Annotated in this window: 53 protein-coding genes (2 of these 53 cut by a window edge); 25 read left to right on the forward strand and 28 right to left on the reverse strand. The window is 44.8% G+C overall.

Annotated features, from left to right (window positions below; all coding sequences use genetic code 11):
* The 7 genes from ACK8OT_RS10775 to ACK8OT_RS10805 all read left to right on the forward strand — a co-directional run.
* A protein-coding gene (locus ACK8OT_RS10775; RefSeq protein ID WP_410196519.1) for an O-antigen ligase family protein crosses the window boundary here: on the forward strand, positions 1-1250 show its 3' portion. 28 nt of this gene lie to the left of the window's left edge; the window shows 1250 of its 1278 coding nt (coding positions 29-1278); its start codon lies beyond the left edge, outside the window; it ends in the stop codon at positions 1248-1250.
* A 55-nt stretch (positions 1251-1305) separates the two neighbouring features.
* Complete coding sequence (locus ACK8OT_RS10780; protein WP_410196520.1) at positions 1306-1686, forward strand: HAD family hydrolase; 381 nt, start codon at positions 1306-1308, stop codon at positions 1684-1686.
* On the forward strand, positions 1677-3266 hold the full coding sequence (locus ACK8OT_RS10785; RefSeq protein ID WP_410196521.1) for a capsular biosynthesis protein: 1590 nt from the start codon (positions 1677-1679) through the stop codon (positions 3264-3266). The genes ACK8OT_RS10780 and ACK8OT_RS10785 overlap by 10 nt, the downstream gene beginning before the upstream one ends.
* Positions 3266-3997 (forward strand): glycosyltransferase family 2 protein, encoded by a 732-nt coding sequence (locus tag ACK8OT_RS10790; protein WP_410196522.1) that lies wholly within the window; start codon positions 3266-3268, stop codon positions 3995-3997. The genes ACK8OT_RS10785 and ACK8OT_RS10790 overlap by 1 nt, the downstream gene beginning before the upstream one ends.
* A gap of 74 nt (positions 3998-4071) precedes the next feature.
* Positions 4072-5166 carry a glycosyltransferase family 4 protein gene (locus ACK8OT_RS10795; protein WP_410196523.1) on the forward strand — a complete coding sequence of 365 codons (1095 nt, stop codon included), beginning with the start codon at positions 4072-4074 and terminating at the stop codon, positions 5164-5166.
* Positions 5167-5232: 66 nt separating this feature from the next.
* On the forward strand, positions 5233-6414 hold the full coding sequence (locus tag ACK8OT_RS10800) for a glycosyltransferase (RefSeq protein ID WP_410196524.1): 1182 nt from the start codon (positions 5233-5235) through the stop codon (positions 6412-6414).
* A gap of 5 nt (positions 6415-6419) precedes the next feature.
* Complete coding sequence (locus tag ACK8OT_RS10805) at positions 6420-7409, forward strand: WavE lipopolysaccharide synthesis family protein (protein ID WP_410196525.1); 990 nt, start codon at positions 6420-6422, stop codon at positions 7407-7409.
* Positions 7410-7519: 110 nt separating this feature from the next.
* On the opposite strand, the gene ACK8OT_RS10810 is transcribed toward ACK8OT_RS10805, so the two are convergent.
* Together ACK8OT_RS10810 and ACK8OT_RS10815 are read right to left on the reverse strand one after the other, a co-directional pair.
* On the reverse strand, positions 7520-8293 hold the full coding sequence (locus ACK8OT_RS10810; RefSeq protein WP_410196526.1) for a glycosyltransferase family 2 protein: 774 nt from the start codon (positions 8291-8293) through the stop codon (positions 7520-7522).
* A 2-nt stretch (positions 8294-8295) separates the two neighbouring features.
* Positions 8296-9393, reverse strand: coding sequence for a CDP-glycerol--glycerophosphate glycerophosphotransferase (locus tag ACK8OT_RS10815; protein ID WP_410196582.1), 1098 nt, complete (start codon positions 9391-9393; stop codon positions 8296-8298).
* 128 nt (positions 9394-9521) lie between these two features.
* Here ACK8OT_RS10815 and waaA point away from each other — a divergent pair, with 128 nt between their 5' ends.
* Positions 9522-10808 carry a lipid IV(A) 3-deoxy-D-manno-octulosonic acid transferase gene (gene waaA / locus ACK8OT_RS10820; RefSeq protein ID WP_410196527.1) on the forward strand — a complete coding sequence of 429 codons (1287 nt, stop codon included), beginning with the start codon at positions 9522-9524 and terminating at the stop codon, positions 10806-10808.
* Positions 10809-10919: 111 nt separating this feature from the next.
* Here the strand turns inward: waaA and ACK8OT_RS10825 are convergent, their stop codons facing one another.
* Positions 10920-11624, reverse strand: coding sequence for a 3-deoxy-D-manno-octulosonic acid kinase (locus tag ACK8OT_RS10825; RefSeq protein ID WP_410196528.1), 705 nt, complete (start codon positions 11622-11624; stop codon positions 10920-10922).
* A 103-nt stretch (positions 11625-11727) separates the two neighbouring features.
* Here ACK8OT_RS10825 and ACK8OT_RS10830 point away from each other — a divergent pair, with 103 nt between their 5' ends.
* Positions 11728-12762, forward strand: coding sequence for a glycosyltransferase family 9 protein (locus tag ACK8OT_RS10830; protein WP_410196529.1), 1035 nt, complete (start codon positions 11728-11730; stop codon positions 12760-12762).
* A gap of 111 nt (positions 12763-12873) precedes the next feature.
* On the opposite strand, the gene ACK8OT_RS10835 is transcribed toward ACK8OT_RS10830, so the two are convergent.
* On the reverse strand, positions 12874-14151 hold the full coding sequence (locus tag ACK8OT_RS10835; RefSeq protein WP_410196530.1) for a nucleotide sugar dehydrogenase: 1278 nt from the start codon (positions 14149-14151) through the stop codon (positions 12874-12876).
* 75 nt (positions 14152-14226) lie between these two features.
* Entirely contained in the window at positions 14227-15213 is a 987-nt protein-coding gene (locus ACK8OT_RS10840; RefSeq protein ID WP_410196531.1) for a hypothetical protein, read from the reverse strand.
* Positions 15214-15299: 86 nt separating this feature from the next.
* On the opposite strand from ACK8OT_RS10840, the gene coaD reads away from it, so the two are divergent.
* Complete coding sequence (gene coaD / locus ACK8OT_RS10845; protein ID WP_410196532.1) at positions 15300-15779, forward strand: pantetheine-phosphate adenylyltransferase; 480 nt, start codon at positions 15300-15302, stop codon at positions 15777-15779.
* Here the strand turns inward: coaD and mutM are convergent.
* The 5 genes from mutM to radC all read right to left on the reverse strand — a co-directional run bounded on the left by mutM (position 15776) and on the right by radC (position 18474).
* On the reverse strand, positions 15776-16588 hold the full coding sequence (mutM, locus tag ACK8OT_RS10850) for a bifunctional DNA-formamidopyrimidine glycosylase/DNA-(apurinic or apyrimidinic site) lyase (RefSeq protein ID WP_410196533.1): 813 nt from the start codon (positions 16586-16588) through the stop codon (positions 15776-15778). The genes coaD and mutM overlap by 4 nt on opposite strands.
* 74 nt (positions 16589-16662) lie before the next feature.
* On the reverse strand, positions 16663-17133 hold the full coding sequence (locus ACK8OT_RS10855) for a hypothetical protein (RefSeq protein ID WP_410196534.1): 471 nt from the start codon (positions 17131-17133) through the stop codon (positions 16663-16665).
* 105 nt (positions 17134-17238) lie between these two features.
* Complete coding sequence (gene rpmG, locus ACK8OT_RS10860) at positions 17239-17409, reverse strand: 50S ribosomal protein L33 (RefSeq protein ID WP_232801664.1); 171 nt, start codon at positions 17407-17409, stop codon at positions 17239-17241.
* Between the two features lie 10 nt (positions 17410-17419).
* Entirely contained in the window at positions 17420-17656 is a 237-nt protein-coding gene (rpmB, locus tag ACK8OT_RS10865) for a 50S ribosomal protein L28 (protein WP_233072538.1), read from the reverse strand.
* Positions 17657-17799: 143 nt separating this feature from the next.
* Entirely contained in the window at positions 17800-18474 is a 675-nt protein-coding gene (radC, locus tag ACK8OT_RS10870) for a RadC family protein (RefSeq protein ID WP_410196535.1), read from the reverse strand.
* A gap of 119 nt (positions 18475-18593) precedes the next feature.
* Between radC and coaBC the strand changes: the two genes are divergently transcribed.
* The 8 genes from coaBC (at position 18594) to ACK8OT_RS10910 (ending at position 25795) form a co-directional block, all read left to right on the forward strand.
* The gene (gene coaBC / locus ACK8OT_RS10875; RefSeq protein ID WP_410196536.1) at positions 18594-19793 is read left to right on the forward strand and encodes a bifunctional phosphopantothenoylcysteine decarboxylase/phosphopantothenate--cysteine ligase CoaBC; all 1200 of its coding nucleotides are present in this window, start codon (positions 18594-18596) and stop codon (positions 19791-19793) included.
* 23 nt (positions 19794-19816) lie between these two features.
* Positions 19817-20272, forward strand: coding sequence for a dUTP diphosphatase (gene dut, locus ACK8OT_RS10880; protein ID WP_410196537.1), 456 nt, complete (start codon positions 19817-19819; stop codon positions 20270-20272).
* 44 nt (positions 20273-20316) lie between these two features.
* A complete protein-coding gene (gene slmA, locus ACK8OT_RS10885; RefSeq protein WP_410196538.1) occupies positions 20317-20910 on the forward strand; it encodes a nucleoid occlusion factor SlmA in 594 nt (197 codons plus the stop codon).
* A 185-nt stretch (positions 20911-21095) separates the two neighbouring features.
* Positions 21096-21926 carry a small-conductance mechanosensitive channel MscS gene (gene mscS / locus ACK8OT_RS10890; protein ID WP_410196539.1) on the forward strand — a complete coding sequence of 277 codons (831 nt, stop codon included), beginning with the start codon at positions 21096-21098 and terminating at the stop codon, positions 21924-21926.
* 304 nt (positions 21927-22230) lie between these two features.
* Positions 22231-23310: an ABC transporter permease gene (locus ACK8OT_RS10895; RefSeq protein ID WP_410196540.1), complete on the forward strand. Its 1080-nt coding sequence runs from the start codon at positions 22231-22233 to the stop codon at positions 23308-23310.
* A gap of 14 nt (positions 23311-23324) precedes the next feature.
* Positions 23325-24146 carry an ABC transporter ATP-binding protein gene (locus tag ACK8OT_RS10900; protein WP_410196541.1) on the forward strand — a complete coding sequence of 274 codons (822 nt, stop codon included), beginning with the start codon at positions 23325-23327 and terminating at the stop codon, positions 24144-24146.
* On the forward strand, positions 24139-25191 hold the full coding sequence (locus tag ACK8OT_RS10905; protein WP_410196542.1) for an MlaD family protein: 1053 nt from the start codon (positions 24139-24141) through the stop codon (positions 25189-25191). The genes ACK8OT_RS10900 and ACK8OT_RS10905 overlap by 8 nt, the downstream gene beginning before the upstream one ends.
* A 1-nt stretch (position 25192) precedes the next feature.
* Positions 25193-25795 (forward strand): ABC-type transport auxiliary lipoprotein family protein, encoded by a 603-nt coding sequence (locus ACK8OT_RS10910; protein ID WP_410196543.1) that lies wholly within the window; start codon positions 25193-25195, stop codon positions 25793-25795.
* 159 nt (positions 25796-25954) lie between these two features.
* On the opposite strand, the gene ACK8OT_RS10915 is transcribed toward ACK8OT_RS10910, so the two are convergent.
* The 3 genes from ACK8OT_RS10915 to ACK8OT_RS10925 all read right to left on the reverse strand — a co-directional run bounded on the left by ACK8OT_RS10915 (position 25955) and on the right by ACK8OT_RS10925 (position 30349).
* Positions 25955-26200, reverse strand: a complete 246-nt coding sequence (locus ACK8OT_RS10915; RefSeq protein WP_410196544.1) for a hypothetical protein — start codon at positions 26198-26200, stop codon at positions 25955-25957.
* 238 nt (positions 26201-26438) lie between these two features.
* Positions 26439-27743 (reverse strand): GGDEF domain-containing protein, encoded by a 1305-nt coding sequence (locus tag ACK8OT_RS10920; protein ID WP_410196545.1) that lies wholly within the window; start codon positions 27741-27743, stop codon positions 26439-26441.
* Positions 27740-30349, reverse strand: coding sequence for a glycosyl hydrolase family 18 protein (locus ACK8OT_RS10925; RefSeq protein ID WP_410196546.1), 2610 nt, complete (start codon positions 30347-30349; stop codon positions 27740-27742). Before ACK8OT_RS10925 ends, ACK8OT_RS10920 begins: the two co-directional genes overlap by 4 nt.
* An 863-nt stretch (positions 30350-31212) precedes the next feature.
* Between ACK8OT_RS10925 and ACK8OT_RS10930 the strand changes: the two genes are divergently transcribed.
* Positions 31213-34281: a glycosyl hydrolase family 18 protein gene (locus ACK8OT_RS10930; protein WP_410196547.1), complete on the forward strand. Its 3069-nt coding sequence runs from the start codon at positions 31213-31215 to the stop codon at positions 34279-34281.
* 243 nt (positions 34282-34524) lie between these two features.
* Positions 34525-35196: a hypothetical protein gene (locus ACK8OT_RS10935; RefSeq protein WP_410196548.1), complete on the forward strand. Its 672-nt coding sequence runs from the start codon at positions 34525-34527 to the stop codon at positions 35194-35196.
* A 37-nt stretch (positions 35197-35233) separates the two neighbouring features.
* On the opposite strand, the gene ACK8OT_RS10940 is transcribed toward ACK8OT_RS10935, so the two are convergent.
* Positions 35234-35788 (reverse strand): TetR/AcrR family transcriptional regulator, encoded by a 555-nt coding sequence (locus ACK8OT_RS10940; RefSeq protein ID WP_410196549.1) that lies wholly within the window; start codon positions 35786-35788, stop codon positions 35234-35236.
* A gap of 140 nt (positions 35789-35928) precedes the next feature.
* Between ACK8OT_RS10940 and ACK8OT_RS10945 the strand changes: the two genes are divergently transcribed.
* Positions 35929-36516, forward strand: coding sequence for a hypothetical protein (locus ACK8OT_RS10945; protein WP_410196550.1), 588 nt, complete (start codon positions 35929-35931; stop codon positions 36514-36516).
* Positions 36509-37399, forward strand: coding sequence for an SDR family oxidoreductase (locus ACK8OT_RS10950; RefSeq protein ID WP_410196551.1), 891 nt, complete (start codon positions 36509-36511; stop codon positions 37397-37399). Before ACK8OT_RS10945 ends, ACK8OT_RS10950 begins: the two co-directional genes overlap by 8 nt.
* Here ACK8OT_RS10950 and ACK8OT_RS10955 read toward each other — a convergent pair.
* The 6 genes from ACK8OT_RS10955 to ACK8OT_RS10980 all read right to left on the reverse strand — a co-directional run bounded on the left by ACK8OT_RS10955 (position 37359) and on the right by ACK8OT_RS10980 (position 44411).
* Positions 37359-37712 carry a hypothetical protein gene (locus tag ACK8OT_RS10955; RefSeq protein WP_410196552.1) on the reverse strand — a complete coding sequence of 118 codons (354 nt, stop codon included), beginning with the start codon at positions 37710-37712 and terminating at the stop codon, positions 37359-37361. The genes ACK8OT_RS10950 and ACK8OT_RS10955 overlap by 41 nt on opposite strands.
* A gap of 236 nt (positions 37713-37948) precedes the next feature.
* Positions 37949-40513: a glycosyl hydrolase family 18 protein gene (locus ACK8OT_RS10960; RefSeq protein WP_410196553.1), complete on the reverse strand. Its 2565-nt coding sequence runs from the start codon at positions 40511-40513 to the stop codon at positions 37949-37951.
* A gap of 160 nt (positions 40514-40673) precedes the next feature.
* A complete protein-coding gene (locus ACK8OT_RS10965) occupies positions 40674-42647 on the reverse strand; it encodes a glycosyl hydrolase family 18 protein (RefSeq protein WP_410196554.1) in 1974 nt (657 codons plus the stop codon).
* A gap of 79 nt (positions 42648-42726) precedes the next feature.
* Positions 42727-43368, reverse strand: a complete 642-nt coding sequence (pyrE, locus tag ACK8OT_RS10970; RefSeq protein ID WP_410196555.1) for an orotate phosphoribosyltransferase — start codon at positions 43366-43368, stop codon at positions 42727-42729.
* A gap of 16 nt (positions 43369-43384) precedes the next feature.
* Positions 43385-44101, reverse strand: a complete 717-nt coding sequence (rph, locus tag ACK8OT_RS10975; protein ID WP_410196556.1) for a ribonuclease PH — start codon at positions 44099-44101, stop codon at positions 43385-43387.
* A 73-nt stretch (positions 44102-44174) separates the two neighbouring features.
* Positions 44175-44411 carry a hypothetical protein gene (locus tag ACK8OT_RS10980; RefSeq protein ID WP_410196557.1) on the reverse strand — a complete coding sequence of 79 codons (237 nt, stop codon included), beginning with the start codon at positions 44409-44411 and terminating at the stop codon, positions 44175-44177.
* Between the two features lie 185 nt (positions 44412-44596).
* On the opposite strand from ACK8OT_RS10980, the gene ACK8OT_RS10985 reads away from it, so the two are divergent.
* The gene (locus tag ACK8OT_RS10985) at positions 44597-45460 is read left to right on the forward strand and encodes a YicC/YloC family endoribonuclease (RefSeq protein ID WP_410196558.1); all 864 of its coding nucleotides are present in this window, start codon (positions 44597-44599) and stop codon (positions 45458-45460) included.
* Positions 45461-45747: 287 nt separating this feature from the next.
* Here the strand turns inward: ACK8OT_RS10985 and ACK8OT_RS10990 are convergent, their stop codons facing one another.
* From ACK8OT_RS10990 to ACK8OT_RS11015, 6 genes are all read right to left on the reverse strand, one after another.
* Positions 45748-46395 carry a hypothetical protein gene (locus tag ACK8OT_RS10990; RefSeq protein WP_410196559.1) on the reverse strand — a complete coding sequence of 216 codons (648 nt, stop codon included), beginning with the start codon at positions 46393-46395 and terminating at the stop codon, positions 45748-45750.
* Positions 46392-47075, reverse strand: a complete 684-nt coding sequence (locus ACK8OT_RS10995) for a hypothetical protein (RefSeq protein ID WP_410196560.1) — start codon at positions 47073-47075, stop codon at positions 46392-46394. The genes ACK8OT_RS10990 and ACK8OT_RS10995 overlap by 4 nt, the downstream gene beginning before the upstream one ends.
* Positions 47072-49498 carry a sensor histidine kinase gene (locus ACK8OT_RS11000; RefSeq protein WP_410196561.1) on the reverse strand — a complete coding sequence of 809 codons (2427 nt, stop codon included), beginning with the start codon at positions 49496-49498 and terminating at the stop codon, positions 47072-47074. The genes ACK8OT_RS10995 and ACK8OT_RS11000 overlap by 4 nt, the downstream gene beginning before the upstream one ends.
* A 2-nt stretch (positions 49499-49500) precedes the next feature.
* Positions 49501-50751, reverse strand: coding sequence for a DNA cytosine methyltransferase (locus ACK8OT_RS11005; RefSeq protein WP_410196562.1), 1251 nt, complete (start codon positions 50749-50751; stop codon positions 49501-49503).
* Between the two features lie 515 nt (positions 50752-51266).
* Positions 51267-52616: a type II toxin-antitoxin system HipA family toxin gene (locus tag ACK8OT_RS11010; RefSeq protein WP_410196563.1), complete on the reverse strand. Its 1350-nt coding sequence runs from the start codon at positions 52614-52616 to the stop codon at positions 51267-51269.
* A complete protein-coding gene (locus tag ACK8OT_RS11015; RefSeq protein ID WP_410196564.1) occupies positions 52606-52896 on the reverse strand; it encodes a helix-turn-helix domain-containing protein in 291 nt (96 codons plus the stop codon). The genes ACK8OT_RS11010 and ACK8OT_RS11015 overlap by 11 nt, the downstream gene beginning before the upstream one ends.
* Positions 52897-53253: 357 nt before the next feature.
* Here ACK8OT_RS11015 and ACK8OT_RS11020 point away from each other — a divergent pair, with 357 nt between their 5' ends.
* The gene (locus tag ACK8OT_RS11020; RefSeq protein ID WP_410196565.1) at positions 53254-54426 is read left to right on the forward strand and encodes a MerR family transcriptional regulator; all 1173 of its coding nucleotides are present in this window, start codon (positions 53254-53256) and stop codon (positions 54424-54426) included.
* 13 nt (positions 54427-54439) lie between these two features.
* Here the strand turns inward: ACK8OT_RS11020 and ACK8OT_RS11025 are convergent, their stop codons facing one another.
* Complete coding sequence (locus tag ACK8OT_RS11025; protein WP_410196566.1) at positions 54440-55438, reverse strand: YecA family protein; 999 nt, start codon at positions 55436-55438, stop codon at positions 54440-54442.
* Positions 55439-55796: 358 nt separating this feature from the next.
* Between ACK8OT_RS11025 and ACK8OT_RS11030 the strand changes: the two genes are divergently transcribed.
* On the forward strand, positions 55797-57161 hold the full coding sequence (locus ACK8OT_RS11030) for a DUF4143 domain-containing protein (RefSeq protein ID WP_410196567.1): 1365 nt from the start codon (positions 55797-55799) through the stop codon (positions 57159-57161).
* Between the two features lie 32 nt (positions 57162-57193).
* Here the strand turns inward: ACK8OT_RS11030 and ACK8OT_RS11035 are convergent, their stop codons facing one another.
* A protein-coding gene (locus ACK8OT_RS11035; RefSeq protein WP_410196568.1) for a PadR family transcriptional regulator crosses the window boundary here: on the reverse strand, positions 57194-57671 show its 3' portion. 65 nt of this gene lie beyond the right edge of the window; only the last 478 of its 543 coding nucleotides appear in the window; the start codon falls outside the window, past its right edge — the gene reads right to left on this strand; its stop codon occupies positions 57194-57196.

Below are 57671 nucleotides of genomic sequence, written 5' to 3' on the forward strand. Positions count from 1 at the left end.
GTTTTCTTGTATGTTTGTTCCCTATATTTTGCCTAAGTATTGGCAAAGGTTATAACTATGGTGCGGCATTATTGTTTTTATGGTCTATTTGGATGCTTAAGGAAACTCGAACAGCCCTATCTATACCGCATGTTAAATTAATCACCATCGTTTATTCTGGCTACTTTTTAAGCTTTCTGCTTGCATTGATTATTCATGGAGAAAAAGCCAGTTATATAGATCAGACCAGTCGATTTATTCTGGCTCTTCCCATCCTATACGCGGTTGTGACCTTTCGTCCTAACATCCGGTGGGTTATGTATAGCTTTATGATTGGTGCTTTTATTGCTGGTTTCATTGCGTTATATCAAACCCAAATACAAGGTATTCCTCGAGCTTTTGAACGCGCTGGAAGTGGCCCAATCTGGTGGAATAAAGGTTATATGCCAATACAAAGCGGTAATATGGCCATGTCTTTAGGGGTCATCTGCCTTTGTTTTGCCTTTTACTTTAACACAGTTGCAAAAAAGCAAATCGCAGTGATTGCTTTAATTGCATCCGCTTTTGGTATGCTAGCTAGCTTTCTATCAGGCAGCCGTGGTGGCTGGGTCTTCCTCCCTTTCGTTTTAATATATTTAGTTGCAGCAAACATTAACTTTTCGAAGAGAGTGCTAGTCATTACTTTAGTAACTATGGGTATTGTTGGTGCCAGCATTGCTCAAATCCCTCAGGTTCAACACCAACTTCGAATTGATCAAGCGATTGATGATATTCAACAATATCAAGATGACAGCAGGGTATTTTCATCTATTGGTATACGCTTTGAGTTATTCAAAAGTGCTATATTGCTCGCCCCTAGTCACCTCACTATTGGCATTAGTGTAAAAGATCGTATTGAGCTTCGACGAGAACAAGTTGCAGCTCAGTTAGTATCAATTCACGAAGGCGCGCTCAATTGGCATTCTCACAATCAATACTTAGAAGCTTTATCGCTAAGAGGAGTAATAGGTTTAGCAGCATTATTAGCTTTATTTACCTTGCCTATATACATATTCAGTCGTAATAAAAGCCCTGACCCACAGTTAACTGCAATAAATCAAGCGGGTATCTCCAGCACCATAATGCTTTGGGGCTATGGTTTATCTCAAGTTTTTATAGGTCATAACTCAGGCAGCATTTTCACTTCCATCATAAGCCTACTTTTTATGGGGATTTCTATTTCTTTGGCCCAAAAAAAGCAGATCGAAAAGCAACTTAATAGTTCTTTCTAAATTAGCCAAAATACTAGCAAATAGCTTAACTCTAAAATATCAAATTGGAAAAAATATGAAAAAACTCGTTGTTGATTTAGATGGTACGATTACTTTAGCAGACACAAATGATTACCCTAATGTCGCCCCCAACCTTGAAGTAATTGAACAGCTACGAAAATACCATGCCGATGGCTTTATTATTTGCATTCACACCGCGCGCAATATGCGTACCCATGAAGGCAATGTAGGTAAAATCAATATTCACACCTTACCCATTATCACGCAATGGCTGGATAAGCATAACGTACCTTATGACGAGGTGATCGTTGGCAAGCCTTGGTGTGGCCATGACGGTTTCTATATTGATGATCGCTCGGTACGTCCCTCAGAGTTTGCTAGCATGAGTTTTGCCGAAATTGAGGCCCTGCTGGCCAAGGAAAAAGCATGTTCCTGATTATGTCGGCGGCTTACATTAGCCAAGAGCTAGAATCTGAATTTGGCACTATACCGCCTGCATTTTTACCTTTAGGTAATAAGCGCTTGTTTCAGCATCAAGTGCAATCAGCCCCGTCGGGAAAACGGATTTATTTAACCATACCAGAGAGTTATCAACTTAATCCTTATGACCGAGCCTGGCTGATACAACATCAGGTAACTCTGCTTCCGATCCCCGATGATATATCCTTAGGCGCATCGCTGATCTCTGCTTTGAACCTGATGGGACACAACCTCGACCAGCCATTATCCATTCTGTTTGGTGATACCTTGATCCCCAACCTGCCCAAGGGGGAAGACATTATCGCTGTCAGCGAAGTCGAAAACAGTTATAACTGGGCCGTGATCACCCATGATGAAAATGAATTATTAAAAACCAATGAGGTTCGCGCAGAGCTAGATAGTACTAATGTCGTCAGTGGTTACTTCAAATGCAGTCAACCCAAACAACTCATTCAATGCTTAATTAAAGCTCATTGGCAATTTAACGGTGGCATGAATCTGTACCATCAACGTGTTGGGCTGACACCGATACGGGTTGATAACTGGCTCGACTTTGGCCACGTCAATACTTACTATCGTTCAAAAGCTAAATACACCACACAACGCGCCTTTAATGAGCTCACCATCACACCCCGTTGGATTGAAAAATCGAGTAATAAAAGCATTAAAATTCAAGCTGAAGCACATTGGTTTGAGCATTTGCCTGCGATGATGCGCACCTTCACTCCGCAATACCTTGGCGCAATCACGCATCACGCCAGTCAAAACCAAGGCTACAGGCTAGAATATCTGCACCACACCGCCTTAAACGAACTATACGTCTTTTCAGCCTTGCCTGATATGGTGTGGCGTCGGATCATCAACGGCTGCTTGCATTTTGTTAGCGAATGTCGCCAGCACTTAGCTCCCGTTGCCGCTCCCGCCGCGCAACTTGCCGACTTATTCAGCAGTAAAACGACGGCAAGACTTACGCAATTTTGCCAAAGTAAGGGAATTACTCTAGACCAACAATGGCACTTTAATAATGAACTCACGTTATCGTTAGCGCAGCTACAGCAACAGAGTGAGCGGTATTTACCCACCACCTCTGGCCAGCACAGCCTAATGCATGGTGATTTTTGCTTTAGTAATATTTTGTATGACTTTCGCACCAATAGTATCAAGACCATTGATCCACGCGGGCTAACACCGGATGAAACCCTGACGATTTACGGTGATACCCGTTACGACTTAGCCAAACTGAGCCACTCCATCATTGGCTTGTATGATTGGCTGATTGCTGGCTACTTCGAGCTAGACATCGACAACGCTCATATTCAATTTGAGGTTTTACAACCTAAAGAGCTAAAAGCCACGCAACAATATTTTATGGCGCAGGTTGAAGCACAATTTGCTCTATCTCGCCAAGCGCTATACGCCATGCAGATTCAATTATTTTTATCTATGCTGCCGTTGCACAGCGACGATCCACAACGCCAAGCAGCGCTGATGGCTAATGCCTTTCGTTTATATCAACTACTAATAGAGGACGTCTGATGATAGTCATTCCAATGGCGGGGCTGAGTTCACGCTTTTTTAAGGCTGGATATGAACAACCTAAGTACATGCTCATGGCACATGACGAAACCTTGTTTGCACACGCGGTTAAAAGCTTTGAAGCCTATTTTGCCGATGAAGTATTTGTCTTTATAGTCCGCGATTTGTATCAAACCCGAGCATTTGTTGAACAACAAGCGCAGCTAATCGGCATCAAGCAACTGCAAATAATTGAACTTGACGCACCAACCCGCGGCCAAGCAGAAACCGTCACACTTGGCCTAGAGCAGTTAGGTAAAGTCAATCAACCTATTACTATTTTTAACATTGATACCTTTCGGCCGAATTTTAAAATGCCGGACATTCAAGCGCAATGTGACGGATACCTTGAGGTTTTTCAAGGTAGTGGCGACAACTGGTCATTTGCCAAACCGGCATCAGCCAGCTCAACCCGCGTCATTGAAACAGCCGAAAAACGGCCTATTTCAAATTTGTGCAGCACTGGGCTGTATTATTTTGCCAACAGCCAAGATTATCTCGATGCTTATTATCACTATGCCGCTTTACCGCCATCTCAATGGGATCAAGGCGAGCTGTACATTGCTCCCCTGTATAACTATTTAATTGCCAAAGGCAAAGCCATACATTATCACCTCATAAACCGAGATGAAGTCATATTCTGTGGCGTGCCCGCCGAGTACGATAGCTTTAAGCAACGTGCTTTGACTTAACATAGTAAACTCAAATGATTAATGTATAGTAGTGACCCTATTTACTTGCTAAACCGCTCAAGAAATAACAATACATGGAACAAAAAAAGCTAAAAATATTAGTCTGCGCTTCTTACAAACACGCATGGAACAGCATCCGGCCCGAAGCGGAGTTGTTTGTTGGGTTAGCACAAATGGGCCATGACATCACTGTGATGACTCAAGGTGAAGCAGAATACTGTAAGCGTTTGGAAGAACACGGGATAAAAGTCGTGGATTGCTATCCCAAGCGCAAAATTTGCTTTGATACCATAGCCAAAATTCGTCGTGAGCTAAGCGCTCATGACTATGACATTTGCTACGCATTCAATTCTAAAACCATCCCCAATGCTGGGTTTGCTTGCATTGGCTTTAAGGTTAAATTTATTGTTTATCGTGGCACCACAGGTGGTTTATATCGTCATGATCCCAGCGCGTATCTAACCATATTGCACCCCCGTGTCGATGCTGTAGTTTGTGTATCAAAAGCGGTTCAAGAAGATGTTCAAAGCAAAGTTTGGCGCAACAAAGACAAAGTAATCACCATTTATAAAGGTCATTCCCTAGACTGGTATAAAGTTGCACCAACTGATAGAAGCACCTTGGGCTTAAAAGAAACCGACATAGTTGGCATCTGTGCGGCTCATGTTCGCCCAAGTAAAGGCATTGACGTGTTGCTGGCGGCCACTAACGAGATTTCAAATCCGAATTTCCACTTATTATTGGCGGGACATGGTTTTGAACCTCATTTTGCCGCAATGAAGAACAGTAAAATGAGCGACCGGATTCACTTTTTAGGCCACCGCAGTGATGTTCCTTCACTAATGGCCATGGCGGATGTGCAATTGCAACCTTCAATCAGTGGTGAGGGATTACCTCGTACCATTATTGAAGCCATGGCCAATGGCACACCGTCTATCGTAACAACCACGGGCGGAGCTCCTGAGTTAATTGAGCAAGGGGTCACAGGCGTGATTATTCCACCTAAAGACAGCCTAGCTTTAGCCACAGCTATCAATCAGTTAACCAAGGATAAAACCCAGTTAGATAAAATGGGGCAACAGGCTAAACAAAGGCTGGCTGAGAAGTTTAGCTCAGAGGTCACCATCGCGCAGCACCTTAACTTTTTTTACCAGCTGCTAGGAGAATAACATGCGAACTTTAAGTGCCTTTGTCATTTGCAAAAAAGTCGCGACTTTGGTTGATATGATATTCTCATGAAACATTACCTTTATATCATCCATGATTTAAATATCGGTGGCATCCAAAAAATGACAGTAGAGCTTGCTCGCTACCAAAGCCAGCAAGGCCATCGCGTTAGTATTCTTTGCTTACAGCAGGGCAGAGCGTTGGAGATTGATTTTGCCGCCGAAGTGATCACATTAGATCTAGCAGGATATCTGCTTAAACGCCCCCACAAGGCGGCCTATTATGGACTATACAAAGGATTGCTGCGAAAGCTAGTTCGTAGCAGTGAAGCTATCTTAGCTAAACCCATTTTCGCCCCCTTAGTCAGCGCAGAAATCGCGAAATTAGAGCAAAAACAAGGCCCAATTGACGCAATATTCGTGCGTGGCATACGCAGTATCAAACGCACTTGGTGGCTAGCCAATGAAAGAGTCGTTTATAGCCTACATTTACCCTTCGCACTGCCAAAGCCAACCACAGGCGTTAAAGAGTGGTGTCAACAGGCTATTTTTACTCGCTTGTTTAGTAATAAGAAATTATTTGCTGTATCTCGTTTCATTGCCGAGGACTTACAGCAACAGCTTAATCAACACAAAATTCAACCCCAAACACTTAGCGTCATTAATAATCCTTTTGATGCTAATCGGGTCGCCTCACTAGCCAGTGAGCCGATTGAACACCCCTCTAACTATATTCTAGGCGTTGGCCGTCTTAGCCGTCAGAAGCGCTTTGATATCTTAATCAAGGCTTTTCATCATGCCAACTTACCGAATCATCAATTAGTGATTTTAGGTGAAGGCAATCAACGACCACTGCTAGATAAACTGGTGCAAAGTTTAGATCTTACAGACAAGGTGATATTTCCCGGTTTTGCCAGTAACCCCTATCCTTGGTACAAGCATGCAGATTTGTTTGTATTGAGCTCAGATGTAGAAGGCTTTGTTAACGTCATCACCGAAGCATTGGCTTGCGGAACCCCTGTGGTTAGTACAGACTGTGGCCCCGCGAATGAAATTCTGACTGGAAACCTGAGCCAAGGAATGGTAGCAAAAGGGGATGCGACAGCATTAGGGGATAAAATACGCAGCTACATCGCCAACCCCATTTACCCTAAATACGATGATATTAAGCATTTATCGTTTGCCAATATCGTCCAAGCGCAATTGGCGTTAGTTGAAAACAATCAACAACAAACAGATAAAAAGGCTTAGTGAAAATGAATTTTGCAGATATCACTGTCGTAGTACAAGGCCCTGTACAGGTATACGATAACAGGCATATTGATGAGAATATTACCAGCGACTGTTTAGCCTCAGTGCGCCAACATCTGCCTGGCGCCAAAATCATTCTATCCACTTGGCATAATCAAGACTTATCAGGCCTTGACTATGATGAGCTAATTCTAAATGAAGACCCAGGCCCCAATCTACGCCATTTCACCAAGAACAAGAAGCCAAGAATACTCAATAATAATCGCCAAATTGCGACCAGCCGAAATGGCCTTAAAGCGGTAACAACTAAATATGCGGTTAAGTTACGTACTGATAACATATTAACATCTAATAAATTTGTTGAATTACAAGCACGCTATAACACGAGAAATGAACCCGACAGCCTGTTTGTTGAACGGGTTGTTATAACCAACACCTTCACCCGTAAATACGCCAAAGGGTTGCCCGTTGCCTACCATTTTTCTGATTTTTTCTATTTCGGTCTGACAACCGACCTGATTAAAATTTGGGATCTTGCTTATTTACCTGATTACGATATCGATCAAGAAAAATTCCCAAACAAACATTATCCCTACTACCCTATAGATTGTACCCAGCTGTTCTGGATGTACGCTATCCAAAACTTCGATAAGAATTTCAACATTAACCACTTACATGACATTACCGCAAATAAGCTCGTACAAAGTGAGCGCTTTATTGCCAGCAATTTGGTAATCGCTTCGCCTGAAGAAATTGGATTAGGGCTATGTAAGAAATTTTTAGGTAAGGCTAGAGCCAACCGTGCCAGCGGTCGCTATTCTTACTACCAATTTAATGAATGGAAGAGCCTATATAATCGCTATTGTGGTATGCATGAACCAGTGGATAAGTGGCAAACACTGAAGCTAGCCATGATGCGCTGGTTATTAATCCGTCCTGTAGCATTACAGACAAGCTACAAATTGATCAAACGGTTAATCCGAGGCTGCCGTTAGGCAGCCGCAATCACACACTAAGTAGATGTCGTGAACACGTCCAGCCTAATATGAGTTCAATACTCAAATAAGAACCCAATAAACCAAGCTTGCCAAATGATATTGCTGACTTATTTGGCTTGCTTATGTTGTAACAACCATAACCCCATGTGTTTGTTATAGTTTGCCTGAGCGTAACTCATTGCAACAATAAAGCCGATACTGCCGTCCAAGAAACCTCGACGAATAAAATAAATCAAGATAAAGGTCCAAAGCCCGCCGATAAAAATCATCGGGAAAGGCCGCGCTTTTTTGCCCTTGCGATTGTATTTTTGCGCACCAAGCCAAGCATATTTAGCGGTTTTCTCAAGGCCGTGACCATAATCCCTTTGCGTGTAGTGCAGTAACAAGCCGTTCAGCTTACCCTTTTTACCTTCAGCGGGTATGACCGTTTCATGCACTTCATCTAAGGTATAGCGCGCCCCTTCACGCTGAAACAAACGCAATACCGCACGGGCACTACGACCATATTTCAGGGTTTTGCCGTAAATCGTCACCCCCCAAGGTAAACGATACGAAGTGCACGCAATGCTCTGTTGCGATAACAGCGTTGCAATACTTTGCTGCATGGTTTCATCCAATGCTTCATCAGCATCAATGGATAGCACCCAGTCGCCAGTCGCTTTATCCAACGCGCGCTGCTTTTGCTTGCCAAATCCAGGCCAATCCGTGATGGTTACCTTATCCGTATAGCGCTGACAAATCGCCACGGTGTCATCGGTTGAGCCGCTATCCAATACAATAATTTCATCGGCAATAGGGGCCACCGATTGCAAACAGCGCTCTACCCTATCGGCTTCATTTTTAGTAATTAAAATTACGGATAAGCTGTGTTTTTTGCTCATAACTAAATCTTCCAGTAGCCCAGTTTTTTGCGCATTTTTAAATGGCGAATAAGATTGCTTGGTTTAGCTTTTAAATGCGATGTGCCCTTGGCCAGCAAATTATCCACCGCAGCCAATACTCGTTCACTCGAATGACCATCGCGATAGGGATGCAGTGACTGAGTATAATCAGCTATCCCCTGCATCAAAGCCGCCGGGTAAGTCAGAGCATGAGTTAAGGCATGATGCACTTCAGCCGCATCGGTAATATTATACAAATGTGGCCCCGGCACCTTGTTGTTAAAGGTCACCACCGGCTTTTGCAACATTAAAAACATTAATACGATGGATGAGGTATCACACAACATCACATCCGCCGCGGTTAACAAAGGCAACACATTGTCGGTTTCGATAAACTGAGCATTGGGCATTTCGTCGCACAATGCTTGGTACATTTGCACCACTTCCGGTTCCATTTTCGGGTGGAACTGAATTAGCCAGCGCCATTCATCGGTCGCCATTAAGTCCTTTACCGTGTCAAACAAGGTGCGAGCACAAGAGATCTGTTTAGAAAAGGTAGAACACATCAGCACGGTTTTACGCCCATCTTGGCTCATATAGGGATTATCGGCCATCGGCTTAAACAAAGGATCCAACGCCGCCCAACCAGTTTCAACCACCTCAAAATGGCCGTGCTGTTTGGCTAGCTCTTGAAAGCGCCCCGTGGTGCTTGGGCCTTGGGTGCAATACAAGTCAAAGCAATTACGAATGGCAAAATGCCCCTTGTTACCTTCACTTTTACGCTTGCCGGTATCAAAGCCATGAAATAGGGCCACTTTTAGTCCCGGAATAAAGCTAGGCACCACATTACCGGGCACAAAAGCCACATCGGGTTGCCAAGCAATCACATCCGCAACCGAATGCCAGCGCAGCTCTGTCGACTTAAGGTGGTTAGGGTTAACTTCGCTGCCTTCTAAAAACCAATAGACTTGATCGCCTCGGGCTAAAATAGCGTCCTGTAAAGGGCGCAACATGGCATAGGCATAATTTTGCGCGATGTAAAATAAATAACGCTTGGTCGACAACCCCTGTTCCACCCTATTTCTAAATACTCTTTGCATCATAACAAAAAGCAGCGAAAGAGCTAAAATCAAATCTGCTCAGCGAGGGATTTCTCATCATTGGCATAGCATTTAACCTTGCTTGCACGCTAAAATCCTCAATATTGCCAATACTTAGTGACAGTGCCATGCTTATCCGTTTGCTTTATACCTTGCTCATGCTCATCGCCAGCCCGTTTTTATTATTTGGCTTGTATAAGAGTAAACCCGGCAAGCCAACCTTTGGCAAACGTTGGCGCGAGCACTTTGGCATCACACCTAAACTTGAAGATGGTCGTCCGGTGATTTGGCTGCATGCCGTGTCCGTAGGAGAGTCGATTGCCGCTATCCCCGTGCTTAAAGCGCTTTATCAGCAATACCCAAACTATCAACTCTTGGTCACTACCACCACCAGCACAGGGGCGGCGCAAATGGCCAAACACAGTGATTGGCTGAGCCATCGCTATATGCCCATTGACTTGCCAATTTGCCTCAATCGTTTTATTCGCACCATCAAGCCCCATTGCTTACTGATTATGGAAACCGAACTTTGGCCTAATACCTTAGCCTGCGCGAAACAAGCTGACTTACCTATTGCGGTGATCAATGCGCGGCTGTCGGCTCGTTCAGCCAAGCGCTATGGCCAAGTGCCGTGGGCATTTAATCAGATTGGCAGTCGGATAGATCGGCTATTTTGTGTCGCGAATGATGACGCCCAGCGCTTTGCACAATTAGGCATAAGCCCTGAGACACTGACCGTTACCGGCTCAATTAAAAACGATATTCAAATCAGTACCCATGTTATCGAGCAGGCAAAACTACTGCGTCAGCAATTAGGCGAACAGCGCTCGGTGTGGGTGGCGGCCAGCACACATAAGGGAGAGGATGAACAAGTATTAGCGGCATTTGCAATACTGCTCAAACAATTGCCAGATAGCTTACTGATCTTAGTGCCGCGCCACCCAGAGCGATTTGATGCGATGGCGCAGTTATGTGTTGATTCTGGCTTTAGCATGCAGCGCCGCAGTCAGGGATTTGATGCTAGCCAGCCTTGCCAAGTGTATTTGGCCGATACCATGGGTGAAATGCTGATCATGCTCGACGCCAGCGATGCCGTGTTTATGGGCGGCAGTTTAATTGGGGATACCGTGGGCGGCCACAATATGCTTGAGCCCGCCGCGCTAGCTAAAGCCACGATTACCGGCCCCAGTTATTACAACTTTAGCGATATCGCCGAGCAGTTAATTAAAGCGCAGGGATTATGGGTTTGTCAGGATAGCCAACAATTGGCCGAGCAAATGGCGCAGCTATTACAAGATCAGGATTTAAGACGACAAGTCGGCCAAGCGGCGCTTAAAGTAGTACAACAAAATCAAGGGGCGGTGGCTAAAACCGTACAAGGCTTAACACCTTGGTTAACAGCTAAATCCGAGTAGGAGCCCCGTCATTTGTGGGAGCCCCAGTCATGGGGCGATTGGGTGTGTATATTTATCACTGCATTACTGCAGCTCCCACAAATTCCTGCAGCTCCCACTGGACTGCGGCTCCTACTTGGCTCGGTACCCCGCTAGCAGCGCCTGCCAATTGTCTTGATTAAAGTGAATATTACGCTTGGTCACTTCCTTGTTGAACGAGCGCAATAATCTGTCTAAGTTGCCTTGCTGCCAGCCCTTACCGCTTTGCTGGTAGCATTTATCAAAATCAATCAGCCACACCTGTTGCTGCTGTTCGAGCAAAATATTATGGCAATTTAAGTCGGTGTGATTAACCTTAGCTTGATGCATTTGCGCTATGGTTTGACCTATCTGATGCCAAAGATTCTCACTCAAGGTTTGTTGACTTAATAAGCCTACCAAGTCTTGGCTATGCGGGATCTTTTGTTGCAAGATATCGGCGCGATAGGTGAAACCGGATTTAATCGCTCTGGCCGCAATAGGTGCAGGCACCTTAACCCCTTGCTCATGGAGCTTTTGCAATAAGCTGAACTCTTGCAAACTGCGAGTTTTTTGCCAGCCCGTAAACCAATAGCTGTCAGCCACCAATTTACCGAATAAACCACCGCGGCGATAATGACGCAGCGCCATCTCAGTTTTCTCACCTTTGATAAACCAAGTGGTACCGCGCCCCTGCGCCGAGCCAATGACCCGATCTTGTTGCTGCCAATAAGCTATATCAAAACAAGCATTGGGATCTTCAGTCAATAATGCTTCGTTAAACCAAATTTTACCATTGGCCAGATCGCGCTGTTGCATCGGGTTTCCTTTTCACCTGTTGAAACTACAGGCATTTTACAAATACCTGAGTGACCTGCATAATTCTCGATTCTATCACGCGATTATGATTTGGGATCGGCTAATGGCTTTATTTACCAGTGCACCAGCTTCTTTATGTGTTTTACGGCTATCGGCCATTGGCGATGTGTGCCATGCCATTAGTGTGGTACAAGCCATTCAAGCTCATTGGCCTAGCACGCAAATCACTTGGATTTGCGGTAAAATTGAAGCGCAATTGCTGGCCGATATGCCCGGCATTAATCTAGTTGTGTTCGACAAGAAACAAGGCTTTGCGGGTATGCGCCAAGTGTGGCGAACCTTAAAAGGGCAAAAGTTCGATGCCCTGTTGCACATGCAATTGGCCCTGCGTGCCAGCGCCTTGTCGTTAGGCATTAAAGCCAAATATCGCGTAGGTTTTAGTAAAGATCGCAGCAAAGAAGGCCAATGGCTGGTTACCAATCGTCACTTGCCCAGCTCAAACAGCATCCATGTGTTAGATAATTTTGCCGATTTTGCTCGCTATATTGGCGTACCTTTTAGCCAGCCTCATTGGCACATCCCACTAACCCAAGCCGAACGTGATTTTGCTAGCGACATCATTAAGGGCAATAAAACCTTAGTGATCTCCCCGGCTGCCAGCAAAGATGAGCGCAATTGGCTAACCGAGCGCTACGCCGCCATTGCTGACTATGCAAATGAGCGCGGTTTGCAAGTGATCTTATGCGGCTCACCCGCCCCGCGAGAGCTGGCCTTGGCCGATGGCATCATTAAGCTTTGTCAGCAGCCGGTGATTAACCTCACCGGTAAAACGTCATTAAAACAGCTGACCGCTGTGCTCTCTGCTGCAGATATTGTGATCGCGCCTGATTCTGGCCCAGCCCACTTGGCCACAACACAAGGCACACCTGTGATTGGCCTTTATGGCCACAGTAACCCAAAACGCACCGGCCCCTATAATGACTTAGATAAGGTAGTGAGTGTGTATGAGCAGCATGTGGCCGCACAGCACAATAAACCCATAGAGCAATTAGCTTGGGCCACACGCGTGAAAGGCGATCACATAATGCAAGACATCACATTGGATGCGGTCAAAGCGCAGCTAGATAAACTTATCTAGTGGTGACCGTAGGAGCTGCAGTAATGCAGCGATAATTTTACACACCTCATCGCACCATGACTGAAACTCCTACAACAGAATTCATAGCCCCATCACTGGGGCTCCTACTAGCTACAGCCGCGCAGTGACCATGGGGCTATCAAATATCCGCTTCACGTCAAAGATCACGCAGTTGTCTTTGCTGATAGCGCGGTAATCCGTTTCGGTTAAGGCAACAATTTCACGATGAGGCACGGTGAGTACCAAGGCATCAAATTGTTCGGCTGGCAGCTGATTATGTAGTTCAATGTCATAATAACGTTTGGCTTCATCGGCATCGACCCAAGGATCATAAACACTCACATCCACATCCATGGTTTGTAACTCGTGGATCACGTCAATCACCTTGGTATTGCGCAGATCAGGACAATTTTCCTTAAAGGTTAACCCCATGATCAGCACCTTAGACTGGCTGACTTGGATTTTTTGTTTAAGCATTAAACGCACCACCCGATCGGCAATGTATATACCCATGTCATCGTTTAAACGTCGCCCCGCTAAGATCATTTCCGGATGATAGCCCAGCTCTTGTGCTTTATAGGTGAGGTAATAGGGATCAACGCCAATACAGTGACCACCAACCAGACCGGGATGAAAATGCAAGAAGTTCCATTTAGTGGCCGCCGCATCCAACACTTCTTCGGTGTTAATGCCAATTTTTTCAAAAATCAGTGCCAGTTCATTGATTAAGGCAATATTGACATCGCGCTGGGTATTTTCAATCACCTTAGCCGCTTCCGCCACCTTGATAGAGCTGGCCAAATACGTCCCCGCCGTGACCACCTTGGCATACATAGCATCAACAATTTCAGCCACATCTGGAGTTGAACCTGAGGTCACTTTAGTAATATTGGTTAAGGTATGCTCTTTATCGCCGGGATTAATGCGCTCTGGACTGTAACCACAATAAAAATCTTGGTTAAACACCAGCCCTGAGCCTTGCTCTAACAATGGCACACACACTTCTTCGGTAGCGCCGGGAAATACCGTGCTTTCATATACCACAATATCACCGCGTTTTAGCACACTGGATACGGTATTGGATGCGCCAATCAAGGGAGTAAGATCGGGTTGATGGTGCTTATCGATTGGCGTGGGGACGGAGACAATAAAAAACTGACAATCAGCCATTGCGCTAACGTCATCAGTAAAACGAGCGGCAGTGGTCGCCAGTTGCTCTGGCGTTGCTTCTAAGGTGCGATCATGACCCTGTTGTAATTCAGCCACCCGCTTTGCGTTTACATCAAAACCAACAGTGTCAAAATGCTTGGCAAACTCAAGTACTAAGGGCAAACCAACATAACCCAAGCCTAGCACAGCAACCTTGGTGGGCATTTGCAAATTAGACATACTCACTCCCTGAAAGCAATATTTCCTTTCAGAAAGCTTAGTACATGGCCGCCAATTTAGGCGGCGTAATTATGGTTAAGGCAGAATGATTTCCGCAACACTGGCCGAGCTTAGTGGGCTGCTTTCGGCGCCGATCAATAAGGTTTTGTCATTTTTCCAAATTAATCCTTCCCACTGAGCATATTCGGGTAATTCGTAATACTGAGCACGGCTTAAATCGATTTCGCCGCCCACCACATCAAACAGCCAAATAAAGGCATGACCAAATAAGCGTTGTTTACTGTAACCCAATAAAGCTAAGCGACCTGTAGGGGCATAATAGTCTGCCGCAGTGATCAAACCATTTACCGGTAGCGTTTGTAATGGGTTTAACACTTGTGGCGTTACGCCAATCTCAGCGCGATAAACTTGCGTATTTAAGTCGGCCCAGTTTTTAGAAAACAACCAAAGCTGGTTATCAATCACTGTCATCGCTTCACAATCATAGTTATGATCATAAGCTTCCAAGCGATCATGTTGGCCAGAAAAACGAATATTAATCCGCTCACTACTCAATCTTGAGCCATTAGATGCGACATCTATCTCGTGCCAAGGCACTTGATATATCTGGAACTTGTCCCGTTTGCCTGCGTTATTGCCGCAATCTGCGATGAAGAGATTCGTGTCATCTTGAGCCAGCGACTCCCAATCATGGTTAACCGCATCGGTCACTTTCAGCTTGGTTTCGACAAACTGATTGCTCACATTGAGCTTGTACAAAAATGCACCATCACCGCTGTCGTTGATGGTCCACAGCTTGCCATAGCGCATCGCTAACGCTGACGTTTCATTAACGTCACTGGGTAAAGAAGCCACGGGATTAAACTTAACTTGGATATCAGTGAGCACATCAACTGACAGCACAGAACTGTCAGACAAGGTGATGCTTGGCGCGGGACTATCGGGCTCGAAACTATTTTCAACCACTTCCTTCGACGGTGAAAATGTACTACATCCAGTTAATGCTGCCATGATCATGCCTAACAACGGCAAACTTAATGCGCCCTTTGGCTTCAATAACACGATTAGCTTCCTTCTTATCTTATTTCCATGATTAAGTATAATGGTGCTGTTTTACACTTATAAGCTGACAACAGGAACCAAACATAATGACTGTACGCGTAATTTACCCTGGTACTTTTGATCCCGTTACTAATGGTCACATAGAACTCATCGAACGTGCCTGTAAAATGTTTGGATCTGTGATCATCAGCATAGCTGCAAGCCCCAGCAAGCAACCGCTGTTTGATTTAAACCACAGGGTTAGCCTGCTACAGCAAGCAACGGCACATTTGCAACAGGTGGAAATTGTTGGTTTTACCGGGTTATTGGCTGATTTTGCCAAGGAGCAGCAAGCGCAAGTCTTATTACGTGGGGTACGTGGCGGTAACGACTTTGATTATGAGCTGCAATTAGCCAATATGAACCGTAAGCTTAATCCTGATTTAGAGACAGTGATACTGACGCCAAGCCCAGAAAACAGTGCTATTTCATCCACCTTAGTAAAAGAAATTGCCAAACATGGCGGTGATGTAAAAGATCTGGTGCCCGCCCATGTTAAGCAGGCACTTAGCGAGAAGCTAGGTTAGCGCTGACATTGTGGACAAAACACCGTGCTACGCTGGCCTAGTTTGATTTCTTTTAATTCCGACTGGCACACCAAGCACGGCTGCCCACCGCGGCCATAAACCGCTAACTGCTGCACAAAGTAACCGGGCTTACCATCTGCCTTGGTAAAGTCCTTCAACGTAGTGCCCCCTTGGGCTATCGCTTCGGCTAGCACGGTTTTTATATGCTGGGTCAGCACTTGATAGCGCGCTTTGGATATATTGCCCGCGGCGCGTTTAGGGTTGATACCACTGCGAAACAAGCTCTCATTCGCGTAGATATTACCCACGCCCACCACATTGACGTTATCCATAATAAACTGCTTCACCGCCGTTTTACGGCCACGCGAACATTCGAATAAGCGCATGTCATCAAAATCATCGGTGAGCGGCTCTGGGCCAAGCTTGGCAAGCAAGGGATGCAATTGCGGCTCACCTTTAAGCCATAGGCAAGCCCCAAAACGACGCGGATCATGCAATCGCAGTAATTTACCCGAGGCAAATTCAATATCGATATGGTCATGCTTTTGCACTGGACTGGCCACGGGTAGCACCCGCAAATTGCCCGACATACCTAAATGCAACATGATGGTGCCCACTTGCGTGCGCAATAACAGATACTTAGCGCGGCGCTCAACCCGCTCAACTACTTGGCCACATGCTTCTTGAATGCTCTCAGGCACCGGCCAACGTAATTGCGGCTGGCGCACCACAATCTTGCTAATTTGCGCGCCAGTGACAAATGGCGCGATGCCTTGGCGGCTGACTTCAACTTCGGGTAATTCAGGCATTGAAAATATCCATGTTTAAATTGCTTGATACCCAAACTACTGAAAGTTGCAGGTAAAAAAAGCTATATACGCGCTTACCGAGGCAATAGTTTATGGATGTTAAGCTCATCTAACTGCAATAGCTGAGATTGCCAATTACTGATCACTAAACCTGTCTCTAGTTGATACAAGATCAAGCTGACTGGCTCATCCACCCCTGCTAACCAAAATTGGTACTCTTGGCTAAACTGGCTCACCGGTAATTGTCCTTCGGGTAATTCTAATGTGGCTAAGGGTTGGGATAGCCACGCCTCCATCATTTGCGCTAATTGCTCGGGTGCAAGCCCTATATCTGGGCGACTACGCCAACTACGGCCAATACGTTCAACAGTGTAATCCGGCCCCTGCATAGTCAAGATCATACTCTGGCTTGGCAATAACGTGGCTTGTTTAGGGCTGCTGTTTTCATTATGCAGCATCTTTTTGTGGCTGAAGTTAAATATAAAAATCATCGCCAGCACGGCAAAGATCAGTACGTTATTCCACGCCTTTTTGCTCAATCTCATCCATATTCTCCCACACTAGCCTAGGCTCATAATGCATAATGCAAGAATTTCAGGCATAAAAAAAGCCCAGCTAGGCTGAGCTTTTTCACTAGAAGAGAGAATCAATTACTTGATTTTGCCTTCTTTGTACATAACGTGCTTGCGAACTACTGGATCAAACTTTTTGATCTCGAACTTCTCAGGCATGTTGCGCTTGTTCTTGTCGGTCGTGTAGAAGTGACCAGTACCAGCGCTTGAGTTCAAACGAATTTTTTCGCGACCGCCTTTAGCTGCCATAATCTATCTCCTAAACCTTTTCACCACGGGCACGGATGTCAGCTAGTACTGCATCAATACCTTTTTTATCGATGATACGCATACCTTTAGTAGTAGTACGTAATTTTACAAAGCGGTTTTCGCTTTCAACCCAAAAACGGTGAGTTTGTAGGTTAGGTAGAAAACGGCGTCTTGTTCTGTTTTTCGCATGTGATACGTTGTTACCTACAGCTGGACGCTTACCGGTAACTTGACATACTCTTGACATGTCACTCTTCTCCAAATAAATCTTCTTGCTCGAGCAATATTAGTACCTCGTGTGGCCGTCGCCCGAGGCACTACGAGGGCGCATTTTATACAGTAAAGCCCATACAAGATCAACACAATGTTCAAATCTGGTCGATTTTTCGGCTAAATCCACCCTCTTTCTGCGAAAGAAGCGGTTTCACCGTCACCAACCACTAAATGATCTAATACTCTCACATCGATCAATGCGAGGGCTGCGATCAGTCGTTCGGTGATCCGTCGATCAGCCTGACTGGGCTCGCAAATTCCCGACGGGTGATTATGCACTAAAATTACCGCCGCTGCATTCGCTATCAACACTTGTTCCACCACAATTCGTGGATAAACGCTGGCACTGTCAATGGAGCCATGAAAAAGCTCGACGAAATTTAATACTCTATGCTGATTATCCAGTAGCAGTGCAGCAAACACTTCGTGCTTGTAATCACGCATTTTGGCCATTAAATACTGCCGTGTTGCCTGCGGACTAGTCAGGGCATCTTCGCGATATAATTGCTCCGCTAAATAGCGGCGGCAGATTTCTAACACCGCCTGCAGTTGCACATATTTGGCCGTCCCCAACCCCTTACCTTGGCAAAACTGCGCTTGCTGCGCTCCTAAAATTGCGCGTAATGAACCAAAGTCGGTTAACAGATGACGCGCCAGTTGCACCGCATCAAGGCCTGCACATCCGGTGCGCAAAAAAATCGCTAACAATTCCGCATCGGATAACGCCTGCGCGCCTTTTTCTAATAATTTTTCCCGCGGTCGCTCCGCTGCTGGCCAGTGTTTGATGCTCATATTATCCCGTCCGCTCAACTCAGCAATTCCTTAACTCTAGTCGAAGGCAATGATCCAAGTAGGGGAAATTCCTATTTAAGGTGTGTTATCTTTGCGCTTTATTTTTTTGGGGCAAGACCATGGATCTAACAAATAAAAAAATCCTTATCGGTGTGTGTGGCGGCATCGCGGCCTACAAATGCGCAGAGTTGATCCGCCGACTAAAAGATCACGGCGCACAGGTAAGGGTTGTGATGACGCAATCCGCGCAAGCTTTTATCACCCCCTTAACCCTGCAAGCCGTATCAGGTAACCCCGTCTCAGACAGCTTGTTAGATCCCGCCGCAGAGGCCGGTATGGGCCATATCGAATTAGCTAAATGGGCCGATTTGGTGTTAATTGCTCCCGCCAGTGCCAATACCTTAGCGCGCATCAGCGTTGGCATTGCCGATGATTTATTGTCTACCTTGTGCTTAGCCACCCCAGCCCCCATCGCGATTGCACCGGCGATGAATCAGCAAATGTACTTAAACGCGGCCACCCAAGCTAATTTGGCAACACTGGCCGAGCGCGGCGTGCTTATTTGGGGGCCAGCCCAAGGCCAACAAGCCTGTGGCGATGTCGGGCCGGGCCGCATGCTAGAGCCAGAGCAACTCGTTGAGCTTTGTTTAGCCCAGCTTAATCCAGACCAACCTTTGGCTGGGGTAAACATACTGCTAACCGCCGGCCCCACTCGCGAAGCTATCGATCCGGTGCGTTATTTGTCTAATCACAGCTCAGGCAAGATGGGCTATGCACTGGCGTACGCGGCACTTAATATGGGCGCCAAGGTGACGCTTATTTCAGGGCCAGTAAATTTAACCGCGCCAAGCGGCGTAGAGCTAGTTAAAGTGGAAAGTGCCCTAGAGATGCACCAAGCTGCAACATCACGCAGTGCCGAGCACGATATTTTCATCGGCTGCGCCGCCGTGGCGGATTATCGTCCAGAATCGGTGGCAGCTAACAAAATCAAAAAAAGTAATGATGAGTTAGTCGTAAAAATGGTAAAAAATCCTGATATTCTTGCCGATATCGCCAATAGTGTGCCGCGACCATTTTGCGTCGGTTTTGCCGCCGAAACGCAAGATGTTGAACATTACGCCAAGGATAAGTTAGCACGTAAAAATCTTGACTTGATCGCCGCCAACGACGTCGCCAAGGCGGGGCAAGGTTTTAATGCCGAACAAAATAGTTTAAGCGTGTTTTCTAAGCATGACGTAAGCCACATTGCCTTAGCGGATAAACGTCAAGTGGCGACAGAGCTACTCAAAATCATCGCTCAACATTATAAAAATAATTAGCTAGCAGACTTAAGACAGCACAAATGAAACAAATCGAATTAAAAATACTCGACCCACGCATCGGGACTACTTGGCCACTGCCTGCCTACGCAACACCTGGCTCAGCCGGCATGGACTTGCGCGCATGTATCGACCAAGCGGTCACCCTAGCACCAGGCGAAACTCAGCTATTGGCAACGGGCATCGCGATACATATTAATGATCCCAGCCTAGCGGCGACAATTTTGCCTCGCTCTGGTTTAGGTCATAAACACGGCATCGTGTTAGGCAATTTGGTGGGCCTGATTGACTCTGATTACCAAGGTCAACTGATGGTGTCCTGTTGGAATCGCGGCCAAACCGACTTTACCATCGAGCCCGGTGAGCGCGTTGCCCAACTGGTATTTGTACCTGTAGTACAAGCCCAATTTGAAATCGTCAATGAATTTGATAGCAGCGAGCGTGGCGAAGGTGGCTTTGGTCATTCTGGTCGCCAATAATCTAATCAATTCCATTTTTTACTCGGTTTGTGAAAGGAACTTCCATGTCAGGAAATAGCAAAACCAATCGTAAAGAGCAAATACTGCAAGCACTGGCTCATATGTTGGAAACCGCGCCAGGACAACGCATTACAACGGCGAAATTAGCTAAGGAAGTGGGCGTTTCTGAGGCCGCGTTGTACCGTCATTTCCCGAGTAAAGCGCGCATGTTTGAAGGCTTGATTGAATTTATCGAAGAATCGTTACTCTCACGTATCAACCTGATCCTTGAAGAAGAAAAAGATACCTTTAATCGCGTCCACCACATTTTACATCTGCTACTCAGTTTTACCGAGCGCAACCCAGGTATCACCCGAATTTTAACCGGTGATGCCCTGCTAGGTGAAAATGAACGCCTGCGTGAGCGCATTCAAAGCTTGTTTGAAAAGTTGGAAACCCAAATTAAACAAGTTCTTAGAGAAAAGCGCATTCGAGACGGTAAAGGCTTTAACTTAGATGAAGCCATGTTAGCCAACCTGCTATTGGCCTTTGCCGAAGGCAAGATAAATCAGTTTGTACGCACCCAATTTAAACGTAAACCCAGTGCGGATTTTGACCAACAATGGGAATTTATTCGCAGCCAATTACTCAATAGTTAATTGAATTAAGATAGCGTAAGTTGTCAGCGACTTACGCTATTTCAGCAACATCCTCTTAGCTACGGATTAATGAGAGCCACAAACGGCTTTGAGTTTGATTATACCTATTGTTTATATCCTAAATTGCGCTAATATAACGGCGCAAAAGCCCTCTCCTCATAATTAACAATACAGGATGCTCAGAAATGGATGAATTGATCCAAGAATCAGGCTCTTGGTTACAGAACAACCAAGGCTTAATTATCGAATACGCAGTCAATATTGCAGCAGCTGCACTGATCCTATTCTTCGGTTTTATCGCCGCAGGTATGGTTGCCGGTGGTATCCGCAAAGTCATGTCTAGCAAAGGCCTAGACAAAACTATCGTCGACTTCGTCGCAGGCTTAGTGCGTTACGGTGTGATCGCCTTTGTTATTATCGCGGCATTGGGCCGTGTTGGCGTACAAACCGCTTCTTTCGTTGCTATTATCGGTGCCGCCGGTTTAGCGATTGGTTTAGCGCTACAAGGCTCACTATCAAACTTCGCGTCTGGTGTATTACTTATCCTATTCCGTCCTTTCAAAGCCGGTGATTATGTTGAAATCGCAGGCACAGCGGGTGCGGTTGATTCAATCCAAATTTTCTCTACCGTGTTAACAACACCAGACAATAAAGTGGTTGTTGTACCAAACGCAGCGGTATTTGGTGGCAATATTGTGAACTACTCACGCCTACCTACACGTCGTGTTGATATGGTCATTGGCGTGAGCTACAAAGCCGATCTTAAGCAAACCCAAGAAGTGCTAACACGTATTGTTACTGCACACGAAAAAGTACTTAAAGATCCTGCGCCAACCATCGAAGTGGTGGCATTGGCAGATTCTTCAGTGAACTTCGTCGTTCGCCCTTGGGTGAACACAGCAGATTACTGGGGTGTTTACTTCGATCTACACAAGCAAATCAAAATTGGCTTGGATGAAGCAGGTATTGAAATTCCATTCCCACAAATGGACGTGCATTTAAACAAGGTAGCCTAAGTTCTTAGGCGCTAACTTGTTACCTGTTTGAGCCCACTTCGGTGGGCTTTTTTACGTTCATCAGTTAATATCATTGACTCATATCACGTTAATAAATATCCGACTAAAAAGTTTCAACACATTAATGTGATTAACATTTTTTAATAGTAAGCTATGGCTTAAGAATACCTCTTGGATCTTGGCATACGGTTAACAATCTCATTGCAGGCGGCGTTAACAATACGGCTACGATTAGTCCACTAAACTATTTCTAAGCTAAACTGATCCTGAGTCTCACTAGATTGAAATTGGAGCATCACCATAGATGAATTCGCAAACCGAAACTGAGATTGAAATGGAGTTAAGTGAGCGAATCACATCAGCTTCCGTTGCTCAGTCATGGCAGCAAATTAATCACTTGCTAGAACAACATCCCGATGCCCCAATCATCATTAACGCCAGCAAATTAAGTTATGTAGATACGACAGGTATCGCTTTTCTGTATGATTTAACTCACCGCGCTCGGCCCGCTGAAGCGGCCATTACCCTGCGTAATTTAGATGCTAATATTGCCGCGCTGATCCCCAAACAACCGCCTACGCCCACCGCCGCGCCAGCAGATAAAGACACTTTTTTCATAGGCATAGGTAAAGCAACCCAAGAACAACTTAGCTATATCAGCATTATGTTCCAATTTCTTAAACAGTGCTTTCGCGCTATTTGGAACACGCTAATAGGCAACAATAAGGTACGCTGGAATGAGGTTTTCACCATCGCGACTCAAGCCGGAGCCAATGCGGTACCCATCGTACTATTAATTGGCTTTTTGATGGGAATTATCATTGCCTTTGAAATCGGCCTCGTGGCGCAACAGTTTGGCGCCGTGTTATTTGTTGCCGATGGCATAGGCATTGCCATGTTTCGCGAGCTGGGCCCACTGATGACAGCCATCGTTTTTGCGGGGCGAACGGGCGCCGCTTTTGCTGCTGAGATTGGCACCCAAAAAGTAAACGAAGAAATAAACGCCCTGCATACCTTTGGCCTTAATCCCGTCTACTTTTTAGTGCTGCCACGCTTGCTGGCGTCCATGCTGGTGTTACCTTTGCTGACCATTTTAGCGGATCTCATCGGTATTTTTGGCGGCGCACTGGTGCTGCTAAAGTTCGATATTAGTTTTGTACAGTTTTATAATGAATTGCTCCATGCGGTATCTTCATGGGACTTCATTATCGGTTTAATCAAGGCGCTTACATTTGGTTTTACTATCGCAGCCATTGGTTGTGAGCGAGGTTTAACCACTGGCGCGGGAGCAACTTCAGTGGGCTTATCAACGACTAGCGCTGTGGTAACCAGTATTGTTTGGATTGTCGTGATTGACGGTTTCTTCACGGTACTCACGAGCTAACAGGAAGCGCAGCAATGACAGTAAGCCAAGCTAACACAGCAATTTCAGCTCCCTCATCAGAGTACGCAATTAACGTCAAGAACCTGAAAATGGGCTATGGCGAGCGGATCTTATTAGAAGATGCCAGCTTCAATGTGAAACATGGCGAAATTTTGGTGATTTTAGGCGGCTCAGGCTGTGGTAAATCCAGCCTAATGAAGCATCTGATTGGCCTTTATACGCCGATGTCGGGCGATATCTTAATTAATGAAACCAGCATCGTAAACGTTGATAGCGATGAGAAAGCCAAATTACAACGGCAACTGGGGGTCATGTATCAAAGTGGGGCTTTGTTTGGCTCTCTTAACGTGTTGCAAAATGTGCGCTTTCCCCTTGATGAATTTACCGATATTGGCATCAACGAGAAAAACCTCACCGCAAGGATCTTACTTAACCTAGTCGAAATGGGCTATGCCGAAAGCCTGATGCCAGGTGAACTCTCCGGGGGGATGCTAAAACGCGCGGGGATCGCCAGAGCCATGGCACTCGGTGCTAATATTTTAATGCTGGATGAGCCCTCAGCTGGGTTAGATCCCATTACCGCAGCCAATTTAGACCAAACTATTCTGCGATTACGCGATAATTTAGGCTGCACCTTTGTCGTAGTAACCCATGAATTACAAAGCATTTTTACCATTGCAGATCGCGCTATTATGCTTGACCCAGTATCCAAAAGCATTATTGCCCAAGGATCGCCCCAAGCATTACGTGACCACAGCGACAACCCCAAGGTGCGTCAATTTTTTAATCGCCTTTCCGATCAAGAACAGCAAAAAATGAGCAAACAAAATGGATGAATCTCAAAAACACTTTCGACTTGGCCTATTTGTTGTCATCGCCCTACTGTTAATGTTTGTTATCTTATTCATTCTCGGGGGAAGATCGCTATTTAAACCCAAGGTGATATTTGAAACCTATTTTGATAATTCAGTTTCAGGCTTAGCAGTCGGCTCACCGGTACAATACCGCGGCATCCCGCTTGGCACCGTGGTCGAGATAGACTTATCAAACGTAATTTATGAGCCCGATGTCCCTCGTGAACAGCGAAAATCTTATGTGATTGTTCGTAGCGAACTCACGGGTAGCGAAGAAACCATCAAAGACTGGCATAAAAACGTCCAATTATCCGTGCAGAAGGGCTTGCGCGCTCAAACTCAACTCGCAGGGATCACAGGTCAACAGTACCTTTCTCTTGATTACGTAAGAACCAGCCAAGTTGACGACCTAGACTTTAACTGGCAACCCAAATACACCTATATTCCATCAGCACCTAGCTCGACCGGTGAAATTATAGCCGGCGTTAAAAAAGTGCTTGCTAGCTTAAATGATGCCGATATCACCATGATTGGTCAGAACCTAAATCAACTGATTGTCACCCTAAATCAAAAAGTAGCGGCCATCGATACCAATCAGATATCTAACGAGACCATCGCCTTTTTAGACCAAGCTAACGCTGCTGTAACAGAAGTAAACACCTTGATTAAGCAAGGTAAAGTGGACCAAACTCTGGCTCATATAAATTCAGCAAGCGCCAATTTAGACCAAGTATTAGCCGATCCGAAAATCCGTCAAACAGTCGCCTCTTTAGCCTCTGTGACCAGCAGTCTAAAAACCAGCTTAGCCAATGGCGGAGATATCGAAAAACTAATCAAAGACCTAGATAAAGCCGTATTACGCGCCGATACCATCATGATGGATAATCAATACGACATTAATAGTATTATCCGAGATCTTCGCGTAACCGCCGAGAACCTAAAGGATTTCTCAGAAAGCGCCAAACAAAATCCATCAGGCATCATCTTTGGTGGTGCACCCGAGAAAATAAAGCTTGAGGACAAATAACATGCTCAAATCCCTGTTACTTTCAACCATTGTCGTGCTATTTATTACCGGCTGCAGCCTAGGAAAACCGGTAGAGCAACCAAGCACCTACGTCCTGGTAGCCAGCACGCCAACTAAAACGCTGAACAGAGTCAGTGATAGCCTACGTATCGATTATGTACGTAGCACCGCCCCTTTCAATCAAACCCAGATGGTCTATCGCATGGACGAGGTGAAGTTTGAAAGCGACTATTACAACCGCTACATCAGCGAGCCAGAGGCGATGGTAGGCAACCAAGTAGCGCTCTGGCTAGAACAGTCAGGCCTTTACGACTCGGTAGCTCAACCAAGCATGCGCACACCTGCCCAGCAAATCTTACAAATAGTAATCACTAAGTTATTTGGTGATTTTCGTGACGGCCACACGCCTACCGCTGTGGTGGAAATGCAGTTTGTGTTAATTGAAAATAAGGATATACGTCCGACCGTCGTATTGGAAAAAACCCTCTCAAGCCGAGTTGAGCTTAGCGCGAAAGACCCTGCCGCGTTAGCCAAGGGACAAGGCCAAGCGATGACCCAAATATTTGAGCAACTGGCAGCTGAACTCACCAAACTTGAACAGTAAGCCCATTTCTATTGCAACGTAAGATAACTATGCCTCAATCAGCGTTGCGCCTAACAGACGAGGCAGGCTCGCTGAACAAACATCTTGAGGTAACCTGGGGATAAGTAGCGCGGTAATTGCATTTGCAGTTACCGCTTCACTTCAGGCTAAACAGCCGATTTAGTGCTTTTTAACACCATTTTGTACCATGTCTTTACCGTTCTCATAAACCTCTTGGGACACCCAACGCCCAAGCAGCAGTTGATGTTGGCTGTCTAACACCGCCACAAACGGACGACCATCGGCATTACTGGTGGCCAGTGCCACGCCTGCCGCGTCATTGAGCCCTAAACTGCCACTTTCAACGGATAGTAAAAAAGCCTCTAACTCAGCTAAGGTTTCGATTACGTTGGGATCATTAATCATGGAATTCATACCTTTTACTTAAATACTGCTAGTCTAACGTCCAACGCCAGATCGTGCAGGCTATTTTTTATGTGGCGGTGGTCAAATGATATTCAAGTAACCTTAAGATGCTTACGCTGCAAGAATGTATAGGTGTTGACCACAGGTCGTTAGATACGACCTTGATGCTAGGTTAAGCATGATTTTGAGAGCCAGCAACAAGCATATCGACCTATCAAAGTATCCACTTTGTTCACGACTAAGGCGATTTCGTCACAACGCAATTACGCCCTTGATGCTTAGCATCATATAGTGCCTCATCGGCACGGCTCACCAAGTTAACAATAGACTCATTGCCTAAAGTCGCGACCCCAAAGCTAGCTGTGACCTGAACGCCCTGCGGCCAAGGTGAAGCCGTTACGGTTTTACGTAATTCTTCAGCTAAGTACCTCGCCCCATAGCCACCTGTTCCTAAGCATAGGATCAAAAACTCTTCTCCTCCCCAACGAACCAAAATATCAGATGATCTCACTTTATCCTTAAGTCTCTGGGCAAAGAGGCATAACACTTGATCTCCAACTTGATGACCAAATTTGTCATTGATCGACTTAAAATAATCAATATCAGCAAAAATAACCGACAAAGGTTTACCCGTTTGCTCAAATACTTGCTGCTGTTGCAACAGTAACGCTTCAATTCCGATTCGATTCCTTACACCAGTAAGAGGATCATGTTCTGCTAACTTCGCAAAACGCCGATTGTCCTTAAGCAACTCTTGGTTACGCTTAAATAACACTTGGCGCTGATGCTCAGCAACAAGCCAGCGGCTGACTAAGAGCAATAGCATAAAACCCAATAAGCTCAGCACGCATATCCCAACCAACCAAGGCAGAGATGACAATGGCGACGCGCCAACAAATTCAATGGACTCTACGATTAACCTCACCTGACCCGATTCAGGTAAATCAGCGGTGGAGAGCTCGATATAAGGCACATTGGATACATCGAGCATTGCATCCTTGAGGGGAATTTTTTGGTTACTTAGCCACCAAGAAGCCACATACACGCTCGACATCGGAATATAGACAGACTCAAGTGTCGCCCTAACATCAAGCTCAACAACATTTGCTTTCAAGGAGTTATGATCCCCCTTGATAGAATAAGCAGGATCATAATTACGCATAAAGAAACGTAGGCGTGTTGAGCCTTTACCGATATAGGCAAGTTTAAGCCGAACTCCTGAATAGGATGACAAGTCCACCCCATCAGCCCAGTCTTGAGCAAGCGCTAAGGATAAAGCACAAAATGGCCACTGATATTTCAAAGAGATAGAGCAATCCAATTGCCAGCGGTCATCGACAACCTCAGCACTTGCCTTAGTCAAACCACTATTACTTGCATCACTTACAGCGCTATAAGCCAGGGCGTTTTCAGGTGTAATCACAAGATGACGCGATGGTAAACCATAAACCCAAAGCGCAATCACAATGGCCGCCGCCAAAGCACAGGCTAGCAACCCAATCGCGCCATATCTAATCGGTAACTGTTTATACCCCGTCTTCATCTTAGCCTAAACCACTGCGGCCACTTGGCTTGCACACTATCGACATATGAGCGAGCAAAAGGCAATTTAGTTCCATTATCAAGCTCCAGCTCATAACGTGTTCTTGAAAGCTGACGAACACGCTTAACCTTGGCTGGGTTAACTAAGTACGAGCGGTGAATTTGTAAAAAAGCGTGCTCATCAAAATAATATTTGATGGGCTTTAACCTTAAGGTAATGTAAATCGGTGCCGTTTTACCTTGGATATAAATACCGCTATAGCCTTGCTCGGCTTGGATATACTCAATCTTCTCTCTATTGGAGGATATTTCATATATTTCAGCTAATAATCTGGGCGTTCTTACTAAGTTTGAAATTTGACACCACGCCATATTTATTTGTGATGTTAGGGTTTTTAACACCGCGATTTCTTCATCTTGAGCTTGCTCGGGTGCCAAATGAAATGAATAGTCCATTATTTTAACCACTTCCTCGCCACCGGTTAACGGCGTATCACTCGTTGAATAAACTAGATTCCTACCTTGATAAACGGCTAACGCAGTGCGAGCGAATGAACGAGAAAATGAGTTAAAAGCTTCTTCGACCATCTTTTCTAAACTAAAAACCGTTTGCCCGTGAGCTGAAAAATCTGACACTAATGCTAGACAATCTATCGAGCTGACAACTTGCTCGCCCCTTCCCCTCGATAGCTGATTTAACCGGCCTTGGGTAACATCTCGTAATGCGATAGTGATAATATGATGAAGCTCATTTTGCTCAACGCACAACTGACTTTGAAGTCGCCGAACAAAAGGGGTCAGCGCAGCTAACTCACTATCAAAGTTAGGCCTTCCTGCTTGCTTTAGTATCAAGAATTCGATCACCAACTTAGACTGTTGACGACCAAGTCGAATATTTACGTGCCCTGCGCCTCTTAGATTTGCTGAGCCGAACAAAATCAATAAGGCTTGATACAAATAGTCCGCGTCATTATTGACCACTAAACAATCATCAGCATTGGTGAGGTGAACTCGAAAGAGCTCTCCCCCAAAGTCAACAGCATGTTTGGCACTGTGGATCACATCAAGCACAGAAAACGGCTTAGCTACCGCCTGACGCAATTCACTCCCCAAACGACTGTTCTCTAAAATAGTTTGTGTTTGCGATGCTAATTTTTGCAGCATTTGCCACTGCGGCGATTCCACTTGCTGCGTTGCAAAATGGCGACCTTGTCTCAACCTGACCAATGCATCCAGAGGGTGCGTTAAACTTTGCAAAGCATGTTGCAACAATAAGAAATTCTGCTCTAGCTGCGCATTGGCTCGTTTATCTTGCTGCTGATGCCAACGTCGCCATAGCAACCACCCCAGCCAATACAAAGCCACTATCAGCAAAACGATCACCTCGGCGCCATGCTTGACGATATATGCCGACAGCCAAGTCCAATACAAAGCGATAGGATCCATTTCACGATAAGTCGAAGTAACAACAGAATGCCAACCTTGGCTATCATTATGTAACTGACTAAAGGCCACCCCTGCTAGCTGCTTATCTTCTACATACTGTATTTTACTGCTTAGCGCTCGCTGACTTTCATATGAAATAACGTGACCATTAAGCTGATGGGGGTGGTAGAGATATGAAGACTGACTTAGTTCATCCCACTTTTCTTGATAGCCACCACTGCTGACTAGACGAAATAAATGATCTCGATGCAACACCCCTGAGTGAAGGCCTTTGCTATCCCAAGTGCCTTGTGATGCTTGCACTATAGGCGCACCAATCAGTTCATCTGACAACGGCTGAACGCCTTGCCACGCCATGGCAAAAGGCGGAATAGTTAGCACCAATTTACTCGCATCGCCAGTCAACATAATAATGTCACTAACAAGGTAATCAATGCTGCTAGCCGAAGCCTGACTTGAAGTAAACAATGGGTTGATGTGATCCACGGCAATGTTGTCATGGGTCGCTTGTTGATCGGACAATAATATTACGTAATCAACAAGCGGATATATTTCACCTATATGCCAATACTGTAAGCTTTGCCTTGAAACGGGCACTGACAACATAAGCTCAATATCGCGCTGCGAAGCCAAACTGAGCTGATCAACCATTTGCTTTAACTCTTTGACTAACTTAGTAAGGTTATAAAAATCGGCCGTCCGCCATTGCACATTACTTGGGTTGAGTGCAGGGGCTATCCAATTGAGATCGATGCCATCAAACTCATATTGTTGAACAAAGTCGGCCAGGGATGGGACAAACTTTGCACGCTTATGTGGGTCATTCATTACCTGCGACATCGTATCAACACGGTTCCAACCGCCAATAGATATCACCGACTTAATCTTCTTATTACGCCTTTTTAGCTGTTGTAGCTGGCCCATGCTTCCGGCAACGCTCCCCACCTCAACATCGGAATGGGGGAAGTAAGCACTAATTGAAGCGTACTCATCTCCCCAGCGCACTTGTCCATCAAGCGTAACGACAGCGTTTTCATAGACAAGGTGCGTGAGTAGCTCATCGGGGACATCGGTTATATGATAATTTGGGCTGTACACGCTCCAATCACGATAAAAGCCCATCTTAACCAGCTCACTTGAGTGCGCTGTAAATGCGGCCATTAACGATCCCGAAAACAGTATTAAAAGTAAAGCTCTCAACAATACATCCTTATCTAGCAATGCCATGACTCAGCCATTAAGCAATAACCTGCTGTCGCAACATTCAGCGCGGTAATTCACAATGAGAAGATATCTACCCAATCAACCTGGATATGCTTGATTTGTGCAAGAATTGACAGGCGTTTAGGCAAGGCATTGATTGCTGGTAACGGTTGCCCCTTATCAAAATCAATAACGCGGCATAAACGCTTGTAAAGCCTGCCCTTTGGGAGCGCCACCGTGCTTCCACTGCGTTGTTACGCTCATTTAGAAGGTGCCTACATTTCTCTGCATTAGCCTGCCTAGTATTGAAAACACGGTGGCGCTCTGAAGCATGCAATTTCAAGTTGATTGGGTATATAGTTTGCCCCTGAACTTCATACGGAGATAGCCGTGCAACCCTAAGGATTCATAAAATTACACCAGCAAAACTTGAAATTAATTTGAAAACATAAAGTTAACTAAACAAGAGAAAAAAAGTAGTTCATGAATGGTAAAAACCAACAGTTAAACTGAAAATCAATCTCACTAAGCCGTGAAGCACACGTGATAACTCCCCTAGCACACAAAAAACATAAACCATTGAAATATAGCCATTATTTTGTCAAGCAATGAAAACCACCAGAGCAACACCTATGCTCAAGCCACCCTATATGTCAGATTGATTGAGCTCAAAGTCCATTCCAAACATTGACTAGTTTGAGCAATCACAGCTGCTTAACTTCCCGCTGAATAACTCTTAATGGGCCAATTAAGAGGGGATCAAAGTAGGAAGTTAGGCAGCCTCTTTACCAATGGATTGCATTATTTATAGGGATTTAATCATGTTTAAATTATCTCGGGTTGCTCAGGGGCTCGCCCTCGCGACACTTATATCTACTCAAGTCCACGCTGCAAGCGATAGCTTTAAAAGCGTTGGTTACTTCCCCTCATGGAGCGGAAGTGCTGAAAATATCCAGTATGACAAGTTAACGCATATTAACTACTCATTCTTACTGCTTAATCAAGATGGCTCACTTAAGCCAATTGATAATAGCCGCAAGCTAAAAAACTTAGTTAGCCTGGCTCATAACCATGGCGTTAAGGTTGGAATCGCGATTGGGGGATGGAACGGTAGCCGTGCCAATGAATTTGAAAACATGTCAGCGACGCCACAAGGACGAACCAAGTTCGTCGCCGATGTAATGGCATTCGTGGATGAGTATCGCCTTGACGGTGTTGATATGGATTGGGAATACCCTGATTCAGGTGTGATTGCCGATAACTATGCTTTACTGATGGATGAGTTATCGGTTGCTCTACGCGGTCAAGGCAAATTTCTAACAGCTGCCGTCGCAGCTTCTGGCTGGGGCGCGCGTGGCATTAAGAGTGAAGTTTTCGATGATATCGATTTTCTAAACCTGATGGCTTATGACGCAGATCATTCAGCCGGCCAACATCACTCCACTTATGAATTTGCTGAAGCCTCAATCGAGTTTTGGCAATCGAAGGGACTAAGCAAAGAAAAAACGGTACTGGGTGTACCATTTTATGCTCAGCCCGCACGAACGTACCGCGATATTGTCGCGAGTGAACCTGGCGCGGAATGTCGTGACAAAACCGCGAGTGGCGCCGGTTATAATGGTATTCCAACGATTCAAAAGAAAACCCGCTTAGCATTAGAAAAAGCAGGTGGCATCATGAATTGGGAGCTTTCGCAAGATACACAAGACGAAACCTCATTGCTCACCGCCATCGACCAAGCCATTAATGGTGAAATGAGCCAAGTTTGTAATACCACAACCGAGCCCACCATTGCGCCAACAACAGAGCCGGGAGATAACACTTGGCAAGCTGGGAAATCATACCAAGCAGGTGATATCGTCAGCTATCAAGGCAAACATTATCAAGCGCTACGTGATAATCCCGGTTATAACCCAAGTCAAAGCACATGGTTTTGGCAGCTCCATGTGGTGCCTCAGCCCACCCCTACCCCCACTTTAAGCCCAAGCTCTGAGCCCAGTGATAACTGTGAAGTCAATGGCACATGTCGACCTCCACTGGAGCTCACCTTACTCGAAAACAATAAACCTTATACCAATTCAACCAACTCGGTGGTGGCATCTTATTTCGTTGAATGGAGCATCTATGGTCGTAAGTTCCCCGTATCGAGTATTCCTGCACAAAACTTAACTCATATTATTTATGGCTTTATTCCGATTTGTGGGCCAAACCCATCATTGAAGGATGCTAATCCAGAAGGGTTTAGCGCCCTGAAACGCGCTTGTCGTGATAAACAAGATTACGAAGTCACCGTGCATGATAGTTTTGCCGCATTAGAAAAATCGTTTCCGGGCGATAAATGGGACGATCCTATTAAAGGCAATTTTGGTCAGCTGATGCGTTTAAAAGCCGCCAAGCCCGAGCTAAAAATCTTACCTTCGATAGGCGGTTGGACGCTATCTGATCCTTTCTACACCATGGATGACCCCGCTAACCGCGCCACCTTTGTCGCGTCTGTTGAAACCTTCCTAGAGGCTTACCCCTTCTTTGACGGTGTTGATATTGACTGGGAATACCCCGGTGGCGAAGGTGCAAACCCTGATTTAGGTAAGCCATCTGATAGCCAGTTATACGCAGACATCATGCACGATCTTCGTGCCATGCTTGACCGTCTATCGGCTAAAAATAATCGACAGTACCAACTGACCTCCGCGGTAGGTGTTGGCCAAACCAAGATCGACGATGTCAACTACAGTGAAGCCTCACAGTACATGGATTATATCTTTGCCATGACATACGACTTCTATGGCACCTGGGATGATCAACCCGGTCATCACGCGGCATTATACCAAGCAGACTCAGCCACCATAGCCAACTTTAATGCCGATGCAGGTATTAATGGCCTGATTAATGCTGGTGTGCCAGCCAATAAACTGGTGATGGGTGTAGCTAAGTACGGTCGCGGTTGGAAAGGCATCAGTGGTTACAAAAATAACGATCCCTTCACTGGTTTAGGCTCAGGTAAAGTTCCCGGTACTTGGGAAGCTGGTGTATTGGATTACCGCGATATCAAAACTAATTATGCCGGCGCCAATAATCAGGGCTTAAATGGCTTCCAGTACTATTATGATGAGCAGGCACAAGCGGCCTATTTATGGAATCCAACTTCAGGCTCTTTGATCACCTATGACGATTCCCGTTCAACCAAGGCGAAAGCCATGTATGCTCGCCAACACGGTTTAGCAGGGGTCTTTTCATGGGAAATTGATGCCGATAATGGCGACATTTTAAATGCGATGCATGAAGGTTTAGGCCATGGCGATACCGTTCCAACGCTAGAGCCAACACCTAAGCCAACTGTAACACCTACCATGCAGCCAACGGTATCGCCAACATTGCAGCCGACGATCAGCCCAACACTAGAGCCAACAGAGGCGCCAACAATCGCGCCAACTTTGGAGCCTACGATTACCCCAACGACCACACCAACTCCGCCACCTTCAGGCGCTAACTATGTCTACCCTGCAGGCTTAGGTAGCTATCAACAAGGGGATAAGGTACTTGCAAGTAACGGTCACATCTATACCTGTGATGTTGCTGGCTGGTGTAATCTAGGTGGCTCATATGAGCCAGGTAAGGGCTGGGCTGCAGATTATGCTTGGATCTTATCAACTAGCGGCACTACACCTACGGTGACCCCTACTTTAACGCCTACGGTAACACCCACCATCATGCCTTCAATTACACCAACGGAGCCTCCAACAGGCGAAACAACTTGGCAGGCAGCACAAGTCTACCAAGGCGGCGCACAGGTTCTCTATCAAGATGAAAAATATGAGGCAAAATGGTGGACACAAGGAGATAACCCAAGCCAATCTGGTGAATGGGGCGTGTGGAAAAAAATAAACTAACACACCGCACTCATCTAAATCATCTTTGAGATACCCATATAGCCACCTTTCACCAGGTGGCTATATTTCTTTTCAAGTCAATTTCTTCATTAAAATCAACGATTATTGATAGAAAACCAAACAAAGCGCGCGATCACTTTATCGCTTAAAACGATTTCACAAGTTGACTGCAAATAGCTAGTATGCCGCCCAGTTTTACCTCGCCTATGTTGACCCCCTTAATTGTTAAAAAGGAATTTAGCTTTGCAACTAAAATTAGTACTGGTTAGCCTGGTGGTTTTATTAGCCAACGGCTGTTCAACCATCAAAAATGACGCCCTAACCGCAGAGGAATCTGCGCAGTTAAGCCAAAAAACCTTAGTGCTTAGTCGCTATAATGAATTGCCCGATTTTCCTGCCCAAACCGCATTAAATGTGCAATTTGGTTTGATCGGTTATGCTTCTGCAGTAGACAGTGGCAACACCATCATTGCCAACAATAACATTGCCGATCCTGCCTATAGTATTGCGCAGAAGCTGGCTGCTGGGAGCGCTACAAAACACCAAGTTAACTTGGTTGAGCTTGAACAAAGCGTCGCTTTAGACACAGAGATCGGCGAACTAGTTAAGCGTTACAGCAATTACGACTACATTCTTGACGTTAAAACCCTCAGTTGGGGCTCTATCTACTTTCCCTCTGATTGGGACAGCTATCGTGTTAACTACGCTACCCACGCTCGCCTAATTGAGACCAAAAGCAAAAAAGTGATCGTGGAAGGCTCATGTAGCCATTTTCCAGAATATGCAGACACCAATGACGCCCCTTCCTATGAAGAATTAGAGGACGGGACAGGCATCAGAAAATCCTTAGCCAATACCGTGGATGTGTGTGTGGATTACATTCGCACGCATACCCAACTCCCCCAAGCGCAGTAACGTTAAAAGCGTAACGAAAAGATAAGGGCGATGACCATCATCGCCTTGATGCCAAGATCCGCTGCAATTGTTGCTCAATATAGCTAACGTCTAGCTCACTACTCATGAGCAATTGGTGATTTAACAAGCCTAAAAATAAGGTAAACAAGGCTTGACCTTGGTCTTCATCGACATAAGTCGTCAATAAATCAAGATACTTCTGGTTAACCTGCTTCATGCAGGGATCGGTGGCGATATTGCCCACCCCGATGACCTCTATGTACTCCACTACTAGCTTTTGCTCTTGAAAAAACCGCGGCGCAATGTGGTGAAACAGTAATAAAAAATTCTCGGTTCGTTGCGTCAAGCTGGCATTGGCCGCTAATGGTCGTGATTTAAGGATATCCGAGTCCAACGCCAGCATGGCTTCAGTGGCCGCACGAAAGATGGCATCCTTACTATCAAAGTAATGATAAACCGCGCTTTTGCTCATGTGTAAATGCTGACAAAGCTGGCGCATACCGGTGTTTTTATAGCCGTATTGTAAAAACACCTCAGCCGCATTGAGCGCTATCTCAATTCGTTTTTGTTCATGATCGACGACCTTAGGCAACCTTCCACCTCACATCCTGATTCCAGAGCACACATCATAACATGTTTCTTTTTTATTGACCGATTGGACTAAAAAACTTTACCACTGCAACAAAACCCTATATTTTAAAAGACCACTTGGACTAAAAAGGAATGCAATTCATGCCAGCTTCTGCGATCACTCCTTCACAACTAAGCCTATTTGATCGCTTAATTGGTCCCTACGCCAGCCCAGCGGAAAGGTGGCTTTCATTTGGCTCATCTCTAGCGGCAGGTGTCGCCATGGCCATCGCCGCTTGGCATTGGCAATTAAATTGGAGTCTATGGCAATACGGCCTTGGGATATTACTAGCCATGGATATTTGTGGTGGCGTGGTCAGCAATGCCTGCGTTGGCGCGAAACGCTGGTTTCACCGCCGTGGCATTAGCAAAGGTAAACATCTCGTATTTATTGCCCTTCACGCTATTCAACTCGCTCTGTTTAGCTGGGCTTTTCTCGACTTTAATCTGAGCTGGTTAACGACAGCTTGGCTCTGGCTCATGTTTGCCAGCACCGTCATTATCAATGCCCCTTACTATCTGCAACGCCCACTGGCGATGGCTTTATATATCGCAAGCTTGGTACTTTGCTTCTACGTGTTAGCGGTGCCAGCCGAGTTAGCATGGTTTTTGCCCTTGTTTTATCTGAAGCTGCTGATTGCTTATTTATTGACTGATAAAGCCCCGACAAAGGAGCGATTGCATGACTAAAGCCAAACGGATCTTAGTGGCAGGCGCCACCGGCTACCTTGGTCGCCATCTCGTTAGTATATTGCTGCAACAACAGCAAGATTTTATCGCCCTAGCAAGAAGCGCAAACAAATTGACCAAACTTGGGGCCCGACCCGAACAAATACGCATCGCCCAAGTAACCCAAGCCGACACGCTAATTGGCTGCTGTGACTATTGTGATGTGGTGATTTCTTGTCTAGGGATTACTCGCCAACGCGATGGGCTGAGCTATATGGAGGTTGATTATCAAGCCAATCTTAATTTGCTACTAGAAGCAGAGCGAGCCGGGGTGAAAAAGTTTGTTTACATTTCTGCCTTTAGCGCACCTTCACTGCAAACCGTTCGGCTATTACAAGCCAAGGAGCGTTTTGCTCAGCGCCTACTGAATTCTCAGGTGTTATCCCCTTGCGTGATCCGCCCTAACGGTTTTTTCAGTGACTTAGAAGAAGTCTACCGTATGGCACAAGGCACAAGAGCTTACCTTTTTGGTGATGGCAGCGTGAAATTAAACCCGATCCACGGCGCCGATCTTGCTCGCTTTGTGTTTGAAGCCATTTCACGCCCAGAAACAGAACTCAATGTTGGCGGGCCCGACGTGCTCAGTGTTAAAGACATCGCCGAGCTGGCTTTTCGCGCCTTAAATAAAACCCCAAACATAACCTACGTTCCTGATGCCTTTCGTAAGTTCGCGCTGGCCATCACTAGGCGTTTACCCGAGCCTTGGACTGGCCCAATGGAGTTTTTCTTAACCGCCATGGCACAAGATAATATCGCGCCACGTTATGGCAAACATCATCTTGGTGATTACTATCAGCAGTTGGCTAAAGCGTCACCACCGAGTAAGCCGCCAACATCAAGCTAGCCGCCGCGAGCATTAATGCGCCGCCAACAAACATCATGGAGCGACCCGCAACCACCGCATCTTTGGGCTGTAACCAATGAGGGAAATCCCATTTAACAAACCGATCGACATCTTGCCCAGCATAGTAGGAAGTGAACAAGAAACCACCCAACACAAATCCCGCTGCCGAGTAGTAAATCAGTAGCTCGGCAAATGGAGTCAAGCTTTGCCCGTTCAGGCTCCAGTTCCAATGCAATCCAGTTAACGCAAGCAATAAGCTCAGACAGATAACGAAACGCTTTAGTACAACGGGTATCAATATCTTAGGTGTCATTATTCGCTCTCAGCTGTCCTTAGTGAGGTCAGACTAACATAAAAGTCAAATAAACATCTAACCTCATTCACTCCTAGTTCGATTATCTCGGGTGTCTTAGGTAGTCCCTACTAAAGCCACAAAACAAGCTCAATCCTCATTCCCTGAGCAAGCTCAGGTCCCACAGATTCACAACCTCAACCCTGCCAAACAGGGGAGCAAAGCTCCCCTTGATAAGATACCAATCTAACTTACGTTTAATCCACACACACCGCGGGCCCTGCGGCTTGCCACGCTGGATCTAGGCTTGGTTGTACACCTTGATTCCACCATTTGGCCACATAACTTAAACCGTTGTGATTAACCGCTTCACCTTGGGCATAAGCTTGATGGGCAGACCAAGGAGCTACTGCTGGGGCGATCAATTGCCATGCTTCCCCATGACCCGGTTGACTGGCCTGATTCCACCAGCGGGCTTGCCAGAGCTGTTGGTTAAAGCTGATTTGCTGACCTTGGCGATAGGCTAAATGCGTTTGCCATGGTGCTGCGCTAGCCGTTAAGGCCGCACATTCAGTTGGGGATAAGGTGACACGCACATATTGGGTTTGCTGACTTTGGCTATCACTCACCGTGATAGCAAAATCCGCCATTTGATTCGTTTTCACCGCAGGGACGATGACTTGAGCCTGGGCTTGATTAGCATTCAGCAAGGTGACTTGAGGGCCGCTCAACTGCTGCCAGTGATAACTTAATCGATCACCTTCGGCATCATCAGCACTGACGGCAAGGCTCAATAAGCTAGGCGTATTCACTTGATAAGCCTTTTGCAAACTAAGCTGAGGTGGGTAATTCACGCCCTGACACCACGCTTCGCCATCAAATTGGTATTCACTTGGCCCCTTGATCACTTCTTTCACCTTAGTTGGGCGTCCGCTACCGTCACTCGCTAATACTTGAGAGTCAACACTTCCCGCATAAGTCTCACTAAATTGGTATGCTTGGCCGTCCGCTTTGGGATTACACACAGCCGCATTCATCGCATTTAAAATCAAGCCATTATCAAAGGTTGCTTCCCATGCGAATAAGCCACCTAGGCCGTATTTTTTCACCAACTCACCCTTGTTGATCACGGTTCGCGGCGAATCGATATTTTCCACTCGGGCATAAATATGCTCTTGGTCATCAGATTCTTGAGGCACAAACACATACACCGACTTAGCTTGCTCATCGTAATAAAGCGCGTTGTTATCCCCTTGCATATAGTTATCGTAAATATCGATAAAGCTACTGGTGCCAGCATCAAAGGTGCCACTAACGGCAAAGCCACGTTGTTGCATTTGCTCATCCACCAACATTTGTGCCGTGCCGTGCCAAAAAGCGGGGGCGTGTTCGCGCTTCATTTTCACCGCATGCCAGCCTCGGCTATAACTGGCCACGCCGATATTTAATCGTGACATGGGAAAGTCTGGATATAAGGTTTGCACGGTTTGGATTGCGCCTTCGGTGCTATAGGCACTGAACATATCGCCCATGGTTTTAGCTTGTCCGTTAATCAATACTGGGTTACCTAGCTCATCGGCAACAGGTAAATATTGATAGACGGGAGCGGCTGAGAAAATTGGCTTAATGGCATTGCCGGTATGGTAGCCAGGAAACGGATAATCAGTAGAAAATACGTCGTAAGTCATTAAGTTAACAAAGCTTAAATCATCTTTTAGAGCAGCCAAATCAACAGCACCGATATGACGAGGAAAGCGACTAATTGCAGCCGATAAGACAAAATCAGGGCCAAACTCATGATCAAATCTTTGCCTTAAGGTTTTAACCAGCGCGGTAAAGTGCGCTCTATCGGCAACATGGCCCCTGGTTAACCCTGGATTGGAGTTTTCCCCACCGGGATGCTCCCAATCGAGATCGATACCATCAAACACCCCCGGATGCTGCTTAATAAAAGCGACTAATTGCTCGGCAAATTGCTCACGATAATCAGGAACGGCAGCGATAGCAAAAAAGGGATCGCTCATGGTCCAAGCGCCAATGGATAACATGGCTTTGAGGTGCGGGTAGGCTTGTTTCATTTGCTTAATCGCAGCAAACGCATGGGGCGCCGCTTTATAGTCGGGAAAAGCCAAGGCAAAGTCGGCTTTTTGCTCGGTCACACCAAGTTCAACCAAGTTGTAATCTTGGCCATCTTTGCCTTGCACCTCACCAACACCACAATCTGCCCGCAGCGCATTAAACGCGCCGGGATTCATAGCCAATCCTTGGTTTTGGGTCGCGTCTTCACGCTGATAATCACAAATCCCCGCAAAGCCAAAGATCAGGTGAGTAATATTGCGTGCCGGTATTTGCTCTAAGCTATAGCCATTAAATGCCTGCCAAGATCCCACATACAAGGCAACCACCTTGCCACTCTTCAATACATCAAAGGGTTGGTTTTGATCTTGAGTCGCGTGCCAATTTTTATCGGCATCGCTCAACTGCCCAAGTGGAGTAAAACCGTAACTATGTAGTGTTTGATGAGGCTGCAACCGCATGGTTTGATATTCATTTGGCGCGACACCAGGACTCGTTGCATCTTTGAGCACCAAGCCAGTATGCACTCGCTCGCTGAAATAATGCGATGGCCGATATTCGCTGCCAATCGGAAAAGCCCCTATCTCGATAGACGAAGAAGTGACTTGGTCAATTTCAAACTCATGAATGATCTCTGCCTCAGCCATAACAGAAGTGGGCAATATAACGGCGGTGAGCGCACTCGCTATCGCCAATCCCGTGGCCAAGTTAATTTTAGTGCGCTTAAAACAAGGGTGGTTGTTCATAATCAAATCCTTTTCGATTGCTAGATAAGCCAAACCTAGCTTGACTAAAGCGCAGCCGAAAAAGAATCACCTTACTCTTGGCATTTCACCAAAATTAACATTAAATCATTTAAAATCAGCAACATGAAAAGACAAAGGCTAGCCTTCCTCTATCACCAGTTCACGTTAAAACCGTTAATTTTTCATCTTGTTGTGCCAAATGCTGTTGCACTTGTGCAAGGTACTTGGCCGTTATCGGGATAGCATGTTTAGCCACATCGCCTTGCAGGAACAACCAATGTTTGCCTTGCAGATCCGTTTCCACACGTTGAATACGTTCGCGATTAACCAGATAAGAACGATGGCATTGCAGTAAAAAATCGTCGCCATAGTAACGTAACAAGGGCGTAAGCCGACTGTAGATGTATATGGGATCCCTGTGACCTTGGCAGTAAATACCGGTATAGCCCTGCTCGGCTTTTAAATACAGCAGCTGATTCTTTTTACTGGCAATTTGGTGCAGCTCAGCCAACAATTTTGAGTCTTGACTCAGGGATTTAATATGCGTACGACACATCTCCACCAAGGTTAAATATTCGCTTAACGTCACACCAGATGTATGTCCTGTTAATTCCATACCATGCTGCTTGGCTAGGCTGGCGATTAAAGGATCGGCGAGTAATTGCAGTAACGCAGAGTTGAGATCACTTTGTTCATCAAGACCCGCCATTTGTTGCTGCATAGCGGCTAACATTCCCTGCTCGGCATGCGGCAATACCAAAGGAGTCGACTCGGCTTGCAATTGAGTCAATTTTTGATGGAGCTGAGCTAACTGTTGTTGACGTAGTTTTAGCTGAGCTTGCAAAGCCTGCTGCTTACGCTTCACTGACCAGCCAATAGGGACCAGCAAGCACAATAAGTAAACCCAGCCGAAAGCCAGTAGATGCGCTTGGATTAATTGCCAACAGTAGGGCCAAGGGTAATAGTAAGCGAAGATTTGCTGGCTTAATTGCTGATCGCTAAATAAATATTGCAGCGCCATCCCAGCTAATTGGTGACGCTGAGTGTACGCCAGCTTAGCCGCAAGGGCTCGCTCACTTTCATAGGAAACGAAATGATCGCCTTGCTGTAAATAACTGGCCTGCGCCACTTCATCCCAATGCTGCTGATAGCCTTGGCTGATAAGGTAGTTGACCTCAGATTGGATCAGCAGCCCTGACTTTTGCGTCGGGTTATCCAACGAGCCCTTAGTCGCACTGGCGCTGGCGCTGTATAACTGGTCAGCATGACGCCAACTGCGACCAATGGCGGGTGTACTCACGATGATCTGACGACTTGAGACATTAGCACTGAGCATGGTTTGCACCGCCAAATCCATGGAGGCAGGAAACGGCTCTGGGTTTTGCTCCGACCAATACAAGGGCGACGCGTGGCCGTTATAGCGCGACCAAGCCCCCGCTAAATCGACATTCAGTAAATAAAAGTAATCAACATAGTTGGCAGCCTCGGCTAAGGGCAAAGGGCGCAGTAACACCGGCCATGAAGGCATTGCCACCACGAGTTGTAATGGCTCATCCACTGAATTCAATGCTTGTTTAAATTCACGTACCAAAGCCAACCAATCCTTGGCCTCCTCGCGCTGTAGATCCAATGGTCTATCGGGATGAAACATAGGGTAGCGCCAATCTAGCACCACACCATCAAACTGGTGCTGGCGAACAAACGCCAAGGTAGAGCGGATCAAGTTACTTCTTTTCTTAGCATCGGCCGCCACCGACGCAAAATGTTCACTTAAGCGCCACCCGCCAATGGCAATCCAAGTTTGTAAATTCGGGGTCTGCTGCTTAAGTCGTAACAACTGATTCAAGCTGCCTCTATTGGTTTGATCTAAGGTGTCACCAGCAAAGGGCGCTTCAAGATCTAAATATGTATCCCAATGCTGCACTTCGCCGTGGACATTGACATCCAATTGCTCGTAAATTAGGTGGGTGAAATACTGGGCAGGTATTTGGTTTATGCTAAAGGCGGCATCTTTAGACCAGGCGCTTTGATACACCCCTACGCTTAGTGGGCCAGTTAATTGGGCGGCAAGCAGCTGGACTTGGCAGAGCAATAACCCTAATAGCACCAACACCTTAGCTAACTTTTTACTCACTCGGTCAATCCTTGACACTATTAGTAAAAAAAATCCCCGATCAAAGGATCAGGGATTTAATGGTATAAAAGCGTTTAACTTAAATACCGTACTGTTCGCGATACGCTTTAACGGATTCAAGAGACGCCGCCATTTCTGGCTTTTCGCTGAGGTATTCAATCAAGTCGTTTAACTCAATGATTGAGATAACGGTGGCATTGTAATCCCGTTCCACTTCTTGGATCGCCGATAACTCGCCTTTACCTTTTTCTTGACGATCCAGCGCAATCAACACGCCCGCTAATGACGCGCCGCACGCTTGGATGATATCCATCGACTCGCGAATGGCGGTGCCCGCGGTGATCACATCGTCCACCAGCATAATGCGACCTTTAAGATCTGCACCCACTAGCGAGCCGCCTTCACCGTGATCTTTCTTTTCTTTACGGTTAAAGCAATACGGCGTGTCCACTTGATAACCATCAAACAGCGCTACCGCGGTGGTGGTGGCAATTGGAATACCTTTGTAAGCAGGGCCAAATAGCACATCGTACTCGATGCCAGAATCTTGCAGTGCCGCGGCGTAAAAACGGCCTAGCTTAGCTAAATCGCCGCCACTGTTAAATAAACCCGCATTGAAAAAGTAAGGACTGGTGCGGCCCGATTTGAGGGTAAACTCACCAAACTTAAGCACCTGTTTGCTCAGTGCAAACTCAATAAAATCACGTTGATATTGTTTCATCGAAAGTCCTCTTTATTTACTCAGCTAATGCCGCTTTTTGTGCCGCAACTAAATCATCAATACCCGCTTTCGCTAGTGCCAACATGGCCAGTAACTCGTCATGGCTAAATGGCGCTTCTTCCGCCGTGCCCTGCACTTCAATCATCTTGCCGCAATCTGTCATCACCACGTTCATGTCGGTGTCGGCCGCTGAATCTTCAACGTACTCCAAATCACATAACGGCTGACCATCGACGATGCCCACAGACACGGCCGCAATCATGTGTTTAACCGGATTGGTCTTTAATGCACCTTTGTTGATCAAATAGTTAATCGCATCAACTAAAGCAACAAAGCCACCCGTGATAGACGCTGTGCGGGTGCCGCCGTCGGCTTGGATCACATCACAATCAATAGTGATGGTGTTTTCACCTAAGGCTTTAAGATCAACCGCGGCGCGCAATGCACGTGCAATTAAGCGAGAAATTTCTAAGGTACGGCCACCTTGCTTACCTTTGGCCGCTTCACGTTGATTACGGGTATGTGTCGCGCGTGGCAACATACCGTATTCCGCCGTGATCCAACCTTTACCTTGGCCCTTTAAAAAGCGCGGCACCGACTCTTCCACACTGGCTGTACATAAAACTTTGGTGTTGCCAAACTCGATTAACACCGAGCCTTCAGCGTGACACGTATAGTTGCGAGTGATAGTGACGGGACGTACTTGAGCGGGAGTTCTGCCATTTGGGCGCATAGATAATTACCTAGGTTGAAAAAACTGGCGCTATTATACCTAAGTGAGTTAAAAATGCTTGCTAGAAGCTCAGTTAATCACGATAACGGCTTGTCTGTACGCCCGAGCGCGTCACCACAAACACACAAGATAAAAAAGCCGCTTTTAACGGGATCAACTGCCACAAACCATCGCCGTATAAACGAATATTGCCATCCGCCCAAACATAAAGACAAAGATTAAACAAACCGCCCGTCACCGCCACCAACACACAAAAACAAACAAACGATTTAAGCCATAACCCAACCAACGCCTTGCACCATTGCAGCATATTGTTTCCTTATCCATACCCAATAAAAAATATAACGCTAACAAATAAACCAAGCGCGACTCTGACTAAAAATGCGCAGGGCAACACCGCGCCAGATCAAAGCTAGGCAGACAAATGTACAGAAGGGTTTGCGCCACTGAGATTTACTTTTATAATTCGGCCACTGCAATTAACAAGAGATGCTTATGATCCACAGTATGACAGCCTATGCTCGCAAACAATTTAAGGGCGATTGGGGCAGTGCCGTTTGGGAAATCCGTTCAGTAAACCAGCGATACCTTGAAACCTACATTCGCACCCCAGAGCAATTTCGTGGCTTAGAGCCTGTGATCCGTGAAAAGCTACGTAAACGCATGCAGCGCGGTAAACTCGAAGTTAATTTACGTTTTGATGCGGCGCAAAATAACACCGGTGAACTGCAAATCAACCAAGCCCTAGCCAGCCAAATCATCGAACACGCCCAATGGGTAATGGAAGAATGTGGCCGCGGCCAACTTAACCCGATTGACGTACTGCGTTGGCCGGGCGTGATGGAAGCACCAGAGCAAGATGTAGACGAACTGTCAAAAGAACTTTTAGCGGCACTGGATACCACCATCAATGAATTTTTAGACGCCCGTGCCAGTGAAGGCGCCAACCTAAAAGTATTTATTGAACAACGTCTTGATGAAATCAGCAGCCAAGCCGCCTTTGTTCGCAGCAAAATGCCGGAAGTGATGGCATGGCAACGTGAGCGTCTAACTAATCGCCTAGCCGAAGCGCAAATAGAACTAGAGCCTACCCGCCTAGAGCAAGAAATGGTGATGCTAGCGCAAAAAGTTGACGTAGCCGAAGAGCTAGACCGCCTCGACTCACACATCAGCGAAACCCGCAACATCCTGAAAAAAGGCGGCGCAATCGGCCGACGCTTAGACTTCATGATGCAAGAGTTCAACCGCGAAGCAAACACCCTAGCATCGAAATCGATCAATGCCGAAATCACCAACGCATCGGTTGAGTGCAAGGTGTTAATTGAACAGATGAGAGAGCAGATCCAGAATATTGAATAAGCTCTATTAGCATCTAGAAAAATACATTAAGCATTAAAAATCAATGAGATAAAATAAAATAGAGTCCACATAAGTCTACCAATACCCACCATAAGCCAGAAATAAATGGTGGGTATATTGGTGGATTACCGTTTAAATTCAGTAGTATGGACTTTACGGGGTTTATTTATTTTCATAAATACCTCAATGGTGATTGTACTTACTTAATGCTTAATGGGGTGTCTAAACGTAGTTGTAGGGATCATCAATAACGACTAACTAGACAAAGTTTGTAGTTGTTGCGATAGCTATTCAACTACAGCTTCTGTGCAAACATAGAACAACAACTCTCCTAATTTTTCATTTTTATCTTTAATAATAAAGTCATTAGCAGACTTATTTAATAAGATCTTAAGATATCGAAATAGTGCAAAGATATCCAAGTCTTTCTCAAGCATTTGGCAAAGTGCATCAGAGATAACTCCTGCAAGCATAACTTTAAAGTTGTCAATGTCGTCTTGCTCTAGCTCTATTTTTCTCATACCAGCATGACTATCAACCTCACCTAACTCAGATGGGAGAAGTCCAAAACCTATACATTTAGCGTAATTTCGATGTCTTCGAGAACTTTCAATTAGCTTGCTAGAAAAACAAGATATCAAAACCAACTCTTTATCTTTAAAAGTAGAGATGGTATCAAGTTGTATTAGCGGTTTTCGAGTGAATGCCATATCTGCCCCACCATATAGAATGGACGGAGTACTATGGCCTATAAAAATGACTCTACTTCCCGTTGGTATATTAGATATCTTGACAAAAGCTTCTTCATATGCGGAATCACTTGCAGAACAAGTTATCACTTCAAGCTTATCACCTAAACCAGCAGACATAACTTCTTCAAGAACCACGTTCATAAAACTAGTCGAAGGGTCATCAGGAAAGATTAAATAATTCATTGATTTAGGTCTATTATATGAGCGTAAACTAATTCAGAAAGATGCTTTTGAAACTTTTGACCATGATGACTATCTTTTTGAATTTCCAATGCAATCTCATTAAATGACTTACCCTTCAATGGTGGATAAACATTATTGAAAACTCGCTGTGACTCATCTTCTAGCATAGTTGCTAGATGCTTACTCATTGAAAAATCTGAGTTTAATTTCTTTAGTAGTGCGGACATATCATTAACGAGTTCATCTCTTTTGTAAAAGGCATGAATATTTAATTTTATTAATTTAGTCAGCTCGTCATTTCTAACAATATGTTCTTTAAATTTATTTTCTTCACTAGAATAACAAACAAATTTCGCTTTCTTAAATGCAAAACCGCTTGATTTTGACTCATTAATCACCCACCGAATCAACTCATAACCATTTAATTTTTCACTTGCAAAACTAAAGTCACATGCAACTATTTCATACCTATTTTGTTTATAGTTATCTCTAACATCTTTTTTTATCTTACTAAAGTCGATTTCAATGACCCCATCAAAATCACTTTTATACTTTTGGTCTTGAGGGTTAATGACATCCGCACAAATATCAAAACCAAACCTTTTAACCTTATCCTTAATTCTTGTGATCGTTTGATTTATATTTCCATCATCAAGAAAGAGTACTTTTTTTATATTCATCTAAATAACACCTTAAAACACGCACCAGATAAATAAGTACCATTTCCAAAAAACTCTATTGATGCATTCATTTCTTCTAATAACCCTCGAGAGTAATGCAGACCAATTCCAGAGCCAGATACACCTTCTGGTGGCTCATCTCGAGCACCCAAACTAAATATTTCATCTGGGTTAGACTGAAATAATTCTGAAAGTCCGGTTCCGTCATCGGAAATTGTTACAGTCAACGCCCCATCCTCAACAACAAAGTTCACCAACACATTTCTAGCCGACCACTTTGATGAATTAGATAACAAATTATCTAAAATAATTGATAAACTTAAAACACTAACACTTCTTATAAACTCTATTTCACCACCAATCAATTCAACAGTGAGCCCATGACTACCAAATGAACTAGAATATATATCCAAATACTCCTTTACGTATTGAACTATATCTACATTTCTTATATCTATTTCTTTATCAAATCCAGATCTAGTTGCAATCTCAGCCATCTTGAGACTTTTAACCGCATATAAGTTAATATCTCCAAGTCTTTTTATCAGATCTTCCTTACTAATCTCATCATACTCTAAACCATCAATAATAGAGTCTATGCCTTCTTTTATCTCTATATTATTTATCTTAATCGTATGAATTAGACCATCAGCATCTTTACTTAAAGTTCTTCGTGTTGCTAATAGATAAGCCTGTTTCTTCTTCTCAATCTTAAGGTCTTTCTCGGCTTTCTTGACAGTAACTTCAGCTTTTTCAACTCTCTTATTAGCTTCCACTACTCTATTTTGACTGACTTCAAGTATTTTCTTTACAACACCTTTTTCTTTAGGCGAAAGTTCTTCAAGAGTTTTATCTTTTGTTTTTTCGATAAAGTCATTTAAAAAACCTCTATATTTTTCGTCATTAATACTCTGAACTCGAGATATAACATCTTCATTTATGTTAGAATCTATAATTTCAAAATGAGAGTTCTTAATGTTATCTGTAGCTTTTTTTACAGAATCAGAGGATAACTTTTTGACTGTAAATCGATCTGGATCTCTTATTATGTCATCAGCAGATACAGATTTGTTCTCCCCTAACTTATCTATCAGTCGATTCCAATCAGTTCCTTTTACTACAAAGTTTTCTAGTTGTCTTATTATCGTAGTAACATAGCCATACTCTTCTTTTCCATTCTCTAATGTGGCTTTCTCATCTGAATCATATGCTACCAACTCATAATAAGCTTGGTTATGAGCAAGACCTTCTCGACTAGTAATTACGGAAAAAGCTTCATCTTGATCAAAAATGTCAATTTTACCGATAACTTCTCGAGTACCGAGGTTTCTTGTTGTACCTTGAGATTTCCTCTGGTCTAGTCCGAGCCAATCATTTTTTTCGTTCCCATACGGGGATATCCTAAACGAGTTATAAAATAAAAATACAGAACCATAATCATTTGGTTTTACACCAAAGTTCTTTGTAAAGTAAGATTTAGAAAGCGAATCTAAATAATGTATCTCAATAGATATACCTTTTAATGCGATATATGGATTAACAGCTGTATATTCATAAATAACTTCACCTTGAAAATATAGAGTTGTTTGTATTTCTTTCCCATCATTACCGATCTTAGATTTAATATATGTAGTCCTAAACGACAACTTATCTAAGATGTTATTATTAATATTTTTATTGGATTTTCTTTTTAGATAACTATCTTTAAAATCTACATTAGTTTTAAAATAAACCGAAAATGAATCATCAAGAACAGGTGAAAATTTTTCTATTTCAGAAAGTAATTTCTTTAATTTTTGTTCATTCCAAGTGCTTCTCAATCCTTTAATTACTAAAACAGTACCCTGTTTAAAAGAAGCTTCGTCTATTTCATTTAAAAAATCTTCTTCATGTAAAACATCAATTCTCAAAGGAACACTAGAAATTTCATCATGCTGTCCTTTATTTTCAAACTCTGTCCAATCAATAGTTAGCTTTAAATAGTCATCATCTATAGATTTTGTAAATAACTCTAATACTTTACCAAGCCTATCGCAGCTAAATCTACCCACTCCTTTATTACCTGCATACTGCTTATTTTTATTTCCCTTTTTTTCAGAGTAAGCTATGTTAAGCCACTTTTCCTTTATGCCTTTTTTAGACATACCAACTCCATAGTCTTTTATGACAATGGTTGGTTCAGGCGTTATCTCACCGAGCATATCTCTAGGTTTTATGATATCTCTTAGCTCAAGTATTACTTTTGATGAGGTGGCATCTTTTGAATTTTTTATCAATTCAATAATTGCAACATTATCGTTATATATTAACCCTCTACCAACAATATCCTTTACACCAGCATTTGCAATAAAGTTAACATTTAGACTATTTTCATCTTTTTCTTCAGCATCTAGTTTAATATTAATATCATCTCGCTCGAGCATAATTAATTACCTAACCTCTTGATGAATAAACCCAAAGCTTCAGCTAGTAAAGGAGGCACCGCATTTCCAATCTGGGTATATCTAGGACATTCTTGCGTTCTTCTTTCACCACCAGTCGTATACTTACCCAAAATTTCAAAACTATCTGGGAATGATTGAATTCGAGCCATTTCCCTTACTGTTAGAATTCGCGGCTCACTATAGTGAAGCAAATCATCTGGTAGTGTTGTTAGAGTCTTCGACGGTTCATCCGCATTTAAAACTGTTATCGCTTGTTTCTTAGTTCCAATTTCCAAGCGCATTTGATCATTCAAACTAACACCCGGCTTACAAATGTTTTGTATCTTAGTAAATTTCTCAATTGTGCTCGGTTTATGTCTAGCTAAGCGAAGACTATTCGGCTTGGACCTACCTACCCCTTTTCTTATCACGCGGAGGTATTTTGAAAGCTTAGATGGTGACTTATAATCAATTTGCTTGAAACCACTCGCTTCACTTCCTGAATGATGAATAAGACCATTAGTCTCTACCAACAGATCTCCAATGGCATCACTCACTTTCACTGGTCTCAATGGTAACTTCTTCGTATTTAAAAAATCTCGTCGAATATTAGATATGACTTCAAAAGGATTCTCGAAGTTCTGGCCTATAAGGTCATTTTTAACACCTATCATAATAAAACGAGTGCGCTTTTGAGGAACTCCAAAGTCAGCACTACACAGAAAATCGGTAAACACCTTATATCCAAGTTTTTCAAGCTTAGCTTTGACTATCATGGAGTGTGGTTTCTTTGCTTTTTTACCCTCAGGAGCTTTGAAAGAAGCATTAAAGCCTCTAACATTTTCAAGTAGCAAATACTTAGGTGCAACAATCTCTACCATCTTGATGTACTCATCGGAGAGCTTGTTACGCGGGTCTTTAGCATTCCTGAGCCCAGCAAGTGAGAATCCCTGACACGGCGGCCCTCCTGCAACTAGATCAACCTTTCCTTTTAATGCGGCTAATTGTTCAGGATAGTTCTCTAATAGGTTTTGAATAGTTGTCGCTTCTTTAGGTAACCAATTAGGCCAATCAAAGTGTGCATGCTTTCCGTCTATAAGATTGCGCTTAAAAGTAGCAAATGCCATTGGATCTTTTTCTACCGCAAAAAGACCATGCCAGCCTGCATTGCCAAGGCCTAACGAAAGCCCTCCACATCCAGAGAAAAGGTCAATATATGTTGCTTTTTGTGCTAAGTCTGGCTGACATGACATCTTAAAAAATACTCTTAAATCTTAATTGCATACGTATAGTATTATTCTAAAGAAAAACTAGCAAAATACCAGGGCTAAAAGATTGTAGCTTTGTGAGGAAGAAGAAGATTCTGTTCAACTAGAAGCGGTTAAGGTTTTCGTTAACAAATGTAGATGAAACCACTACAGTGGTGTATTAGGACAGATTGATCCCTAGCACGAAAACTGGATACGTCGCCACAACTGTGCTCAATCAGCTTCGGTTTACGCACCACAATTGGAAATAAATTCAGCAATCTCTAAGTAGCGGGCACCTTGAGATTGTTCACCATACTCTTCGTTTACAAAATAGCGCTTTTGAGTCATGACCGATGAAAAATGCAGACGCTGATCTTAGCGCGGCTTGAAATTGATCTGAGAGCTTGGCGCGATTTAGCATCTAACTATCCATCCAGACGCTCAAATTTATAGTATTGATATTCGCTCACGATGACCTTGCTATGTATTTATTGCGAATTAAAAAGTTTGTTTTACTTTCATTGGAACAGCGCTGCATTTTCCTGTTTGCGCTGCTCCAATGTCTTAGCAATCGCAGACACTGTTGTTTTACTGATCCCTTGTTGCTGTGCTAGATACGTAAATTGGCTGATGGCTTCTGCGACTTCTTCAATGACCTGTTTTGCCTCATGCCAATTTCCATAGCCTGCACTTGCTGCAAGTTTTTGCATCACCTTAAGCGGTGGCGCTTTGCCATAACCTCCGAACGCAGTGGCGTGTTCATTGAATGGATGTGGGCTATAGGTAACATCGTAAAAAGGTGCAGGATCCCATTGACCGTCATCCGCTTGCAAAAACGCCCAGTTTTTACTGTGGTCGTCTTGGTTAGACGACAGCAGGTTAAAAATGGCGCGGCGAAATTGCAGCTGCCCAGCGGCGGGGGACTTACACAACTGACGGCTGGCTTTTATCAGGTCAATATAATCTAAACTTGGCGTTCGAAAGTCTGCATCCAGTAGCCCGCAAGCGCTGTGCATATGCAATCGGCCTGAACAGCGCTTGCTGCCTAAGTCGGCCTGTTCAGTGACATAATCAAAACGCTTGAGCGCCAACCAGGCTGGCGCACCGCTTGTAGGTGGTGCATCAATGAGTTGCCATAACGGTGGTTGACACTTGGCAAGCTCGGCCATTTGCAAATAAACCGCCTCACACAAGCCTTCTTCATGCCCGAGCGCTAGATTTTTTGAGGTAAATTTAATCAGCCAAGCCTCATCTCCAGGCTGAGCAAAGGTTCGACAATGCTTAGTTTCTCCAGCAGGCATATAAATCTGTGCCTTGGGTCTTGCCCCACCCGAACTACCTCCGGCGACTAATGCGGCCAGCACCTGTTGCGTATGCCCATCTAACTCATCGTGATTATCATCCATATAATCTGACATCGAAGCATCGAACAGCGTTTGTGCTTCTAGGCCTAAAGTCGCTAAATCAATGTCCGCGTTCGTCGTGGCTGAAAACTCAGACACCGGAGAAAAAGACAATGCTCCCATGCCTTTATCACCGACAAAGGCCAGTCTATCCATCGCCGTTAATTGATTAGGCAGGATACCCTTTTGCCGGAAAATACGATCTTGCAACAGCATGCCCCAGCCATCGGGCAAACAATCTCCAAATACGCCATGTACACCTTGATGCGGCGCTTTAGGTGCGGCTTGAACTTGTGCGCTCGACTGCAAGGTAAAAGGCGATAAATTCCCAAACTGCTGCAAATAGTCGTCAGCATACTGAAAAAAAACGCCTTGCCGATTCTGCGCCAAGACCCCAACAAATATCTGCTCACCTGAGCTTAGCATACGAGTTACAGTGAGTTTTTGAATGGGTTTAAAACTCATCTTTTAGCACCTCATCAATACTCGTGGGTATAGCAGCGCGTTCTTTGCTAGGTTGCGTGAGCTGATAAAGCCTATTTAGCGAATCAAGGGTCTGCCATAGCAACAGCAATTGGCGAAATGAAATTTGCCCAGTTAGCTCAAATTTCTTAATGGTGGCCGCAGGTACACAGCTTCGCTCAGCAAGCGCCGCTCGTGACAACTTTGCCTGCGTTCGTAACTCACGTAAATAAGCCGCATAGGCTTGGCTTACATCGGTATCATCAAGTAAGGTTAAATTCATTCGCAACGACCTATAGGATACAGCTGTATCCATTATATATATAAAAAACCAGAAATAGCTATCATTGTATCCCATACGAACAGTAGTATTGAAAAGTCATTCTACATAATCTTTCACAACAGCAATTTCTTTACCCTGACATTCATCCAGTAGGTTAATTTTCCCGGAGCGGCTCCGGTCCTACAGGCTTTGCTGCTTTAAGAGGGCGATGACTAAAACCAAACCCAACAATCTCGCGATTTTTACCAATATCATTTGATTTGTTTCTTGACCTGTCTATAACTTCATAGTTTATCTTCTTTATTGATTTGATCAGTTTCTGCCCATTTTCGCTTTATGGCATAGGGATTTTTATTTATGTATCGCATTTCTGAATTAGCCAAGCAAGTTGGGTTGTCTCGCTCGACCTTGCTTTACTATGAGAAGCAAGGCCTGTTGCATGGCACACGCCAAGACAACGGCTACCGGCTTTATTCAGAAAAAGATGCGCAGCGACTGCATTTATTACAGCAACTGCAAGCCGGTGGCTTAACGCTCAAGGAATGTAAGGCTTGCCTAGACAGCAAAGTAGAGCGCGAAGTACTGAAGAGCCGCTTGCAACAATTGGATCAAGATATAGCTCAAAAGCAACAGGCTCGAGATTTACTCGCCGCCTTGTTGGGTGAAGGCTCACTGCGGTCTTGGCATCAACTGACAGACAAATTAGCGCCGGATGTTCATCTGGATTGGTTAAAGCAGCAAGGCTTTAATGAAAAACAAGCCCTGCATTTAAAATGGTTGTCAAAAGATATGAACGAACACGATCAATATATGGCCGACTTTATGAAGGTTTTCCAAGGTTTAGATCGCTGGGGGCCGGGCTGCGATGCCGATTCGTTAAAGGCGTTATCAAAGCTAGCAACAACCCCAACCAAGATCATTGATATTGGCTGTGGCAAAGGCTTCTCAACCCGCTTGTTAGCTCAGCACACTCAAGCACAAATTGTGGCGGTGGATAATGAGCAAAGCGCCCTTGATGAATTGGCTAGCAGCCTTACTGAACAAGGGGTGCATGACCGCGTAACCTTAAACTGCGCCAGCATGACAGAATTGCCCTTTGCCCCTGCCAGCTTTGATTGCATCTGGTCGGAAGCGGCGGCTTACATTATGGGTGTCGAGCAAGCGTTAAGCCAATGGCAGACGTTACTCAGCGATAAAGGTTACTTGGTGCTCAGTGACTTAGTTTGGTTAACCGACACCCCAAGCACTGAGGCAGAGGCATTCTGGCAGGGCGAATATCCCGATATGCAAACGGTTACAACCCGTTTAAGCCAAATGCGCCAATCAGGCTATAAGGTGATAGATCATTTCACGCTGAGTGAACAAGCATGGCACGATTACTATCAACCACTTAAAGCACGGGTTACTGAAGTTAAAGCCAGCATGCCAAATTCTACCGCGATAGCCGATATCACGCGCGAGATAGGGATTTATGAGCGCTACTTAGGCGAATTTGGTTACCATATGTTTGTACTACAAAAAGGGGCTTAATCAGCCCCCCTAACTAAATTGAAAATACAAAGGTATCCCGTAACAAGGGCTGGATATCTGCCACTCGGTCAACACGCTCTCCATTGCGAAAACGTATGGGATCTAGGGTTACAAAACCCCAAAACTGTAAAAAGCGCTTAATAAAGCGTATTTCCACTACGTTACTGAGTGTTTTTTGCACACTACTGTGAAAATTATCGGGCATGGCCTCGAGCAAGGTTGGAAAAGCCGTGATGATTTCGCTATCTAATTGGTCAAGCGAGCTGTGTTGTTGCAATCGCCACAGCATAAACAGCCAAAATTGGGCCAGATCGGCATCGACGTCATAAGCATCAAAATAAGCCCAGTTGTACTGATAGATGGCCGCCTCGAGCATAGACATAAAAAAGACATTTAGCCCTTGGCTTAAATAACGCTTTTGGGCATCTTTTTTGACATGATAACGGCCACTACGGCGGTAAATAATACCGGCGATTTCAGCTAGTACACGGGTATAATGCAGGGCGTCAAACTTATCCTCATTGCTACCGGCAAAGTCACTGATACTCACATGGGTGTTATATTTTGCCGCCGCAAATGTTGGCAACAACCCAGTGGCTTGCTTAACTAAGGCCGCAGGTAAATTCCCCTTGGTAGTGGCTTTAAATGATCCGCCATTGGCCATGGCTTCATCTAAGATCAAGGCCAAGTAGCTCATGACAGGACAGGCAGAAAGATCCTCTGGGATCTTGATCTCCACGTCTTTAAGATCGCTAAAGCCCGCGTACATCCAATTGCTCATTTGGTTGGGCGATAATCCACAAAAGTCATCAATTGCTTGGCTATTGCGCTGCTGCATTCTGTGTTGCGCCACCAAATTCAGCTCATCCAAAGAAATATTTGGATTCATGGCAACAATTTGGTCAAAGTCATCCATCACTTGCGCGTTGATTTTGCCGGCATTGCTCATGCAGCAACGCTTATATTTTTTGCCACTGCCACAAGGGCAAGGATCATTTCTACCAAGCTTCATTGCTATTTTCTCTGCTGTTTTTGGCTGTTTAAGACCTTAACTTGCTCATGGTTGATCAACTTATCCTATTGCGCTGATTAAGGGGGAGAATAAATTACCACAAACCATTCTACCTTCAATCATTCATCCGCATTATTCACACACTAACTGCTTTTGTTTGCTCGGATCTGACCACCCAGCCGTTAGGCTGTTGCCTTAGATGTGATTGGCGCAACAATTTACATATTTACACCAATCAATAGTCCACATTTTTTAGCGCGTTAAAAACTTACTATCTACACTTTTAAGCACATAAAAAATTAAATTATGACATTTTTTCATACGTAAAAATGATATAGATGGTTGAGGAGACACTACCTTGGAGCGCCAGCTACTCGATAAGCTATTGATATGGAAGAATAAAAATGATGGAAGCATACTCTTAGTCAGTGGGGCCTGCGGTGTTGGTAAATCTTACCTACTGAGCCAACTGTTGGGCAGCCATTTTAGTCAGCTATACCAGTTTAATATTGTGGAAAATCCCGAACTACTCACGCAGCTCAACAATAACATGCAACCTAGCCAGTTTGTGGCCTTACTCGAATTACTCCATGGCACACCAATAGATCCACAAGGGTTAATCGTGTTTACTGGATTAGATTCATTAAATCAATTTGTTATGGAAAATCCGAGTTTAACACCCGCCAAACTTAGCAACTGGTTAGCCTTATTGCAGCGCATCGCCAGTAAAGCTCCCCAACTGTCTATTGCTGCTAGCTGTGTGGATTGCGGTGAGCTAGCAACCAATCAGCTTAATGGCTTAACGCATCATACTTTACGGCCGTTGAGTTTTCGTGAATTTTTACACGCTTCACCACATCGTGCCTTAGCCAAAACCTTTACCAAGCAAGTGCTCTCACCAGCGGCTCATCAACGCCTAAGCGAGCAATTTAGGGATTATTGCTTCACTGGTGGTATGCCACAAGCCGTTGCCACTTGGTTTAACCTAAACCAAGCCAGTATTTGTGAGCGTATAAACGCGGTTTCAGCCATCCACCAGCAGCATTTAAGCCAATTACAACAAGCCATGCTGGGCTCAAACTTACCTGTCGCGCCACTGCGAGCTCTGTTGGAGCAAATCGCCAAACAGCTCGCCAGTGCCACTTACACCAGCGTGCAACGCTTTAAATTTAAAGGCGTATTTCAGCAAAAAAATCGCTATCAAGATTTTGCACAAGCGATCAAGTGGCTAGAGAATCAACATTGGCTGCTCGCTAACTATCCGCTTAGTGGTTCACTAACCCCACCCCTATCGCAACAACAAAAACCGAGCATGGTTAAACTGTTCTTATACGATATTGGTTTGCTGCATTATCTGTTAGGGCTGGATTATAAAAGCCTCAAACTCGGCACTGAGAGCTATCCCAGCTATTTAATGCAAAGCTTTGTGCAACAAGAGTTGGCCGCGCTAGGCCATTATCCTAGCTATTCATGGCATGATGCGAGGGCCGAAATGGAGTTTATTATCCCACATAGCAGCGGTGCGGTATTGCCCATAGAGGTTAAATCGCCACTGCGCACCCGCGCCAAATCCCTACCTTCATATCAGAAAAAGTGTCAGCCACAGCAAACGGTTAAACTGCATGCCGGTTTTCCACCCGCGGATTGCACAACCACTCACCATTGGCCGCTATACTTTTGTGAGTTTGCTTTGAACCTATTGCCCCTACCAAATCAGCCATAACAACATGAACCGTCTAGGCTCTTCAGCTCTGGTTAAACAAATTCAGCAGCACGATATTCAAGGATTAGCTGCTGATACCAATCAATAGCAAACTTTAAATTATCAATACCGTACTTTAGGGTCGCCAATTCAAAAAAGACCTGTTTAGCATATTTGGCTGCGACTGTTTGCTGCTTGTGATAAAAATAAAGCGGCTCTAATACTTCTAAAAGCCCTTTTGCTTCATTGATGAAAAGCTGTAAATAGGGCTCAATTTCTTGTTCAATATGACCACTAAAGTAAAGACGCAGTAACCCTTCATCCTTCACTTTCAAATTAGCCACAGGCTCTGAAATCCAGTTTTGAAACACTTGTGCGCCAGCCTGCGTCCGAGAATAAAGTTTCTTGGTTCGTTTACCATGGCTTTCTTCTCGGCAAGTAATCAAACCTGCAGCTTGCAATTTTTTGAGCGCAGGGTGAAGGCTGCCTGTCGTCGCGCTGAAAAAAAGTGAGGTACTTTGCTCCATGATC

The sequence above is a fragment of the Motilimonas thetidivivens genome, from assembly GCF_046452435.1.
Lineage (GTDB): Bacteria > Pseudomonadota > Gammaproteobacteria > Enterobacterales > CBDFNC01 > Motilimonas.

Excerpts from the sequence above, each read along its gene's own strand:
- ACK8OT_RS10980 (WP_410196557.1), bottom strand. The coding sequence starts at position 44,411 with ATGCTGCAATGGTGCAAGGCGTTGGTTGGGTTATGGCTTAAATCGTTT.
- rph (WP_410196556.1), bottom strand. The coding sequence starts at position 44,101 with ATGCGCCCAAATGGCAGAACTCCCGCTCAAGTACGTCCCGTCACTATC.
- dut (WP_410196537.1), top strand. The coding sequence starts at position 19,817 with ATGAAACAAATCGAATTAAAAATACTCGACCCACGCATCGGGACTACT.
- ACK8OT_RS10955 (WP_410196552.1), bottom strand. The coding sequence starts at position 37,712 with ATGACACCTAAGATATTGATACCCGTTGTACTAAAGCGTTTCGTTATC.
- ACK8OT_RS11000 (WP_410196561.1), bottom strand. The coding sequence starts at position 49,498 with ATGCTCGAGCGAGATGATATTAATATTAAACTAGATGCTGAAGAAAAA.
- ACK8OT_RS10855 (WP_410196534.1), bottom strand. The coding sequence starts at position 17,133 with ATGAGATTGAGCAAAAAGGCGTGGAATAACGTACTGATCTTTGCCGTG.
- ACK8OT_RS10920 (WP_410196545.1), bottom strand. The coding sequence starts at position 27,743 with ATGAAGACGGGGTATAAACAGTTACCGATTAGATATGGCGCGATTGGG.
- ACK8OT_RS10905 (WP_410196542.1), top strand. The coding sequence starts at position 24,139 with ATGGATGAATCTCAAAAACACTTTCGACTTGGCCTATTTGTTGTCATC.
- rpmG (WP_232801664.1), bottom strand. The coding sequence starts at position 17,409 with ATGGCAGCTAAAGGCGGTCGCGAAAAAATTCGTTTGAACTCAAGCGCT.
- coaD (WP_410196532.1), top strand. The coding sequence starts at position 15,300 with ATGACTGTACGCGTAATTTACCCTGGTACTTTTGATCCCGTTACTAAT.
- ACK8OT_RS10835 (WP_410196530.1), bottom strand. The coding sequence starts at position 14,151 with ATGTCTAATTTGCAAATGCCCACCAAGGTTGCTGTGCTAGGCTTGGGT.
- radC (WP_410196535.1), bottom strand. The coding sequence starts at position 18,474 with ATGAGCATCAAACACTGGCCAGCAGCGGAGCGACCGCGGGAAAAATTA.
- mscS (WP_410196539.1), top strand. The coding sequence starts at position 21,096 with ATGGATGAATTGATCCAAGAATCAGGCTCTTGGTTACAGAACAACCAA.
- ACK8OT_RS10945 (WP_410196550.1), top strand. The coding sequence starts at position 35,929 with ATGCCAGCTTCTGCGATCACTCCTTCACAACTAAGCCTATTTGATCGC.
- ACK8OT_RS10950 (WP_410196551.1), top strand. The coding sequence starts at position 36,509 with ATGACTAAAGCCAAACGGATCTTAGTGGCAGGCGCCACCGGCTACCTT.
- ACK8OT_RS10930 (WP_410196547.1), top strand. The coding sequence starts at position 31,213 with ATGTTTAAATTATCTCGGGTTGCTCAGGGGCTCGCCCTCGCGACACTT.
- mutM (WP_410196533.1), bottom strand. The coding sequence starts at position 16,588 with ATGCCTGAATTACCCGAAGTTGAAGTCAGCCGCCAAGGCATCGCGCCA.
- ACK8OT_RS10960 (WP_410196553.1), bottom strand. The coding sequence starts at position 40,513 with ATGAACAACCACCCTTGTTTTAAGCGCACTAAAATTAACTTGGCCACG.
- ACK8OT_RS10795 (WP_410196523.1), top strand. The coding sequence starts at position 4,072 with ATGGAACAAAAAAAGCTAAAAATATTAGTCTGCGCTTCTTACAAACAC.
- ACK8OT_RS10810 (WP_410196526.1), bottom strand. The coding sequence starts at position 8,293 with ATGAGCAAAAAACACAGCTTATCCGTAATTTTAATTACTAAAAATGAA.
- ACK8OT_RS10985 (WP_410196558.1), top strand. The coding sequence starts at position 44,597 with ATGATCCACAGTATGACAGCCTATGCTCGCAAACAATTTAAGGGCGAT.
- ACK8OT_RS10780 (WP_410196520.1), top strand. The coding sequence starts at position 1,306 with ATGAAAAAACTCGTTGTTGATTTAGATGGTACGATTACTTTAGCAGAC.
- ACK8OT_RS10805 (WP_410196525.1), top strand. The coding sequence starts at position 6,420 with ATGAATTTTGCAGATATCACTGTCGTAGTACAAGGCCCTGTACAGGTA.
- ACK8OT_RS10785 (WP_410196521.1), top strand. The coding sequence starts at position 1,677 with ATGTTCCTGATTATGTCGGCGGCTTACATTAGCCAAGAGCTAGAATCT.
- ACK8OT_RS11005 (WP_410196562.1), bottom strand. The coding sequence starts at position 50,751 with ATGTCATGTCAGCCAGACTTAGCACAAAAAGCAACATATATTGACCTT.
- ACK8OT_RS10910 (WP_410196543.1), top strand. The coding sequence starts at position 25,193 with ATGCTCAAATCCCTGTTACTTTCAACCATTGTCGTGCTATTTATTACC.
- pyrE (WP_410196555.1), bottom strand. The coding sequence starts at position 43,368 with ATGAAACAATATCAACGTGATTTTATTGAGTTTGCACTGAGCAAACAG.
- ACK8OT_RS10790 (WP_410196522.1), top strand. The coding sequence starts at position 3,266 with ATGATAGTCATTCCAATGGCGGGGCTGAGTTCACGCTTTTTTAAGGCT.
- ACK8OT_RS10925 (WP_410196546.1), bottom strand. The coding sequence starts at position 30,349 with ATGGCCGCATTTACAGCGCACTCAAGTGAGCTGGTTAAGATGGGCTTT.
- ACK8OT_RS10990 (WP_410196559.1), bottom strand. The coding sequence starts at position 46,395 with ATGAATTATTTAATCTTTCCTGATGACCCTTCGACTAGTTTTATGAAC.
- ACK8OT_RS11010 (WP_410196563.1), bottom strand. The coding sequence starts at position 52,616 with ATGAGTTTTAAACCCATTCAAAAACTCACTGTAACTCGTATGCTAAGC.
- coaBC (WP_410196536.1), top strand. The coding sequence starts at position 18,594 with ATGGATCTAACAAATAAAAAAATCCTTATCGGTGTGTGTGGCGGCATC.
- ACK8OT_RS10825 (WP_410196528.1), bottom strand. The coding sequence starts at position 11,624 with ATGCAACAGCGCGATCTGGCCAATGGTAAAATTTGGTTTAACGAAGCA.
- ACK8OT_RS10995 (WP_410196560.1), bottom strand. The coding sequence starts at position 47,075 with ATGAATATAAAAAAAGTACTCTTTCTTGATGATGGAAATATAAATCAA.
- ACK8OT_RS10800 (WP_410196524.1), top strand. The coding sequence starts at position 5,233 with ATGAAACATTACCTTTATATCATCCATGATTTAAATATCGGTGGCATC.
- ACK8OT_RS11020 (WP_410196565.1), top strand. The coding sequence starts at position 53,254 with ATGTATCGCATTTCTGAATTAGCCAAGCAAGTTGGGTTGTCTCGCTCG.
- slmA (WP_410196538.1), top strand. The coding sequence starts at position 20,317 with ATGTCAGGAAATAGCAAAACCAATCGTAAAGAGCAAATACTGCAAGCA.
- waaA (WP_410196527.1), top strand. The coding sequence starts at position 9,522 with ATGCTTATCCGTTTGCTTTATACCTTGCTCATGCTCATCGCCAGCCCG.
- ACK8OT_RS10900 (WP_410196541.1), top strand. The coding sequence starts at position 23,325 with ATGACAGTAAGCCAAGCTAACACAGCAATTTCAGCTCCCTCATCAGAG.
- ACK8OT_RS11025 (WP_410196566.1), bottom strand. The coding sequence starts at position 55,438 with ATGAAGCTTGGTAGAAATGATCCTTGCCCTTGTGGCAGTGGCAAAAAA.
- ACK8OT_RS10815 (WP_410196582.1), bottom strand. The coding sequence starts at position 9,393 with ATGCAAAGAGTATTTAGAAATAGGGTGGAACAGGGGTTGTCGACCAAG.
- ACK8OT_RS10895 (WP_410196540.1), top strand. The coding sequence starts at position 22,231 with ATGAATTCGCAAACCGAAACTGAGATTGAAATGGAGTTAAGTGAGCGA.
- ACK8OT_RS10830 (WP_410196529.1), top strand. The coding sequence starts at position 11,728 with ATGGCTTTATTTACCAGTGCACCAGCTTCTTTATGTGTTTTACGGCTA.
- ACK8OT_RS11015 (WP_410196564.1), bottom strand. The coding sequence starts at position 52,896 with ATGAATTTAACCTTACTTGATGATACCGATGTAAGCCAAGCCTATGCG.
- ACK8OT_RS10915 (WP_410196544.1), bottom strand. The coding sequence starts at position 26,200 with ATGATTAATGATCCCAACGTAATCGAAACCTTAGCTGAGTTAGAGGCT.
- rpmB (WP_233072538.1), bottom strand. The coding sequence starts at position 17,656 with ATGTCAAGAGTATGTCAAGTTACCGGTAAGCGTCCAGCTGTAGGTAAC.